General features: G+C 52.4%; 34 protein-coding genes (2 of these 34 running past the window's edge). 25 read left to right on the top strand and 9 right to left on the bottom strand.

Annotation, left to right across the window (positions count from 1 at the left end):
* Positions 1-757, bottom strand: the 5' portion of a protein-coding gene (locus F1728_RS09070) for a hypothetical protein (RefSeq protein WP_155363831.1). It extends 437 nt beyond the left edge of the window; only the first 757 of its 1,194 coding nucleotides appear in the window; its start codon is at positions 755-757; its stop codon lies beyond the left edge, outside the window.
* Between the two features lie 64 nt (positions 758-821).
* Positions 822-2,318, bottom strand: coding sequence for a MotA/TolQ/ExbB proton channel family protein (locus tag F1728_RS09075; RefSeq protein WP_145037312.1), 1,497 nt, complete (start codon positions 2,316-2,318; stop codon positions 822-824).
* 590 nt (positions 2,319-2,908) lie between these two features.
* Here F1728_RS09075 and F1728_RS09080 point away from each other — a divergent pair.
* Entirely contained in the window at positions 2,909-6,895 is a 3,987-nt protein-coding gene (locus F1728_RS09080; RefSeq protein WP_155363832.1) for a hypothetical protein, read from the top strand.
* Positions 6,896-6,964: 69 nt separating this feature from the next.
* Here the strand turns inward: F1728_RS09080 and F1728_RS09085 are convergent, their stop codons facing one another.
* Entirely contained in the window at positions 6,965-9,076 is a 2,112-nt protein-coding gene (locus F1728_RS09085; protein WP_155363833.1) for an elongation factor G, read from the bottom strand.
* A 400-nt stretch (positions 9,077-9,476) separates the two neighbouring features.
* Positions 9,477-10,835: a DUF4013 domain-containing protein gene (locus tag F1728_RS09090; protein ID WP_155363834.1), complete on the bottom strand. Its 1,359-nt coding sequence runs from the start codon at positions 10,833-10,835 to the stop codon at positions 9,477-9,479.
* Positions 10,836-11,065: 230 nt separating this feature from the next.
* Between F1728_RS09090 and F1728_RS09095 the strand changes: the two genes are divergently transcribed.
* The 17 genes from F1728_RS09095 to F1728_RS09175 all read left to right on the top strand — a co-directional run bounded on the left by F1728_RS09095 (position 11,066) and on the right by F1728_RS09175 (position 38,422).
* Positions 11,066-12,703 carry a DUF1549 domain-containing protein gene (locus F1728_RS09095; protein ID WP_155363835.1) on the top strand — a complete coding sequence of 546 codons (1,638 nt, stop codon included), beginning with the start codon at positions 11,066-11,068 and terminating at the stop codon, positions 12,701-12,703.
* A 3-nt stretch (positions 12,704-12,706) separates the two neighbouring features.
* Complete coding sequence (locus F1728_RS09100) at positions 12,707-13,975, top strand: DUF1501 domain-containing protein (RefSeq protein WP_155363836.1); 1,269 nt, start codon at positions 12,707-12,709, stop codon at positions 13,973-13,975.
* Between the two features lie 171 nt (positions 13,976-14,146).
* Positions 14,147-15,421, top strand: a complete 1,275-nt coding sequence (locus tag F1728_RS09105; RefSeq protein WP_155363837.1) for an outer membrane protein assembly factor BamB family protein — start codon at positions 14,147-14,149, stop codon at positions 15,419-15,421.
* A 119-nt stretch (positions 15,422-15,540) separates the two neighbouring features.
* A complete protein-coding gene (locus F1728_RS09110) occupies positions 15,541-16,416 on the top strand; it encodes a prephenate dehydrogenase (protein WP_155363838.1) in 876 nt (291 codons plus the stop codon).
* 76 nt (positions 16,417-16,492) lie between these two features.
* Entirely contained in the window at positions 16,493-19,408 is a 2,916-nt protein-coding gene (purL, locus tag F1728_RS09115) for a phosphoribosylformylglycinamidine synthase subunit PurL (protein ID WP_155363839.1), read from the top strand.
* Positions 19,409-19,844: 436 nt separating this feature from the next.
* Positions 19,845-20,921: an AAA family ATPase gene (locus tag F1728_RS09120; protein WP_145037294.1), complete on the top strand. Its 1,077-nt coding sequence runs from the start codon at positions 19,845-19,847 to the stop codon at positions 20,919-20,921.
* A complete protein-coding gene (locus F1728_RS09125; protein WP_228030579.1) occupies positions 20,887-21,798 on the top strand; it encodes a DUF58 domain-containing protein in 912 nt (303 codons plus the stop codon). Before F1728_RS09120 ends, F1728_RS09125 begins: the two co-directional genes overlap by 35 nt.
* A 45-nt stretch (positions 21,799-21,843) precedes the next feature.
* Positions 21,844-24,111: a BatA domain-containing protein gene (locus F1728_RS09130; RefSeq protein WP_155363840.1), complete on the top strand. Its 2,268-nt coding sequence runs from the start codon at positions 21,844-21,846 to the stop codon at positions 24,109-24,111.
* Positions 24,108-24,245, top strand: a complete 138-nt coding sequence (locus F1728_RS09135; protein WP_155363841.1) for a hypothetical protein — start codon at positions 24,108-24,110, stop codon at positions 24,243-24,245. Before F1728_RS09130 ends, F1728_RS09135 begins: the two co-directional genes overlap by 4 nt.
* A 62-nt stretch (positions 24,246-24,307) precedes the next feature.
* Positions 24,308-26,566 (top strand): vWA domain-containing protein, encoded by a 2,259-nt coding sequence (locus tag F1728_RS09140; protein WP_155363842.1) that lies wholly within the window; start codon positions 24,308-24,310, stop codon positions 26,564-26,566.
* 74 nt (positions 26,567-26,640) lie between these two features.
* Positions 26,641-29,115: a hypothetical protein gene (locus F1728_RS09145; RefSeq protein ID WP_155363843.1), complete on the top strand. Its 2,475-nt coding sequence runs from the start codon at positions 26,641-26,643 to the stop codon at positions 29,113-29,115.
* A gap of 215 nt (positions 29,116-29,330) precedes the next feature.
* A complete protein-coding gene (locus F1728_RS09150) occupies positions 29,331-31,103 on the top strand; it encodes a V-type ATP synthase subunit I domain-containing protein (protein ID WP_155363844.1) in 1,773 nt (590 codons plus the stop codon).
* A gap of 36 nt (positions 31,104-31,139) precedes the next feature.
* Positions 31,140-32,282 (top strand): hypothetical protein, encoded by a 1,143-nt coding sequence (locus F1728_RS09155; protein ID WP_155363845.1) that lies wholly within the window; start codon positions 31,140-31,142, stop codon positions 32,280-32,282.
* Between the two features lie 54 nt (positions 32,283-32,336).
* Positions 32,337-33,503, top strand: coding sequence for an NPCBM/NEW2 domain-containing protein (locus F1728_RS09160; protein ID WP_155363846.1), 1,167 nt, complete (start codon positions 32,337-32,339; stop codon positions 33,501-33,503).
* A gap of 69 nt (positions 33,504-33,572) precedes the next feature.
* Positions 33,573-35,330: a S1C family serine protease gene (locus F1728_RS09165; RefSeq protein ID WP_155363847.1), complete on the top strand. Its 1,758-nt coding sequence runs from the start codon at positions 33,573-33,575 to the stop codon at positions 35,328-35,330.
* Positions 35,331-35,359: 29 nt separating this feature from the next.
* On the top strand, positions 35,360-36,406 hold the full coding sequence (locus tag F1728_RS09170; RefSeq protein WP_155363848.1) for a S1C family serine protease: 1,047 nt from the start codon (positions 35,360-35,362) through the stop codon (positions 36,404-36,406).
* An 18-nt stretch (positions 36,407-36,424) separates the two neighbouring features.
* The gene (locus F1728_RS09175; protein WP_155363849.1) at positions 36,425-38,422 is read left to right on the top strand and encodes a PDZ domain-containing protein; all 1,998 of its coding nucleotides are present in this window, start codon (positions 36,425-36,427) and stop codon (positions 38,420-38,422) included.
* A 6-nt stretch (positions 38,423-38,428) separates the two neighbouring features.
* Here the strand turns inward: F1728_RS09175 and F1728_RS09180 are convergent, their stop codons facing one another.
* From F1728_RS09180 to F1728_RS09195, 4 genes are all read right to left on the bottom strand, one after another.
* A complete protein-coding gene (locus F1728_RS09180) occupies positions 38,429-45,013 on the bottom strand; it encodes a hypothetical protein (RefSeq protein WP_155363850.1) in 6,585 nt (2,194 codons plus the stop codon).
* An 83-nt stretch (positions 45,014-45,096) separates the two neighbouring features.
* Positions 45,097-47,625 carry a hypothetical protein gene (locus F1728_RS09185; RefSeq protein WP_155363851.1) on the bottom strand — a complete coding sequence of 843 codons (2,529 nt, stop codon included), beginning with the start codon at positions 47,623-47,625 and terminating at the stop codon, positions 45,097-45,099.
* Entirely contained in the window at positions 47,619-48,503 is an 885-nt protein-coding gene (locus tag F1728_RS09190) for a hypothetical protein (protein ID WP_155363852.1), read from the bottom strand. The genes F1728_RS09185 and F1728_RS09190 overlap by 7 nt, the downstream gene beginning before the upstream one ends.
* Before the next feature lie 224 nt (positions 48,504-48,727).
* A complete protein-coding gene (locus F1728_RS09195) occupies positions 48,728-49,504 on the bottom strand; it encodes an inositol monophosphatase family protein (RefSeq protein WP_155363853.1) in 777 nt (258 codons plus the stop codon).
* A 629-nt stretch (positions 49,505-50,133) separates the two neighbouring features.
* Here F1728_RS09195 and F1728_RS09200 point away from each other — a divergent pair.
* The 7 genes from F1728_RS09200 (at position 50,134) to F1728_RS09230 (ending at position 57,142) form a co-directional block, all read left to right on the top strand.
* Positions 50,134-50,703 (top strand): A24 family peptidase, encoded by a 570-nt coding sequence (locus F1728_RS09200; RefSeq protein WP_155363854.1) that lies wholly within the window; start codon positions 50,134-50,136, stop codon positions 50,701-50,703.
* 53 nt (positions 50,704-50,756) lie between these two features.
* Complete coding sequence (locus F1728_RS09205; protein WP_155363855.1) at positions 50,757-51,173, top strand: TadE/TadG family type IV pilus assembly protein; 417 nt, start codon at positions 50,757-50,759, stop codon at positions 51,171-51,173.
* Positions 51,174-51,304: 131 nt separating this feature from the next.
* Entirely contained in the window at positions 51,305-52,414 is a 1,110-nt protein-coding gene (gene cpaB / locus F1728_RS09210; RefSeq protein ID WP_155363856.1) for a Flp pilus assembly protein CpaB, read from the top strand.
* A 59-nt stretch (positions 52,415-52,473) separates the two neighbouring features.
* Positions 52,474-53,742 (top strand): hypothetical protein, encoded by a 1,269-nt coding sequence (locus tag F1728_RS09215; RefSeq protein WP_155363857.1) that lies wholly within the window; start codon positions 52,474-52,476, stop codon positions 53,740-53,742.
* Between the two features lie 15 nt (positions 53,743-53,757).
* Positions 53,758-55,119, top strand: a complete 1,362-nt coding sequence (locus F1728_RS09220) for a CpaF family protein (protein ID WP_155363858.1) — start codon at positions 53,758-53,760, stop codon at positions 55,117-55,119.
* Positions 55,120-55,121: 2 nt separating this feature from the next.
* Complete coding sequence (locus tag F1728_RS09225; protein WP_155363859.1) at positions 55,122-55,988, top strand: type II secretion system F family protein; 867 nt, start codon at positions 55,122-55,124, stop codon at positions 55,986-55,988.
* Positions 55,989-56,032: 44 nt separating this feature from the next.
* Positions 56,033-57,142: a type II secretion system F family protein gene (locus tag F1728_RS09230; RefSeq protein WP_155363860.1), complete on the top strand. Its 1,110-nt coding sequence runs from the start codon at positions 56,033-56,035 to the stop codon at positions 57,140-57,142.
* A 101-nt stretch (positions 57,143-57,243) separates the two neighbouring features.
* Here the strand turns inward: F1728_RS09230 and F1728_RS09235 are convergent, their stop codons facing one another.
* Positions 57,244-57,671 carry the final stretch of a Gfo/Idh/MocA family oxidoreductase gene (locus F1728_RS09235; RefSeq protein WP_155363861.1) on the bottom strand. Its footprint extends 886 nt past the window's final position, so the window shows 428 of its 1,314 coding nt (coding positions 887-1,314); the start codon falls outside the window, past its right edge; it ends in the stop codon at positions 57,244-57,246.

Here is a 57,671-nt window from a genome sequence, read left to right on the forward strand (position 1 = left end):
GAGTTCCCGACAGCAGCGGATTGTGCCCCGGCGTGAAATCCTGCAGATCATCTGGAGTCAAAGTGATGCCTTCGGGCTGGAAGGTCAGCCCTTCATCCGTACATTCAATCAGAATGGGGCGTTTGGCTGTACCGGTTCTTCCGTCATAAGGAACGATGGAATATTTACTGCGAGCCGATTTTTGTGACTGTTTTTTCTTTGCCAGTGAATTCAGCTCTTCCTGCAGCATTTCTGCCACACGCGCCTTCTGCTCTTTCAGCTTAGCCAGGTTCTGGTCGAGTTCTTTGTCTTTTGACTGCAGTGACTGAAACTGTTTTTGCGTTTCATTGAGCTGACTTTCGGACTGACTCAACTCATTTTTCAGGCGAACCAGCATCAGATTCTGATCTTTCAGTGCAGCCAGTTTTTTCGCTTTCTGCACCTGCAGCGCTCTCAAGCGAGCCTCTTTATCGGCTGCCAGATTGATGATTTTCGGCTCAGGTTCTGGTTCCGGCTCTTGGATCTTGGGCTCAGGAATCATCACCACGGGAGGAGCCTGCACCGGTTCTGCTTCTTCTGCTGCAAACAGAATCGGCGGAAAGAGATCATCTTCCACGGTTTCTTCAATCACCACCTGCTGTACCTGCAGGACAGCCTGGTGTCGAATTCGGCGCGTGGTGACAACCAGCAGGAAGATCAATGCTCCCATCGCACAGATGAGTACCGCCAGAAAGGGAAACAGCGATACCGAACGTGCTTCGTTGCCTTTTCTACTCATGAATGAAACCGGAACTTATCTGCTCAGAGGAAAAACGAAAGACTCAAGTGAGACGCAGTGACAATCAGGCGGCGTTACGACCGGAACGGGCCGTCAGCAGATGGACAGCAGCGCTCAGGCTGTGCAGAGTTTCTTCAAACGTTTCGGCGGCACGAATCGCATCCAGATTCTCGGTGAGACGTTTCTGTAACCCGATCAGATGCTCTTCCTGATCAACGATCTTCAGCAGGTGCTCACTCTGATTATTCAGCGCCTGGATCTGCAGGGTCGACACTTCGGCCGAGTCCTTCATCTGCTGATTCCAGATACGGATTTCATCAGCGATATCCCGCGTCGCTTCCTCGATCTGGGTGGTCTGCCGCGTCTGGGCTGAAATGACGTCTTCATGCACTTCATTCCAGATCTGAGCCAGATGTGTTGAAAACTGATTGTTCGATTCTTCCTGCTTGTTCTGCCAGCGATTGAGCATGAGTTCGATCTGCTCAGTCGTAGACTGATACGCGTTCAGAAATTCGCTCCGAAATTCTTCCAGTTGGACTGCATGGTTACCCAGCGTGCTGGACATGCCGTCCTGCAATGTCTGGTCGAAGGACGACTGCTGCCGATCCATCATTTCGGCCCAGCGTCCGCGGAGCCCCTCCAGGTTCTGTTGCCAGAGATCGGTCTGACGCTGAATCATTTCTTCGGTCCGCGAAACGAGTTGCTGTGCCGCTTCAATTTCAGCTGATTCCAGCGGACTGACAACACGCTCCGATTCACTCAGACAGGATGCAATATGTTCGATACCAAATAATTCGATCTGCTCGAGCTGCTTTTGTTCCATTCGTTCTACGATGAAGGTGGAGAACACGAGAACCAGCGACAGCCCCAAAGCCAGAGCTGTGGTATCAAAGGCCACAGCCAGACCACCGGTCACTTCAGACAGTGATGTATCCAGTTGATCGGGGGTCACGTTGGCAATCGCGATGGTAATCCCGATTACGGTACCCAGGAAGCCGATGATAGGCACGGCCCAGGTAATTGTACGAATGAGTGAGTAGCTGGCATGGAGTTGCTCGGCAGCCAACTCGGCCAGATACTTGAGATGCTCGTCCAGGTCCTGCACTGACCGGCGGCTTTTCACAAACGAGACCGTATCCAGCAGTCGTTTGCCCAGGTATGTCTCACTGAGCCACGAGGGCTGTGACTGCACCTGTTCCTCAAAGACATCGATTCGCTCGTGCAGATTCTCGATCTCGCCAATGGTGTCCCAGTCGATCTGAGTTTCGGTGAGGGATTTCTTCTGGACAAACATGCCCATACCCTTCACACCAATGATGGCCATCCCGATAAAGAACAGCGCGGCTGTGGCGTACTCAAGCGGGTGGCTACAGAAGTAGCGATCTACCAGGTCGCGATACAGGGGAAGATGGGGGATCAGGGCATAAAACCCGAATGTAGCAGCGGCTCCCCAGAAGAGAGGAGACTTCAAGACCGCCTTGGACCAGTTCAAAAAGTGATCTTCTGTTTGAGCTTCTGGCAGTGTCGGCTGACCATCGGGCATCGAATCCAAGTGTTCCATCTGACTTTTCACTTCCTTGAAGACACAGTTCACACCGGTGACTCCAGATCTCAGGTTAGATTGCAGGAAACTCAAGAAACGAAGGACTTTTTGAGAATCCGTTCTCCTGATTCAACTGGGTAAATTCCCGTGTTTTGTGCCCTGTTTCTGGTAAGAAAACCCCTCAACGCCGGCTGCTGACTCCTGTCAGCCTTGATACCAGCGTCTGAAAGGCACACAATTAAGGCTCGTTTGAGAAATACGCACATTCGTTATAATCGTCATATTCTGACATACGAGTTGAAGAAAAGTTGCTCTCCAGCGGGAGAAGCGGGCAGGAATCTCAAATGACCAAGTGAACAGCACCCTCATTCTGAGATACCAGCTGGCGATTTCAATGGGGAGTCGGTACATTAAACTGCTGCCAGAAAAGCAGTTAATCAAGACACAGAGATCGAACTTTTGACTGCCAGATCGGAAAATGCATAATTGATTCGGGGATTCATTCCGTTTGGACTGTTCATTCAGGAAATAGACTGTTTTACTGCTGTTGAGCGAAATCCAACACCAGCAAATTTAAGAATCTGATTTCTATATTAACGTTTACCAATATGACAGTACCGCGCCATCCAAAGCAGGGTCTGGAGACTCTGCCCGCCGTCGATAAACATATTATTCGAGAGATTCTGGGCTATTTGAATTTCTCTAACGGAAAGCCAGATCCCAAGTTTCGCTTCAACTGGAATCAGCTCTTTGCTGAACTGGACCTTCAGCGTGATTCTGCATTGCTGGAGTCGTTGCTGCGCACTCACTTACACGAACTCAAAGGGACGACCCCGGCATTTCAGTCCATAGATCAGGCAGAGAAAGTTCTCAAAATTGCATTTGAAGAATGCCTGCCTCAATACACCACCCATCACCGGGACCTGCTGTTCCATATCTGCCGAAAAGAGTTCCTGCAGCCTTATTTCCTCGCCGTCATGTTTGAAGCTCTGCTCGAACAGACCGGTCGCTGGGATACCGACCAGGAACTGGTCACCGCTGCCATCGATAAGCTGAATGACTTCGTCGGTTTTCGGCCGGTTGCCGTTCTGGAAAATGGTCGACAGATGCAGGTCTATTCACACGAAAAATTTCGCCCGATGCCGGTCTTTTTTCGTGGCAGTGGAGTCGCCTGTGGAAATTACCAGCGTCTGATCGAACAGACGATCAAGACCCTGGAAACGACTCCCGAAGATCTGCTGCATCAGGCACATTTCAATCTGGAAAAAATGGATGAGATCGCCATCGATCTCCGGGCACACGATCACCTGCACCCGGTTAACAAACGCACCAACTACATGTTCGGGGAATGGGATCCGCACATCATTGACAACCAGGGCTATTACCGACGGTTTGTCATCCGCAGACTGATCCTCGATTCCCTGCTGGCCTGGATTGATGAACACAAAGAGATCCCGCTGCAGGAACGACTGCAGGATGCGGCAGCCGTCTTGAGTGGCACCATGCTGATGGCGTCTTCGATCAGTGGTTCCGGACCTGATACCCACGCCAGTGATATCAGCTTGACCTCCCTGCTCCCTAAGGTCGCCCGCCAGCGGGATGATTATTACAACCGTCTGCTGGCCTCTGCGACAGGTTCCCGGGCGGAACGCTTATTGAAAGAAGCACAGCAGTCTCAGCAGCCTTTCGGTCATATCCGGCACTACCTCAATCTGCATCTGGCACGCTACGGCGCCCAGCAGGTTCAGCACCGCCAGTTATCCCGCATCTACGCGCGGATGGGTTTTTCGCGTGCTGCCCGCTGTGAAGCCGGCGTCATCCCCTGCACCTCGGTCCGTTTTGAATGTGAAATCCAATGGCGGATTACCATGGTTCAGTTACACCTGGAACGGAACGAACTGGATGCAGCCTGGAAACTGATCCCCGAGATCGAAGATCATCTGACTCGCGGGATCGAATGCGGTGCCCTGATCGATCCTTGGAATATTCTGGGATTCCAGGGACTGTTCCCTCTGTTCATTTCCCGGGAGGACAGTATTCCCGATCAGCGGAGTGAAGTTCTGCTGGAACTGATGGAAGAAACATTCTCCGCCTACTCGGCCACACTGAGTGAAGCGGCTGCACAGGGGAACGACCGGCTTAAACTGGAAATCTCTGAGCGTTTCCAGAAGCTGGCTGAAAAATGGGATCGTTACGCAACGACCACTGTGGAGGATCTTCCCCACGTGAATGGTCAGGACTCGTTTGAATCAGCGGCCCATGTCTCACAGATTCTTACTGAGTGGAAGAACGGCGGCGAGGCGGTCGGTGATATTTCTTTCTGGCGACAGCATGTTGATCGATTTGAATCAGCAAAAGCCTATGCCCTGACTGTCGATGCCCTGCTGCAGAAGCAGGACCATGTCGCGGCCATCGGTCTGATCATGCAGTGGCTGAGCCAGGTCGACCAGACAGGTCTGGAATCGGGACCTTACTCAATTCACTCCGTCCTGCTGCAGTGGATGCGACAGTTGACTGCGAATATTAAGTCCGGATCCGGTAATGGACAGTCTATCCGCAAAATGTTCGATTACCTCGAAGCCAATGCCGCCGACTACTGGTCGGTCCCCCATTTCGATTCCGTGCTGCCTGTTCCGGAAAAAGCAATCGAGGATCCGTTTGACATGGATCCCGCAGAGCCGGATGAAGAAGACGAGTTGTTTGGTGCGGCTTATGAAGACGTCACCTTTCGAGACAGCGCCGACGATGGGGTGCAGGGTGAGATGATGGATTCTGGATACTCACCCAATAACTCCGAAATCGAATCGATCAACCGCCTGCTCGAACCTCGTCTTAAGTTCCTGAATACGCTCTCACAACTCTGGCAGTTGTCGGCAGCGTATTTCGCAGAGACCGAACTCTCACACGTTACTCACCCGGAAGCCGAAACGGAATTTGATGCTGAAACGCGCGAGTCGATTGAAGGCTGGATCCAGCATACCGAAAATTTACAGCAGGAACTGGTGGTGCTGCTCAATTCCATCTGGAGCTACCAGCTGCCTAAGCCGAGTGGCGACCACGATTCCAATATCGAATACGATCTGCAGTTGCAAACCAAATTCTACCTGATGCATGCCATCATCATCACTACAGTCAATTGCCGTTCTGCTCGTTTGATGCTCCTGGCAACCCTGCCGGAATCAGAAGCGGAAAAGGAACTTTCCGAAAACGAACGCCTGCTGGTCCCCGTCTATCGTGGTGTGTTGACCCGCGACATCGAACTGGTGCGGAAAGAGTTTCCGGCTTTCTTAAGCAATATCGCGGAAACACCTCTGCTCTATACGCCCATCGATCAGGGAGGCAGGCCCAACACCGTACTTAAAGTTCGCTCGTTACAGATGATTCTGCGGTTCCTGTTGACTCAGCTTCCCGGTCTGGGATTGCTCCGCGAAACCTGGCAGCTGCTGAAGACCGCTTACCGAATGGAACGCAGTGCGCGTCCCGAAGGGATTGCTGTCAGCGAGTTTGACCGCCTGTTCCGCACCGCTCTTAAAAGCTCCCTGGTGGCCATAATCGCCTCCTCGCGTGACTGGGAGTCCGAGAAACTTGATGACGAGAAGCTGATCGATATCGCTGAAAAACTGGTGAATAAATATCGGGAACAATGGCTCAAGCACAGTCGCACCATGCGGCTTTCCAGCGCAGAAGCACTGAACCAGGAGTATATCTGGCAGGAAGTCAAAAGCTTTATCAAGCAGTATGGAGCGGACCTGTTTCACGCCCAGTACCTGACCCTGGGTAACCTGCGTACTATCCTGCATAATGGAATCGAACAGTACCTGAATTATCTGGCCGAGTACCAGGATCCAGCCCACCCCATGACGCTGCTCACTGACCTGGAAGAAGGCAGCATCGAGATGGATGAAGCGGTCACCAACCTCAAAGTCATCTTTGAATCGGTGGTCGATAAATTTGATCGGTTTGTGGAGTATAATAGTACCACCACCCAATCAGACTACGGCGAAATGTTTTACTGCCTGCTCGACTTCCTGCGGATCGAAGCAGCCTACGAACGGGACGACTGGAAGATGGTCCCGCTGCTGATTGCCCACAAGGTTCTGGCTCAGCAGGATCGCAATGAATCAGCCTTGATCTGGGAAGCTGTCTTCGAAGCCACCTCGGAAGAGATGGCCAAGAAGCATTTGAAAAAGCTGAAACAGACCGAAGCGGAATACAAAATCAATCTGCCGCTGATTTCGGATCATCTGAATGAACGATTCGTCAAACCTTTGTCAGTCAACCGGATGATGGCCCTCGTTCCCCGGGCGATGAAAGATGCCCGCAATGGAAATGAAGATTCCGCTACCTTCTCAATTCTCCAAGAAGAAATCGAACGCTATCTGGCATCAACCATCGGCTCCGGAATTGATGTGCCGGACTGGATGCGTAACCTGGAAGATGAAATTGATCGTCTGGATGAAAAAATAACCAGCGAACATTACGACCTGGAAACACAGATCAAACTCTCTCCCGTCCCGATGTCCCTCGAAGACATCAAGAAGCAGTTGAAGCTCTGGAACCAGCCCCTGGGACGGGAACGAAAGCGTAAAAAATAAGCACCAGCAAAAGGGAGTACACGCTTTCGCTGGTGCTTTTCCACCATCCTGATTCGTTGACAGATCAGATCATTCTCTGGCCTGGTTAAGAATCTCAATCACCTTGGATTGCTCGTTGGGCGGAATCATTTCGTAGTGACTCAGTTCAATGTCATAGGTTCCCCGGCCTCCGGACAGACTGGAAAGCGTACGGGCATAGGTCATAATTTCAGCCAGAGGGACACGCGCCTGAATGATTTCGTAGCCTCCTGGAGAGACCTGCATACCTTCCATACGTCCCCGTCGACTGGAAAGATCACTGCTGATATCGCCGACGCATTCTTCGGGAATCAGAATTTCAATCTTAACGATCGGTTCCATCAGCGCCGGACGTGCTTTTCCGAAGAGTTCCGAGAAACATTTGCTCCCCGCAATTTTAAACGCAGTTTCGTTACTGTCGACTGGATGATCTTTTCCAAAGTAAACCTCGCAGATCAGATCCTGAATCTGACAGCCTGCGATGACCCCCTGCTTCATCCGCTCGCGAACTCCTTTCTCGACTGCCGGGATGAACTGATTGGGAATCGAGCCACCTGAAATCCGATCGACAAAGGCAAAGTTCAAATCCGGATCGTATTGATAACTGCGCAGATGGTCGAAGTTTTCTTTCGTGAAGTAGGTTTCAGGATCGACGCCGGCAGGCATAGGTGAGACCCGCAGGTGTACTTCGGCAAACTGCCCTGCACCTCCCGACTGTTTCTTGTGTCGGTAACTGCCCTCAGCGCTCGCCATGATCGTTTCGCGATACGGGACTTTAGGTTGGTGCGTCAGCACTTCTACTTTATCACGATGCAGCAGTTTTTCCTGCATGATTTTCAGATGCAGTTCGCTCATTCCCTGCATTACCATTTCATGTGTCTCTTCATCGTGGATCACATGGAAGGTCTGGTCTTCTTCTTCCAGTTTGTGCAGTGCACCGGAAATCTTCTGCTGGTCATTCTGGCTTTTAGGTTCCACTGCTAACCCGACCACCGGATGAGGGTACTTGATTTCCGGCAGTGAAAGACCGTCTCCATTCGCATCGGCGGTAAGGGTATCTCCCGGCTGCAGGTCATCGACTTTGGCTACCGCGAAAATGTCTCCCACGGAAACAGAATCGACGGGCTCCTGTTTGCCTCCCTGGACGTCGAGCAATTGATTGATCCGAACCGGCTTCCCTGTGCGGACATTGACCACAGCCGTGTCTTTATCCAGTTTTCCGGAGAAGACACGCAGATAGCTCATCTTGGAAATGAAGGGGTCGATGCGTGTCTTGATCACCTGAGCGACAAACGGCTGCTCCGGCGAAGGATCAATCACCACCGAACGACCATCTTTGGTCTGTTCCATCCGCTGAATATCCTGCGGACACAATGTGTAGTTAGACATGGCGTCCATGAATTCACTGACCCCCACGCCGGTTTTCGCGCTCATGAAGAGCACGGGAATCAGTGTCCCCGCCGCCATCGCCTTGGGAATGTTTGCAGACATTTCCCGGGCACTGAGTTCTTCTCCATCAAAGAACCGTTCCAGTAACCCTTCATTCGATTCCACGATCGCTTCGATCAGCGTCTGGCGGGTTGACTCCGGATCTCCCAGCGTTCCCTCTGCAGGTGGCTCGGAAAAATTAACCAGATCACACACCGCTTGAAAATCGGCCCCGAGTCCCACAGGCAGGTTAATGGGAACACAGTTGGAACCGAACGTCTCGCGGATGGAATCGAGCAGTGAATCGTAGTCGATATTTTCTGTATCACATTTATTGAGGACGATCATGCGGGCGATGCCTGCTTCCTGGGCCATCCGGGAAACTCGCAGGGCATTGATTTCCACGCCATGACCGGCGTTGAGCAGAATCAGAGCGGTCTCGACGGCACGCAAAGCACCGGAGACCTGCCCAATGAAATCAGGATAGCCGGGGGTATCGATCAGATTGATGTGGTGACCGGCATGATCAAAGTGAACCAGGGTAGAGGCGATGGAAATCCGATGATCGATTTCTTCCTCGTCTGTATCCAGCAAACTGGTACCTTCATCCACAGACCCAAGTCGGGGGGTCATTCCCGATTGAAAAAGCAAAAGATCGGCTACAGTTGTTTTGCCAACAGCCCCGTGGCCGACCAGTGCCACATTCCTAACGTCGTCTACCTTATAGTCGTTCATCGCTCGTCCTGCCTTTTCGAAAAATGGCCAGGCGCAATTGTCTTCCGTTCCAAATAAAAGGCAACACGCTTAGCCAGGAAATGATGCGAACGTGTGCCGGGAAAAACAGAACGTTTTCCCTGCATATCCTTTAACCGGATTCCCCGCTGGAAAGCCGGATCAATTCGACGATTGATGACAGCGGAAAGGCAGTTGATCGAGCGGATCAAGCGCGATTCCGCTATTCAAATCATATCCGCCCCGAATTCAAAAGGCGAAGAGATTTTCAGAAAATTCAAGTGCGCGGAATGAAATCGGAAAAACGTGTTGACTTAAACGAGAAGCGTGTCTCAGAAACGAATTCCGTCTGATCCCAGCAAGCCGCTTCCAGCACTGTGTTTAATTTCTCACCCGAATTCGGTCAGAATGGAACCGGTAACAAAAAGACGTGGTGCTCCATCAACACTCGATTGCCATGCATGCCGATAAACTGGGTAAAGAACAACAGAAAGACATACAGTGACAGCAGTGGCAGAATCAGTGTCCTGCTCAACCAGCGCCAACCAAACCAGGCATTCCGAGTTTTGGAAGAGGCGCGGTAGTAGACCCAGCCCAGCAGAATTTTTGTAGGATAGATGGTGGCAACAAAGATCAGGGTAATGCCCCACATCGCATCCCGGGGGAGTGCCGCCACCTTGAACAGGTAGAGAGGAAGTGAGAGCACATAGACAACGATCAACGCCACCAGCCAGGCGATCGGCGTCCGTTTGAATTTCCTGCGGATGGTCCGCAGTTCAAACATGGCCCGCAATCGATTCTCGGCAGCAAAGTGAGCCTGCAACAGAGGCAGCCAGCCCAGGACGATCACCAGCAGCAAGCCCCCCAGGAGCGTGACCAGAACCGGACCTCCCTTGCCTCCCTCAGGGGAACTGGCGGAAGCAAACATGAGTGAAGGGATCAAGAGCCAGGCTAAGGCTCCCAGAAAACCACGCAACCCCAGTGAGAAATTCTGCCCCAGTTTGAGCGAGGAGACAAACTCACTGACGTTCTGCGCCGCCCGTTCCCAGTACCCGCCAGCGCGAAGCTGTTTAAACAACCAGATCGCATTCTTGAGTGGGCGCAGATAGCAGGAAAAGGTTCCCCCGCGGGCCAGTGCCAGACAGAGATGCAGGGCAATAAAAATCGAAACCAGACGATTGATGAAATGAAGCGTCTGATCGCTGGTGCCCCCTGGATCAACGAGTCGAGCATCCGCGGCAGCCCCGGAGAGTAGAAACAAGGGGATCAGCCAGAGACCGGTGCCAAGCACTATGGTTCCCAGTCGAGGCGCGATATCCAGCAGCGGAAAAGCGAGGCGAATTTTTCCCGTACGGGCGACTCTGCCTTCCACATCTAGCAGGTAACCCAAGGCAATAAAGTTAACAAGAGGGATGGCAGCAATCACGGCTAGAAACAAAACCAGACAGACGATGCCAAACAGCATACGAATTATCCAGAATGTCGCCTTGAGCGGGTGTTTAAACAGATGAGGGAATGGCGGGATATTCCCTACCACTTCATCGGGATAGAACTGATCAATCTCGGTGGTCGGACTGACTGCAGCGGGTTGAACAACTTCGTCACTTGTCGGGGTTGTCAGTGCGGAAGTCCCCTGTCCGTTTTTGTTCGAATCGCCGGCATGTGTCGCATGTTCACTCACGGTCTGCTCTGCTTCGCCTCCTGAGTAATGAGCCGTTGCAGGAACGTTCAAGGTATTCCCGGTTTCAGCATGCGTTTTCAAGGTACCACCTGCCCTCTGGTAAGTCCAATATATAACCGCTTTATTGAAATTGCTTAGAAATTCATCTCCTGGTTGATGCCAGAACGCAGAGAGTGATACCCGGAAAAAAGCGGGAAGTTTCAAGAAATGACTGAAACTTTCGAATGGCCCAACTGGTATGATAAGGTATTCCCGGGAGCTGAATCCCGGATGTCCTTTCCCCTTGAACCTTCTTCATTCAGGACAATCACATGCCCGCTTCCGCTCGCAACTGGATCCTGGCCTGCCTCCCTGCCGGAGTCGTGGCGCTGGTGATCTCCCTGGTTGCCTGGGCTTCGAGCAGCCCTCTGAAGAAGACGGAACCGATCCCCGTTCTGCAGAATGAGGATTCACTGAACCGCACGGTCGATCAGGTAGATCAGTTCTTCACACAAGAATGGGAGGAGCGAGAACTCGTCCCCGCGGCGGTGGCAGACGAACTGACACAGATGCGTCGGCTTTCACTCGCTTTGCATGGCACAATACCGTCCCTGGAAGAGATACGTGAATTCCAGGCGATGTCGGGAGGTGATCGACTGGAGCGCTGGACCTTAAAACTTCTCGATGACCGTCGCTTCGCCGATTATTTTTCCGAGCGATTCACACGCGCTTTTGTTGGAGTCGCACAGGGACAATTCATTGTCTTTCGTCGCGATCGCTTCAAAGCCTGGCTGAGCGAACAGATTCAGGCCAATACGCCTTATGATGAACTGGTCAGAAAATTGATTGCCGGCGAAGGGCTCTGGACCGGCGACCCGGAAACCAATTTCATCACCGCGGCAGTCGCGGATGGCAATCTGGATCGGAACAAACTGACGGGCAGCACCGTGCGTGCATTTCTGGGACAGCGGATCGATTGTGCCCAGTGTCATGATCATCCTTTCGATCACTGGAAGCAGACCGATTTCGAAGGTCTAACCGCTTTTTACGGTCAGGTGGAAGTACAGGTTCTCGGCGTGCGTCAGAACAAAAAGCTGAAGTACGAAGTTGAGGATCGAAATACGCTGGAAACTCGGACGGTTGCTCCGCAGGTTCCTTTCCTGAATGAGTGCCTGCCTGAGGAAGGGACACTGCGTGAGCGACTGGCGACCTGGGTGACACACCCCGACAACCGTCGTTTCGAACGTGCGTCTGCCAATCGAATCTGGGGTCTGTTGTTCGGCGTACCTTATATCGATCCCGTCGATGATCTTCCCGCGCCCACTGACCTGACTCAGGAAGCCCCGGACCTGCTCGACATTCTGGGCCAGGACTTTCGCGAGAACGGATACGACATCAAACGTCTGATTCAGATCATCGTGGCATCGAAACCGTTTCAACGATCATCAACCACAGACATGGTTGACGCAGAAGAGATCCAACGGGCAACCCGTGCATGGGCGCTGTTCCCCCTGGTCCGACTGCGTCCCGAGCAGATCATCGGTTCCATGCTGCAATCATCCTCGCTGAAAACCATCGACCAGAATTCGAATCTGTTTATGCGGGCACGTCGCTTTTTCTCGGAAATCGATTTTGTACGCGAATATGGGGACCTGGGTAGTGACGAACTGAATGACTTTCCGGGAACGATTCCCCAGGCTCTGTTGCGGATGAATGGTCAGTTTGCCAGAGATAACGGCAGTGCCTCCCCATTTAATTCGGTTGGTCGGATCACATCGCTGGACATTTCAAATGACAAGCGGATTGAAACCTGTTTCCTCGTCTGCCTGTCCCGACCACCGACAGAAGTAGAGCTGACGCACTTTTTGAAACAGTATGAGTCTGCTTCGAATCAGAAACAGCGCGAAAAAGTCACCGAGGACCTGTTCTGGGCGCTGTATAATTCACCCGAATTTTCATGGAATCATTAAGCCATGTTCGAATTTCCTCTGTTTTCACAATCGCTGAGTCGCCGGGACCTATGCAAGGTTGCGCTGGGAGGTACTCTCTCCTTCATGCTGCCCGGCTTTGATCTTCAGGCTGCGCAGAAGCGAGGGCCGGAACGGCGAAAATCGGTAATTACGCTCTGGATGGGAGGCGGCCCCAGTCAGCTTGAAACGTGGGATCCACACCCGGGGACTCAAATCGGTGGTCCGGGTAAAGCGATCTCTACCGTCGTCCCGGGTCTACAGATTTCCGATATGTATCCACTGCTCGCGGAACAGCTGGGTGGAATGTCTGTGATTCGGTCGATGGTTTCCAAAGAAGGAGACCACGAACGGGGTACGAAATATCTCAAAACCGGTTACCGCCCGGAACCGACGACCGTCTATCCCGCACTGGGTGCGATCATCACGCACGAAGCTCCCGACAAAGGACTGGAAATCCCACAACATATTTCCATGGGTAACACCCAGTTTCCGGCTCGGGGCGGTTATCTGGGGGCACACCTCGATGCGTTTCGCGTTCCCGATCCCGGTAAGAATATTGGCAATATGCGATCCGGGGTGGGAGATCCCCGCCAGGAGCGGCGGCTGGAAAACCTGAATGTCGTCTCCCAGGCATTTCGCAGAGGACGCACCATCCAGACTCAAAAAACGTTGCATCAGTCGACCATCGATCGTGCCCTGACCATGATGAGTTCCGAACAACTGCAGGCATTCGAAATTGAAAAAGAACCGGCAGCCGTCCGCGCCGCTTATGGTGACTCTCCTTTCGGACGTGGTTGCCTGGTCGCCCGAAGGCTCGTCGAACAGGGTGTGCATTCAATCGAAGTCAATCTGAATGGCTGGGACAGCCATGCGAACAACTACACCGGACATCAGACTCAATCAAAAATTCTCGACCCCGCTTTCGCTACGCTGCTCAAAGAACTCAAAGAACGGGATCTGCTCGATTCGACAATTGTGCTTTGTATCGGCGAATTCGGACGGACTCCCAAGATCAATCCGCTGGACGGACGCGACCACTGGCCTTCTGGATTCTCCTGTATTGTGGGCGGAGGTGGCCTGAAAGGGGATACAATTATCGGAGAAACAGATCCCACCGGAAAAGAAAAAGATCCGACCGAACCGGTTCGCATTCAGGATCTGTACGCCACGATTCTGCAGAAGCTTCAAATCGACTTCACCAAAGAACTGATTTCCCCCATCGGCCGACCGCTGGCTCTGAGCGATGGAACTCCGATTGACAAGCTGGTCTGAGCCTGCGTTTGTATACTCTGCCGCCTGAGAAGAAAATTCCGGGAAACAGGGAAAATGCTTGCGAGTGTGCAGGAAAGAATCTAACTTGTTAAGGAGAACAGTTCCCCCAGGGATCCCTGTTTCCCGTATCAAGCCGCTTTCCTTCATTCCTGTTTCTTATGGAATCCGATCATGCAGCGTTTCCTTCCCCTGCTCATTCTTTCTGTTGGATTTGGTATTTCGGTCAGTCATGTCAGCCAGGCTGCTGACTGGTCTCAATTTCGAGGTCCTTCCGGGAATGGAGTTTCAGAGTCAACGGGATTACCTACGGAATGGAGTGCCGAGAAAAACATCCTCTGGAAAACGAAACTTCCCGGGCATGGCTCTTCCAGCCCGGTTCTCTTCGGTGACCAGATTTTTCTGACCGCTTATACCGATTACGGTTTGACTGCAGAAGACGACGGGAACCCGGCTGACCTGCGGCTGCACGTCATTTCAATCAATCGGGAAGATGGCAAAATCATGTGGGACCAGTCAGTGGCCCCCTTGAATCAGGTGCAGAAAATCACCAAGCGGATTGTGGATCATGGTTACGCCAGTGGGACGCCCGCCTGTGATGAAACCGGCGTCTACGCCTTCTTTGGTACCTCGGGAGTAGTCGCTTACGATTTGAAGGGAAACCTCAAATGGCAGGCAGATGTCGGCAATAAGACCGCGGGATTTGGTTCTGCCTCCTCGCCGATCCTCTACAAAGACTTCGTGATCATCAATGCCAGTATCGAAAGCGAGACAGTCTATGCTCTGGAGAAAGCGACTGGGAAAGTCGCCTGGAAGGCTGAGAACATCGTCCGGGCCTGGACGACGCCTTCTATCGTCGATGTACCGGGAGGCAAGCAGGAGCTGGTAGTGAATCAGAAAAACCAGATCCTGGGATTCGATCCTGATACCGGTAAACAGCTCTGGACCTGCGAAGGGATTCAGGACTATGTTGTTCCGGTCGTCGTTCAAAACGAAGGCATCCTCTACTGTCTTGGAGGTCGCAGCAATCGCAGTATTGCCGTTCGTCCCGGTGGTCGGGGAGACGTCACAAAAACCCATAAGCTCTGGGAAGTGAACGTCGGTGCCAACGTAACTTCACCCGTCTTCCACGAAGGGCATCTTTATTGGGCCAGCGATCGAGGGATTGCATTCTGTCTGAACGCGAAAAATGGTGAAGTCGTCTATAAAAACCGGCTGCCGACAAAATCCCGGCTGTATGCCTCAATTGTTCTGGCGGATGACAAACTGTATGTCACGACCCGCGACAATGGGGTCGTCGTGCTCAAAGCGGTGCCGGAGTACGTTGAACTGGCTCGGAATGAAATCAAGTCTGATGAAGACCTGTTTAATGCTTCGCCGGCAGTCAGTGAGGGGAGTATTTACCTGCGGACCAACGGTTATCTGTACCGAATAGCGGAGCAGAAATAGAAATAGACCGAAGCGATTCTGGTGAAATCACTTACCGTAGCTCACGACTTTGACGTAGCTCCCCGATACCACCTTCGAACCGCTGGAAATCCCGATTCAGGAGCTCTACAATACGGAGCATGACTGAATCATCGACTCAAAATTCGCACCTCTTCAAAACGATCGGCGTCATTGGCGTCGGTCTGCTGGGAGGTTCTATTGCCGCTGCAGCGCGACAGCGACATCTGGCGGAAACGATTCTCGGAGCAGGACGAAATCCTTCCAGGATGCGGGCTGCCCAGCAGTCAGGACTGCTGGATCGGGGATCAACCAACATCGCAGAGACGGCAGCCCAGTCCGACCTTGTGGTCGTCTGCACACCTGTCAACAATATCGTCCAGTTCATTCGCATCGTGGCTCAAAACAGCCGCCCGGGAACGGTGATTACCGATGTTGGCAGTACCAAGCAGAAAATCTGCTCCGAATTGTATGGGAGCCTGCCTGAGGGAGTCACATTTGTGGCATCACATCCCCTGGCCGGATCTGAAAAAGCCGGATTTGAATTTGCCGACCCCGAACTGTTTGAGGGTCGTCCCTGTGTGGTGACGCCCGATGATCAAACCCCGGATGAGGCCATCGAGCGGGTTAAAGGTTTCTGGGAAGCCCTGGGAATGCACGTTCTGCAGACCACGCCTGAAAATCATGATCGGATTCTGGCAGAAACCAGTCATCTACCGCATGTAATTTCCTCAGCCCTGGCGATGACTCTGTCAGAAGAGAATCGTCCGTTTACGTCTACCGGGTTTCGCGATACGACCCGGATCGCCGGCGGTGACCCATCGATCTGGATCGATATCCTGCTCAGCAACAGCGATGCCATTATTGAAAGCATCGACAAATATACCCAGTCCCTCGCCCGGTTGAGGGAGGCCATCGTCAACCAGGATGAAAAACAGCTGCGTCAGCTGCTGGAAGATGGCAAAAAGAATCACGATGCATTAAATTCAGCACCGTAAGTGGAAACCAGTCTGATCCCGAAAATCCACAATCTCAGCCTGTCCCTGACTCAAATCAACTGTAACGGAACACACTATGCTTTGCGAAGTCGAAATTAAACCAGCCGAGAACCAGATTGACCGTGAAGGTGCACGGATTCTTAAGGAATGTCAGGTTCTGGGTGCGAATTCCATTCGTTCCGTGCAGACGGCTCATTCCTTTCTGCTGGAAGGCAACCTGGATCAGGCCGGCCTCGAACAGATTGCCCGTAATCTGCTGGCTGACCCGGTCGTGGAAACTTTCGAGATTCGCACACTTTCCAGTGAATCGACTGAGTCCGGATCGACCGAACCGCTGCTGAATGTGATGTTCAAGCCTGGCGTGACTGACAACGTGGCCAACAGTGCCCGCGATGCGATTGCTGACCTCGGACTGGCTATCGAGAATGTTGCCACCTGTCGCAAGTACTGGGTCAACTCCGATGCAGACAGCGACGAGATTGATCGCATGGCGTCCAAAGTTCTCTCAAACGACGCCATCGAGTATGTCGTCCGCGGTCCCCTGTTGATGGACAGTATTCGCCTGGGAAGCGAGTACACGTTCGAACTGGTCACAGTACCCATTCGGGATATGAACGACAGCCAGCTGGAAACCCTGAGTCGCGAAGGCCAGCTGTATCTGAATCTGGCTGAGATGCGGACGATTAAGGACTATTACGTCAAACAGGAGAAAGATCCGACCGATGTTGAGCTGGAAAGTGTCGCTCAGACCTGGAGCGAACACTGCTCGCACAAAACCCTCGCTGGCCGCATCCATTTCCGGGATGGTGAACGGGACATCCATTTCGAAAACATGCTCAAAGAAACCATCTTTGCTGCCACAACCGAAATTCGGAAATCACTGGGCGAGAAAGACTGGTGCGTCAGTGTCTTCGCCGACAACGCAGGCGTAATCACCTTCGACGACAAACAGGACGTCTGTTTCAAAGTAGAAACCCACAATCACCCCTCAGCCCTGGAACCATACGGTGGCGCCAATACGGGCCTGGGAGGCGTCATTCGGGATCCGCTGGGTACCGGATTGGGTGGTAAGCCGGTCTGTAATACCGATGTCTTCTGTTTCGCGCCTCCGGATATCTCTTACGATGAACTGCCTGTAGGCGTCTTACACCCCAAGGCGGTCGCCACCGGTGTGGTCTCGGGTGTCCGCGATTATGGTAACCGAATGGGAATTCCTACGGTCAACGGTGCGGTCTACTTTGATGAACGCTACCTGGGAAATCCTCTGGTTTACTGTGGGAACGTCGCGATGCTGCCCGTCGGCAAGTCGGCCAAACAACAGGCACAGCCCGGGCATTATATTGTCGCAGTGGGTGGCCGAACCGGTCGAGACGGGATTCATGGAGCCACGTTTTCCTCAGCAGAGCTGACCTCCGAGAGCGAATCCCTTTCAGGAGGTGCAGTACAGATCGGGAATGCGATCACAGAAAAAATGACAATGGATGTGATCCTCGAAGCCCGCGATCAAGAGCTGTTTTCCGCAATCACCGACTGTGGTGCCGGCGGTTTCAGCAGTGCTGTCGGTGAAATGGGTGAAAAGACGGGTGCAGAAGTCTGGCTGGACAAGTGCCCGCTCAAATACGCCGGCCTGTCCTATACGGAAATCTGGATCTCCGAAGCCCAGGAGCGAATGGTACTGGCTGTGCCCCCGGAAAACTGGGAAGCCTTCGAGAAACTGTGCGCTGATGAAGGAGTCGAAGCTTCTGTCATCGGTCAGTTCACAGACACACAACATCTTGTTTTGAAATACCAGGACCAGATTGTTGGAGATCTGGAGATGGAGTTTCTCCACGATGGACGACCGCCGATCGTGCGTGATGCGGTCTACAAGACACCGGAATTCACCCCGCTGATTCCCACACAGAAAGATGACTACAACAAAGACCTGACTGCCATTCTAAGTTCACTGAATGTCTGCAGCAAGGAGTGGATCATTCGCCAGTACGACCAGGAAGTCCAGGCAGGTAGCGTGGTCAAACCCCTGGTTGGCGTACAAAACGACGGTCCTTCCGATGCCGCAGTGGTACGTCCGGACCTGACTTCGACTCGAGGTCTGGTAATCTCCTGCGGTATGAATCCGCGTTATGGCGACCTGAGCACACACTGGATGGCGGCTTCAGCCATTGATGAAGCCATCCGTAACTGTGTCGCTGTGGGGGCAAATCCCAACAAGATCGCGATCCTCGACAACTTCTGCTGGGGCAATACCGACCGACCGGAAACCCTGGGCAGTCTTGTTGCCGCAGCCCTGGCTTGCCAGGAATTCTCAATCGCCTATGGTTCACCATTTATCAGTGGTAAAGACAGTCTGTATAACGAATTCTCCTACGAGAACGAAAAGGGAGAAAAAGAGACCGTCGCGATTCCGCCTTCTCTGTTGATCAGTGCTATCGGCCAGATTCCGGACGTGAGCAGAGCGATCACAATGGACCTCAAGTCACCCGGCAACCGGATCTTCCTGGTGGGTGCCACCCGAGATGAACTGGGCGGAAGCCATTATGCTCTGGTCAATGAACTGGAGGGGGGAGAGGTTCCGCAGGTCGATAAAGAGGACGCCCCGCTAATCTTCAACGCCCTGCACTCCGCGATTCAGCAGCAGCTGGTACGCAGCTGTCACGACCTGAGCGAAGGGGGCCTGGCTGTGGCAGCGGCAGAAATGGCATTTGCCGGCGGCTACGGAATGAAACTGGATCCAACCCGGTTACCGGAAGCATTGGAACTGTCCACCGCCAGCCTGCTCTTCTCTGAAAGTAACACTCGTTTTCTGATCGAGGTCGCTCCGGATAAAATTGCCGCCCTGCAACTCTGCTTTGGCGAGTTGCCCCTGGTGGAAATCGGGGAAGTCATCGGAAATCGACAGCTCACGATCAAGGGTACTTCCGGAAGCAATGTAATCAATCTCGGCCTGGACGAACTAAAGTCCGCCTGGAAAAATCCACTGGCCTGGGATTAAACGGTCTCAAAGTGGACATTTTTCTGATCTGAGTTTACAAACAAAATTTGCTTTTCCCTGCGCGCCTCTTCCCTGAGAACTCCCGGTTCCCCCCAGAATAATCCTTCCCCGGGGGGCCGGTTCGAGTAGAATAGCGACAGACGTCTGAAAATGGATTTTATGCCAATCATGGGGATCTGTACGGAATATTCCCGGTAGTCCAGATTGACGGGAAACCCCTGTAATTTCTCGGTTTATGGTCGCAAAGTCTATTCTCAGGCATTACGATAGAGTCTTGTCAGACTTGGAATGGCACGTTGTCTGAAATGGTTCGCATGCTCGTTGGCGTGCTCGCCCGGCGTCGATTACCTGTGAAGACAGGAGAGATGAACCAGCAGTTCTTACGGAACATTCTGCTGCAGGCAGTGTTTACCTTTGTAGAAAGGTGTTTAAACGGATGTCGGACGTACAAAATGAATCCACAGGATCTCCCGATCTGGAAATCACGCGGGAGTCGATTGATAAACTGAGTTCTGCCTACCAGCAGATTCATGGCGAAATGTCAAAAGTAATTGTCGGTCAGGATGACGTGATCGAACAGTTGCTGATTGCCCTGTTCAGCCGGGGGCACTGTCTGCTGGAAGGGGTACCCGGGCTGGCGAAAACCCTGATGATCAGCTCGCTGGCACAAACGCTATCGATGTCGTTCAGCCGCATCCAGTTTACCCCCGACCTGATGCCCGCCGACATTACGGGAACCGACGTACTCCAGGAAAATCGCGAGTCAGGCGAACGCGAATTTCGTTTCATTCCTGGTCCGCTGTTTCACAATATGGTCCTCGCGGATGAAATCAACCGAACGCCTCCCAAAACACAGGCAGCGCTGCTGGAAGCGATGCAGGAGCACCAGGTGACTGTCGGACAGACGCGACACCTGCTCAGTGATCCCTTCTTCGTTCTGGCGACACAGAACCCGATCGAACAGGAAGGGACCTACTCTCTGCCCGAAGCACAGCAGGACCGCTTCATGTTCAAAGTGTATGTGAAGTACCCGTCGTTCCAGGAAGAACGACAGATCGCCCGCCGGACAACCTCTGATTCTAACGACAAAATCGAACACGTCTTGACAGCCGTGGATGTACTGGAGATTCAAAAGATCGTACGACAGGTCCCCGTCTCGGACCATGTCATCGATTATGCACTGGCACTGGTCAGACAGACCCGGATCAATGAACCGGGAACCCCTGATTTCATCAATGAGTGGCTGAGCTGGGGAGCTGGTCCGCGCGCGGTACAGAACCTGTTGCTTGGTGGAAAAACACGTGCTCTGTTGAACGGAAACGCTCACGTCTCAACAGAAGATATCAGCGCTCTGGCCGCTCCCGTGTTGCGGCATCGTATCGTGACGAACTTCGCTGCGGAATCGGAAGGGATTACCTCCGACCTGGTGATTGAGCGTTTGATAAAAGAGACACCGTCTAAGGAAGGCGAACTGACCAGTGACCCAAGATTACAGAAAATTTTTGCTGCCTGAAGCCATCTCCCGCATCTCGCGGCTGGAAATTCGGGCACGCTCGATCGTCGAAGGCTTTCTGTCCGGGTTGCACCGTAGTCCTTTTTTCGGCCAGTCGGTGGAATTCGCTCAGCACCGCGAGTATGCCCCCGGAGATGACGTCCGTAATATCGACTGGAAGGTCTGGTCGAAAACTGACAAGTATTACATCAAGCAGTACGAAGAAGACACCAACCTCCGCACCACCCTGCTCGTCGACGTCAGCGAATCGATGCAGTTTGGTACGGGACCGTTGAATAAATATGAATACGGGTGTACGGCAGCGGCTGCCCTGGCTTACCTGCTGCTCAAACAGCAGGACTCAGTGGGGCTGGTCACTTTCGATGACGCCATTCGCTCCAAAGTTCCTGCACTAAGTAAGCGAACTCACCTGAATTCACTACTGAGTGCCCTGGCGGCAGAAAAACCTGCTCAAAAAACGGACATTTATGACGTACTAAAAGAGGTCGCCGAAACGCGATCACAAAAAGGGACGATCATCCTCATATCCGATTTATTCGTTAATCGTGAAAGTCTGTTCAAAGGGCTGCGACTGCTGCAGTATCGCGGACACGATCTGATGCTCTTGCACATTCTGGATGATCAGGAGCTCGACTTTGATTATGCAGGTACGACTCGGTTCGAAGGGATGGAAGAAACAGGCGAACTGGTCTGCGATCCCCGCTCCTTGCGCGAGGGCTATCTCAAGGCTATGCATGAGTTTCTGCATGATGTAAAACGCCGTTGTGCCAGCAATAAATTTGACTATCAGACCATCCGCACCAGCGAGTATCTTGATGCCGCCCTGGCGCATTACCTGAACCACCGGATCGGCATGCAACAGTCGATCCGACAATAAGCAACGAATTGACCACCCCTGACACACTCAACTGATAAATAGTTTATGGAAGCCTGGTTAACACAACATTTTGTGAATTCAGCACTGGTCTATACCGGTGTCGCGATGGTCGCTGCGCCGATCATTATCCATCTGATTAACCGCTTCCAGTACAAACGTGTCCGTTTTGCCGCCATGGAATTCCTGCTGCAAAGCCAGCAGACCAACCAGCGGCGGGTGCTTCTGGAACAACTGCTGCTTCTGCTGCTGCGGATTCTGTTAATCGTCTGTCTGCTGCTCCTGATTGCGCGGCTGATTCTCGATCCGGATCAGCTCTCTATGTTTCAAGGAGCCAAATCGCATCACGTGATCATACTCGACGACAGCGGCTCCATGCGCAATGTCTGGGGTGAGCAGTCGGCGTTTCAGGAAGGACTGCAGGTAGTCCGTAAAATTGCCGCGGAGGGGACGAGTCGTCCCAACACCGAAAAATTCTCTCTGATCCTGCTCTCCCGCGCGGACGCGCCACTGTTCCTGCAACGTGATATCAACGAGGAACTGATCAACGAACTCGATGCCAAGCTCGGTAATCTTACCTGTTCCCATCAGAGCCTTGACCTGAATCAGGGACTGGAAGCGGCTGCGGATCTGCTGAATGAAGACCGGGCGGTGATTAAAACACTGCACCTGATTTCCGACTTCCGTAAAGCAGACTGGCAGGAGAAAAAATCGGTCGCAGCTACGATCGAAAAACTGAGTAGCAACGATACTACGATCAATCTGGTCAGAACGGTTCCCGACTCACAGCCCAACCTGGCGATTACGGAACTCTCGGGCGCTACGGAGGTCGCAGCCGTCGATGTCCCACTCCGGTTGCGTGTCAGCGTTAAAAACTTTGGTGACAAGGTGGCTCAAGATGTCCGCGTCTCGGCGTTTGTCGATCAGAACAAACTGCCGATGAGCATTGTATTTGACAAGATTGAAGCCGGCAGCGAAGTCTCCCAGGATTTTGATGTCGTGTTCAATAAACCGAATCTGCATCAGATTAATGTCAGTCTGAGTAACGATGCACTCGACAGCGACAACGAACGTTTTCTGTCCATTAACGTAAAACAATCAAATCCAGTTCTGATTGTGGACGGAAATCCTTCCGGCAACGAATGGATGTACGTCCAGACCGCGATTGCTCCCGACGCCGCCATCACAGGATTTGCGCCCTCGGTCGAAAATGTCGACTACCTGCGCAGACACCCATTGAATCAGTTTAAGAATATCTACCTGCTTAATGTGACCGAGTTGCCTCTCGATGCAATTGATGCCCTGGAAACATTCGTCAAAAACGGGGGCGGCCTGATCTGGTTCGCAGGCCCCTCGGTCCAGCCTGCGTTTTATAACGACAAACTTTACAAGGAAGGGAACGGACTGTTTCCAGCGCCCCTGGAAATTGCGCCTCGTGACCTGCCTGCACGCGACTCGAATACGCTGGTCGACCTGGAAGTCGGTGACCATCCGCTGTTTTCAGTTTTCGCAGGTCAGGACAATCCCCTGATTGAAGCGGTGTCGATCATGCGTTACTTCCCGATTTCTGCCGAGTGGCTGCAAAATAAGGCTGCCGCCGCTTCGGGAGTCAGCATCATCGCCAAGCTAAGAAATCAGGATCCGCTGATCCTGGAACACCGACTGGGAAAAGGACGCATTATTACCTGTCTGACTTCTGCCGGTCCTGTCCAGACCAGCGAAGGAGAGCCTTGGAATTCCTGGGCACTGAATCCGAGTTATATCGTCTTCCAGTTGGAGCTGCAGAAATACCTGGTCCAGTCTCGCTCCCACGAGCAGGCTGAGACATCCGGGGATCCTATCGCCTTCTCACTGGATGCAGCGACCTACACCGATGAAGTAGAAATCCTGACTCCTGTGACGGCCGGCGGGCGGACCGTACGACTCAAGGCCACTCCCCAACAGGACAGCGACGCGAGTAACTCAGGTGACCTGAAACTGATCACGACTTTTCGCGAGACCGACCAGCCGGGTGTCTACACAGTACAGCTGAAGCGTCAGGACCAGACTGTTGAATCCCAAATGTATGCTTTCAACTTCCCTGTCACCGAAAGTAACCTGGAACTGGCGACGACAGATGAACTCACTGCCGAGTTAGGAAATTCTCCCTCAATTCAGATTCAGGAACCCGGTGAATTCCAGTGGATTCAGGGCCAGGAAGCGGGGCGGGAAATCACCAACACGATTCTGATCATCCTGTTTATACTATTGCTCTGTGAACAGCTGCTGGCTTACCGCCTGAGCTACCATCCCCAGACTGCGAGCGTTGCCGCATGAACCTACTGAGCTCTGTCTCCCAATTCATGATGCTGGCTGCCGACGAAACCACGGCGTTTCGTTCGATCGAATACGATACGCCCGATACCGGCTGGGGCTGGCTGCTACTGTTGGGGGGCTGGCACTGGTACTGATCCTGTCGATCCGCACCATCTGGAAAGATTCGTTTCAGCTGCCTGTGTTCTGGCGTTGCTGGTTGACCGGGTTGCGTCTGGCGGTGCTGATTGCATTGATTGTCATCGTATTTAACCCGCATGAACGCACACAGAAAATGTCGTTCCGCCCATCCCGGGTCGCGGTACTGGTCGACACTTCACTCTCCATGAGGCACCCGAATGAGCTGGTCTCTGCGAATGCAAGTTCCCCCGCCAGTCGAAACGTCCCCAGTCGGATGGAAGCCATTGAAAAACTACTCGCGGACTCTCCTCTGATTGCAGACCTGCAGAAGAGTCACCAGGTCAGTGTCTACACGTTCGACCAGGCCTTGAAAGGGCCACACCATGTCTTCCAGCGTGCGTCACAAGACAAAACTTCCAATACCGAAGAATCAGCTGATACTACATCCACAGAAACGGATACTAAAGTTGACTGGAACACTCTGCTGCAACCTCAAGGGCTCGAAACGAGACTGGGGGAACAGCTGGGGCAGCTGATCCGCGAAATCAATGGTTCAACTCTGTCGGGAATTATCGTGGCCACCGATGGTGCTTCTAATGCAGGCACTGATTTACTCTCTGCCAACGAAGCAGCAAAGGAAGCCAAAGTTCGTCTGATTACTCTCGGGGTCGGCAGTCCGACACGACCGGCTAACCTGCAGGTTTCAAAAATCATCGCTCCCACCGATGTACAGTTCGGCGATGCCTTTGAAATCACCGCTCTGCTGCAGGCGGTCGGAATGCCTGGGAAAAATATCACACTGGAGTTGTTGAAAAAACTACCGGGAGAAGCAGAACCAACGGTAATTGAGTCTCGCGATATTCTATTGCCTACGGAAGACGGCCTGCCGCTGGATGTCAAATTTGAACGGACGCCCGCTGAAGAGGGAGAAATCAACTACGTGATCCGGGTGCGTGGCAATCAGCTGGCCCAGGATGCGAACGCGATGGACAACGAACTGCAACACACGGTGAATGTCTTCAGTCGCCCGACTCGGGTACTGGTGATTGCAGGTGGTCCGATGCGTGATTACCGCTTTGCCCGTACGATGCTTTACCGCCATCCCTCTATCAAGTCAGATGTCTGGCTGCAATCTGCGCCTCCAGGTGTCTCACAGGATGCAGACCAGTTGCTGTATGAATTCCCCGAACGAGCCGACCTGTTTGAATATGATGTCGTACTGGCTTTCGATGTGAACTGGAGCCTGTTATCAGAAGAACAGATGCTGAATCTGAATGAATGGGTCTCCTCCGGGGGCGGTGGTATCGTGCTGGTTGCCGGTGATGTCTATACCCCTAAAATGTCGCTGGAAAGTGACAAGTATCAGTCGATTCTCGATCTGTATCCGGTCTTTATCAATTCCTTTGTGAGGGATTACCTCGATCAGGAAGCAACACAGATTCGCCGCATTGAATGGACACAGGCGGGACTGGATGCCGGTTTCCTGATGCTGACCGATGATCCGGCGACCTCGAAAGAGCTCTGGGAAACCTTCCCGGGGCTGTATCGCTGTTATCCCTCAAACGGAGCCAAAGCTGCAGCGACGGTCTACGCTCATTTCCCCGATCCTAAAACTCAAACCGAACACGGTTTTTCGATTCTGATGGCTTCGCAGTATTTCGGTGAAGGCCGCTGCTTCTACCTCGGCAGTCCCGAAATGTGGCGTCTCCGATCCGTTGATGAAGATTATTATGACCGCTTTTGGACCAAACTGATCCGCAATGTCGGACAGGGACGTACTCGACGTGGTACGAAACGGGGGACCCTGATTCTCGAACGGGATGAGTATGTTCTGGGACAGACGGTCTCGGTACGGGTTCGACTGTTGAATCCCGAATTCCAGCCACTGGTTCAGGAATCGGTGCCGATGGAAGTCATTGACCCGCGCGGACGCCCCCTGGTTCCTAATCTGCTGTTAATGCAGGATCAAAACCGTCCGGGAGAATACACGGCCAGCTTCCGTGCCAGCCTGCCCGGGAAGTATCGTTTCAATGTGACCGTTCCGAATTCCAAGGGACAGGTCGTCGAAGGCAGTCTGAGTGTCCTGCTGCCGCGATTGGAAGATGAATCACTGAGCCAGAATGTCAAAGGTCTCAAGGAACTGGCCCGCGATACAGGTGGTGCGTATCTTGCACTGGAAGAAGCGGAAACCATTCCTACGCTGCTGCCCGACCAGGGTGAAGAATTTTTGATCGACGAACGCTTGAAAACCCTCTGGGACCAAGCTTGGGTCTTCTTCCTGTTAGCAGGCCTGCTGGCGACGGAGTGGCTGACACGAAAACTGTTTAAATTATCATGACAATCAGTAATGGAAAGAATTTCAGGGAACTCCGGCACTTCAATCGACGTCCCAAATGATTGTAAAGCAGACCTATGAATGAACCATCAAAAATCACGCTCCCCCAGGAAATCACCGATCTCCTCAATCGGTTGCGTGGGAAAATCCGCAGATACATTCTGTTGGAAGGAGTTGCCCGGCTGCTGGCAGTGATCGGTCTGATCTTCTGGGCCAGCTTCCTGGTTGACTGGGGTTACTTTCAGCTGAGCCATTTTGAACTGCCGGTCTGGTTTCGAGCCTCGCTGGTCCTGATTTCCGTTTCGGCAATTCTCGTGCTGGCGGTCAGTCTGCTGCTGTTCCGCCTGATGAAAAAAATGCGACGCAAAGCACTCGCACTGGTGCTGGAGCGACGCTTCCCCGAACTGAATGACCGGCTGGCGACCGCGATTGAACTGCACGAGACCCAGGAACCACAGAATGCCCTGACCCGCGCGATGCTGGAACGGACTGTGCATGAAGTGGCCGAGGGCAGCAGACAGCTCCCGCTGGAAGAGGTCTTCGACAAACGTCCGCTGCGGCGTGCTTTTCTCTGCGCGCTGGCATTGTGTATTTCGATCCTGACGCTGGCGGTGTTCAATCAACCGGCGATGGCCCGCTGGGCCAAGGGTTACCTGGAGCTAAAAACCGATTACTGGAATCGAGAGACGGGGCTGGTAGTCAAAGTCATCGCACAGCCTGGTGACCGGGTTAAAGAATTTCAGAATCAGATCTACAAGCACGGGCTGGGCAACGATCTGACCCTGCTGGTGGAAACGGCAGATGGAAAGCAGGCCCCGGAACGCGTCCAACTGACATATCGAATGCAAAGTGGACGGGGAGGCGGCCGGACGGTGATGTCCCGCATGGGAGAAGGCCGTTTTAAACACACGATTACCGATCTGCTGGAAGATATTCAGGTCTGGGTGTCGGGGAATGATTACACCAATCCCGAGCCTTACACCATTGAGATTGTGGAAAACCCCGTGCTGGACCAGATTCAACTCTCATGTGTGTACCCGCCCTACATGGGCCTGAACCAGGTTGAGCCGGCTTCGGGCAAACCAGTCCCCGATCTCCTGGCCGTACAGGGGACTCAGATTTCGATCCCTGTAAATACTGATTTTGATCTGATCTCAAGTGCCAATAAACCGATCACCCGATACCTGTTCGAAACAGATCGTCTCAAACTGCAACTCGAACCACCACGTGAGAATAGCCAGACCGAGAGTTATCTGGCCTGGAAAAACCCTCAGGGAGAAATTGTCACGCAGGTTGAGATCACGGGCCCCCAACTGTCACAGATGTGTGGGTCAGACCAGTTACAGTTCCAGATTCCCTTCACGCTGATCAGTGAAAGTAAACCTCAGTCCGAGGCCCAGAGTGGCTCTCTGCCTGCCCGCATTCCACTCATGGCGGACGAACCGATCCGGATTTATCTGGAGGATGCAGACGGGCTGCTGGTAACCGAACCGATCCGTTTGAGTATCAACGGGATCGTCGATCAACCACCCAAAATTGATACACAACTCAAAGGAATCGGAAAATCCATTACCCGTAAGGCGATGATTCCGGTACAGGGAACGATTACCGATGATTACGGTATCCAGGCAGCACGATTTGATTTCCTGGTCGATGAAGATAAAAACTTCCGCCCCCGGCCGTTCCGCAAGAAACCAAGTGAACGCCCCCGGGAATTCACTCTACAACGGAATGATCAGGAGGAGTGGGAACGTTTTGAGGTCCTCCCATTGGATCTGAAAGTCGGACAGAAAATCAGCCTGACCGTCCATGCAGAAGATGCAGACAACTTGAGCGGTCCGCATCAGGTACATGGGGAAACCTATCACTTTGAAATTGTTACCGACGAAGAGCTACTCTCCCAGCTCTATTCCAAGGAACTCAATCTGCGGAAACGCTTCGAACAAATCTTCAAAGAAGTCACACAGACGCGCGATGAACTGACTGAGCGTATCGAACAACTTAAGCAGGCAGAATCGATCAAAGCGAGACAAAAGCAGGGACAAAGCGATCCCAAATGGAATGACACACTGCTGGAAATCCAGACGGCGGTCGCGGTTTCAGCCGATCGCAGTTTGTACGGCAGCCGCAAGAATGCGACTGAAACCGCGTCGATCGTTGAATCATTTCATGACATCCGAGAAGAGCTGGTGAACAACGGAGTCGCCACTGCACAGATTCTGGGCCGGATTGACGACAAAATTCTCAAACCCCTGACCATGATCCACGAGCAGGACTTTCCCGAGGTCGATCAACACCTGGGACTGCTCCGACTGGCTATCGAGAAACAAAATGACCCCTTGCCGGAAATGCAGACCAGCATTGAACTTTTGAACGCCATGCTGAACCGGATGCAGAGTGTCCTTGATGAAATGCAGGACCTGCTGGAGTTTCACGAAGCCATTGAAATGCTGAAGAATCTGATTGAACGCGAAAAAGAATTAACCGAAGAGACAAAAAAATATCGCAAAAACAAGCTGCTCGATCGTCTCAAAGGGTTGGGGCTGGAATAATCTGTCGCCAATCTGTGCTTCGGTCAAAATGCGATTTTCACCCCGCTTTTGACTGAACACAAAAACATGCTTCGAACATGGTCCCCGACATGATATAATAAATTACTGTGCTTTCTTCTCAGCGCGCTCATTATGTTGAGAAAGACACAGCCCTTACGTATTCCCTCCCTATCGGTTCTGAGTTCATTATGAATTTTCTGTCAGGAGCACTTCTTATGTTGAATCGCCCCCGCATCGCCTGCCTGCTGTTCGCGATCACTGGCGTTCTATTGTGTGCCCCTGTGACCTTCGCTCAGGACAATGCCACAGACTCCGGGGCTGCTAACGGGAAACGAGATCTCTCTGATAAACAGGAAGCGATCTCCCAGCAGTTCAAGCGATTTGAATCGACGCTGCACGATCTGGGCGAGTACATGAAAAAGACCGACCCTGCCCGGGCCGACCTGCTGTTTCGGGCCTTTGGTCAGAGTAAACAGAATCAGATGACGGTCGAAATGCAGAGGGTCCTGCAGATGCTGCAGGACGGGCAACTGGGTGAAGCGGTCGAACGGCAGGAAAACCTGCTTCAAAACATGCAGGCCCTGCTCGCGCTGCTTCAGAGCGAAGACCGCATGAGTGAAGTGGAGAAAGAAAAAGAACGGCTGCAGAATCTGCTCAAAGATGTAAACCGGTTGATCGGCCAGGAACGGGACGTCAGAGCGGCAACGGAACGCGGAGGTAAACAGGCTGATCTCCAGGATAAACAGCAGAAGACCGCTGATAACGCGAAAAAGCTGGAGGCGAAGATCGACCAGCAGGATGCAGAGAAGAATAAGGACTCACAGCAGTCTGAAAATAAAAATGATCAGGAACAGAAAGATTCCGATCAGAAGCCATCAGGAGAGCAGAAAGAATCTGACTCGAAAGAAGGCAAACCCGAATCAAAGTCTGATCAAAAATCGGATCAGTCTCAGGATTCCAAATCTCAGAATAAATCTCCCCAACAAGGGAAATCAGACCAGAGTCAGAAAGGCTCTCCCCAGGAAAAGTCTCCTCAGCAGGGAGAGCAGTCTCAACAACAGCAACAGCAGTCTCAACAGCAGTCTCAACAGCAACAATCGCAGGAACAGCAGCAATCCCAGCAGGGGCAACAGAAACAGTCGCCGCAGTCAGAGAGTCAGCAGCAACAGCAGAAAACTCCCGGACGCGAAGAACTGGAAAAAGCCCGTCAGGAGATGGAAAAAGCGATTGAAGAACTGAAGAAGCAGCAGAAGGAAAACGCTTCGAAACATCAGGACGAAGCGATTCGTAAACTGACAGAGGCCAAAGAAAAGCTGGAAGAGATGCTGCGTCAGTTACGTGAAGAAGAACGCGAATTGAAGCTGGCTGCGATGGAGGCCCGCTTGCAGAAGATTCTTGCACAGCAGAAACGTGTCTATGCCGGCACCCTGTCGATCGATCAGGTACCAGAAAAAGAACGCAACAGCCGTCATACCGCAAGAGCGGTTCAGTTATCGCGCGAAGAGACCATGATTGGAACCGAAGTCGATAAAGCGATTCTGATGATTAAAGACGAAGGTTCCTCTGTCGCCTTTGGTGAAGCTCTGACTGAGGTGCGAGAGGATGTGCAGTCGGTCTCGTATCGGCTCAACCAGACTAAGGTCGGTACCCTGACACAGGAAATCGAGCAGGATATTATCAGCACGCTGGAAGAAATGATCGAAGCGCTGCAGAAAGAGATGGAGAAATCGGAAGACGAGAAGAAACAGCAACAGCAGCAACAACAGGGCGCTCCCAAAGATAAATCCCTGGTCGACATGCTGGCTGAGGTCAAGATGCTCCGTTCCATGCAGTTACGAGTGAATAACCGAACCCGCCGCATCGAAAAACTGGCCCAGGAAAAGGATGCCAATCGTGCTGACCTGCTGGAACAGTTGCAGAATCTGGCGGATCGACAGACACGTATCCAGAATGCCACCTACATTCTGGCTACCGGAAAAAACAAATAGCAGCGTACCTGTTTTACACAAAGGTAACAGACCAAGATGAAACAGCAGTTACTCAACTGTCAAAATCAAAGCGGCATCAGAAGCCTGCTCAAAGTGTGCGTTCTGCTGCTCCTGTGGAATGGTCCCGGCCTGACGGTGTATGGGCAGATTTCAGAGAAAGACGCCCTTCCGTTGGAAACGAAAGCACAGAAACCGGCTGAAGAAGAAAAGACGGTACTCTACGCGGCTCCATCAGCCGTCGATCTGAAAATTCAGCTGGAGACCTGGACCGTCGAACAGAAAGCCAAAGATCCGGCACAGTTAAAGCGGGTCGCATCCCTGCTGGCCAAACTGGATCCCAGCCTGAATGCGGAAGACAAACTGAATCTGACCATGCAGGTCTTTGCCGAAGTGAAACCGGAAGCCCGTGAAGTGGCCCGCGCCTATCAGCTGTCGGAACAGTACCCGGTCTTTTCTAATCAACCACTTCTGGTAGAGGGCAAAGCCGATCAATTCTATCTGGCCAATCTGCGATACTACGTCGCCCGCAACCTGACGCAGTATCGCATGGTCGATCAGGCACTGGTAATTTTCAATACCATCCAGCCCGATCAACTGGTCGATCCAGCCGGATACCTCTTTTACAAAGCAGTCTGCGAGCATCATCTCCTGCAGAAAGAAGCTTGTGATAAGACACTGACACAACTGCTTGATCGGACTCAGGAAATCCCTGAACGCTATCGACAGTTGGCCACACTGATGCAGGCAGATCTCGCATCGCTTAAAGAAGACAGTCTTGATGAAATCTCCCGCAAGATGAGCGATGTCGAGCGACGTCTTGACCTGGGTAAGTCGGGGAAAGACACTCAGAAAGTGGAAGATGAAATCATCGCGGCTCTCGACAAAATGATCAAGAAAATGGAAGACCAGTCCAAGAACAGTCCTTCCTCCGGTTCGGGTTCCAGCAGCTCCGGTTCTCCTGAGCAGGGCGCAGACGAAAGCCGCGTCAAAGGGTCTACAGCCCCCGGCGAGGTCGACAAGAAGAAGCTGTCGAATAATGGAGGCTGGGGAACACTGCCTCCCAAGAAACAGGCCTCGGCCAAAAATATCATTAACCGTAATTTCCCTTCCCACTATCGGAAGGCCATCGAAAAGTACTTTAAAAAGCTGGCGACCGAGAAAGCGAGTTCCGGCAAATAAGCGACATGCCAGACCGTATTTCGCCTCGATTTGAATAGAATACTGGAGACGTTTATGCATTCCCTGTTTTGTGCCACCATGACCATGCTGCTGGCAGCCTCCCCCGGAGTCGAAGTGACCTCTCTGACGGGAACGAGCGTTTCAGGTCAGCTGCAGTCAATGAATCAGGGGACGATCCAGCTGAAACAGGGGCAGGATGATCGACAGTATCCCCTCTCGGGTGTGTTGAATGTACGGTTCCCGCAGAATCGCTTTCAACGCACACTCGAAACTCCTCTAATGGTGCGGCTGGCTGATGGTTCCCGTTTTCCGATTCAGGATCTGAAGAGTAATGATCGGGAGACTGTTCTGCAGGGGGAGCAGACGGGAAGCCTGAGTGTTCCTACCAAAGCGGTCACATCCGTTCGCTTCGGAGCCCTGAATTCCGATCTTCAGAAATCATGGGACAAACTGCTTAACGGAAAACATAGTAAAGATCTGCTGGTCGTCCAGAAAGAAAATGTGCTCGACTACATTGATGGTGTTGTCGGCAATATCACCGCTGACCGGATTCAGTTCTTTGCCGGTGAAGATGAAGTTCCCGTCAATCGTCAGCGGGTCTTCGGCATTATTTACGCTCGTCCAGCGACAACAGAGACGACGCCCTTCTGTTCAATCAAGCTGACAGATGAAGGTACCCTGCAGGCTTCAGCAATTTCTTATAACGGAACAGATTTCGAAGCCACTCTGCAGACAGGAGCCCGCACCAGGCTTTCTCCTTCGGTAATCGCGAATCTGGATTTCAGCCAGGGAAAAGTACGTTATCTATCCGATCTGGAACCACGCAATATTGAATACACGCCCTTCTTCGACACCGTCTGGAAGTATCGCCGTGACAAACATCGCGATGGAGGACCGCTGCGCGTGGGTGGCAAAGAATACACACGGGGGCTCTATATTCATTCCAAAACCCTGCTGCAGTATCGACTCAAAGACGACTACCGCCGTTTCCGGGCTGTGATGGGAATTGACGACTCGGTCCCCGGTATCGGATTTGTATATGTGGAAATCAAAGGCAATGGCCGTACGCTCTTCGCCGGCAACGTAAAAAGTTCTGACTCACCTGTCGATTTAGATCTGGATGTCAGTGGCGTCCGTGACCTGGAAATCCTGGTTGATTTTGGAGATAACCTGGAAATCTGCGATCACCTGGACCTGTGTAATGCCCGCCTGATTAAATAACCCGGACTCGTGAATGACTCTCCCGAAAACGGGTTGGTCTACTGCGGTCCTGAATGATAAGGGAAATCAATGCAGAACGTTTTTTTCTGTGCGCTGTTGATCATCGGCCTGCTCTGCCAGGCTCCCGCGTCAGCTGACACTTCGAATGTAGATCCAGCCGTACTGGCTGCCCAGAAGCAGAGAATTGATGTCATCAAAGCAGTCTCTCCTTCGGTTGTTGCCATCTTCGGTGGTGCTGGAGATGGAGGTGGCTCGGGTGTGCTCGTCACTTCTGATGGCTACGCGCTGACCAACTTCCATGTCGTTTCCGGTGCGGGTAACTTCATGAAGTGTGGACTGAATGACGGCAGGCTGTATGACGCTGTCATTGTCTCTATTGACCCGACCGGGGATGTGGCTTTAATCAAACTGCTGGGCCGTAATGATTTTCCCGTCGCGAAACTGGGGAACAGCGACACAGTTCAGGTGGGTGACTGGGCCTACGCGATGGGTAACCCGTTCCTGCTGGCAACCGATTTCCAGCCGACGATCACCTACGGGATTGTCAGCGGCGTACATCGCTACCAGTACCCGGCTGGAACATTCCTGGAATACACCGACTGTATCCAGGTAGACTCATCCATCAACCCCGGGAACTCGGGCGGCCCCCTGTTCAATGACCAGGGTGAGTTGATCGGCATCAATGGTCGTGGCTCGTTTGAAAAGCGGGGACGCGTCAATTCGGGAGCAGGCTACGCGATATCGATCAATCAGATCAAACACTTCTGGGATCATCTCAAGAGCGGCCGAATTGTCGACCATGCGTCGCTGGGAGCCACCGTGGCGACCGGTTTTGATGCCAAAGTGGATGTGGCTGAGATCCTGGAGGACTCAGACGCGTATCGCAAAGGGCTGAGGCTCGGAGATGAGATTGTCTCCTTCGCCGGTCGCCCAATCCGCAGTGTGAATCAATTCAAGAACATCCTGGGGATTTACCCTGCAGGCTGGACATTGCCTCTGGTCTATCGTCGAGATGAGCAGAAAACGAAAATTTACGTCCGTCTGCAGCCACTGCACACGGCTGCGGAACTCCAGGAACATGTAAGTTCCCCCAAGATGCTCCCCGAGGAAAAACCGGACGACGAGGATCCCAAACAGCCGAAGATGCCGATCCCCATGCCTCATGGACATCCCGCTCCCCCTGCACCGCCGGAACAGTACAAACATCTGTATGTTCCCAAAAGCGGTTTTACCAATTATTACTTCAATCAAAAGCAACAGGAGCGTCTGTTACAGGCGCTGCACGCTCACAGTAACTTCGCTGATCGCAAAGGCAACTGGACGCTGATCGGCAAGCTGGATAACGGAGCAGACTTCACACTCACGCTGGCTGACAAAGGGATCGGCCTGGAGTCAGGTAATGACGTTTTCCTGCAATCACTGGAAACAGGGATGCCTGTCGACGAGCCCCCAGGAACAGGTGGACTGCTGGCAGCCCTGCATCACTTCCGCCTCTTGCTCTCCGGACAGTCAGATCGTTTTACGGATTTCTATTATCTGGGTAGCGAACCCCTGGATGGGAAAAACGAGATGGTCGACGTCATGGTAGCCACACAAACCGGCACCATCTCCCGCTGGTATTTCAACAAGTCGGACCTTTCGCTGCGTGGATGTGATTTCTACCTGACGGAGAATTCAGAACCCTGCTCGATCCGCTTTGAACAGTTTCGCACACTCAACGGACAGAAATTTCCGGGTGAGCTTGATGTCCAGTATGAAAACCGTCCTGTGATGAAATTGAAAATTGATCAGCTGAAACTGGAAACCACGGACGCCAGCGGGAAATAGCATCCTTTCGTGATGAAAGTAAATATTCTGTGAATCAAGCTAAATTAATTAAACCGGTCCTGATCTGTATCTGCCTGCTGGGAGCACTGTTGGTTCCCCTGCACAGGTTGGATGCCTCTTCGCGCGAGACGATTCAATATGCCCTGCCACGCCTGGTCAAAATTTTTGGGGCGGGGGGAGTTAAAAATCTATACGGCTACAGTTCCGGTTTTCTTGTTTCTCCAGAAGGTCATATTGCCACGATCTGGAGTCCGGTGCTGGATACGGACCAGTTGTCGGTCGTACTGCACGACGGGCGACGTTTTGAAGCGGAAGTCCTCGGAGCCGAACCTCACCTGGATCTGGCGATTATTAAACTCAAATCAGAACGTGACCTGAATCTGCCTTACTTCAATTATGAAGAAAAAGCGACCGCAGGTGCAGGCACACGGATCCTGGGTTTCAGTAATATGTTCCGTGTCGCCACGGGAGACGAACCGGTCTCCGTGCTGCATGGTGTCATTGAAGCCCGCACCGATCTCCCCCGGCGGAGAGGCGCCTTCGAACTTTCTTACACGGGTGACGTCTACGTGGTAGACGCGATTACGAATAACCCCGGAGCTGCAGGCGGGGTGATCATGACCTATGATGGCAAACTGCTGGGGATGATTGGCAAACAGGTGCGTAACGCCAAAACAAATACCTGGGTGAATTATTCTCTGCCCATTGATGTGCTAAGCAAAAGTATCAGGCAGATCGTGACCGGCAAATTCGAATCCAGCGAAGACCAGAATGAACCGGAACCTTCCATCGTTGAACGTTACAAACCGATTGATTTTGGTCTGGTGATGGTCCCCGATGTCTTATTTCGTACCCCCGCTTTTATCGACACTGTTCTCCCCGGTTCCCAGGTCGCTCAGGCAGGTCTTAAACCCGACGACCTGGTGGTCTTCGTAAACGATGAATTGATCAAGTCCTGTAAAACCCTCAAATCAGAGCTGGGAAAACTGGAAGCCGGTGATACCGTCAGGCTGGTCGTCCGCAGAGAAAACCAGCTGGTTGCCGTTGAACTCCAGGTCCCGCCCGAAAAAAAATAAAAGAGTGATACCCCTGTTATGAGAAGACATTTAATTCTGTCGCTGCTGCTGTTCTGGATCGCGTGCGGTCTGGGGAGTTCTCTCCTGCCAGCCCAGGCTCCTGCCTCTGATCTGGAGAGCCTGGAGGAACGTGCCTTTAAACAGGCTGCAGCGCTGATGAACCCGTCCATCGTACGTATCGAAACGGTAGGCGGACAGGACCGGGTAGGAAAACTGATTACCGGCACCGGTCCAACATCAGGAGTCGTCGTCAGCCGGGACGGCCTGATTATCTCCAGCGCCTTTAATTTCATCGGCAAGCCGTCTTCAATCCTGGTAACACTGCCCGATGGACGTCGCTTCCCTGCCGTCGTTGTGGCTACCGATCATCTGCGAATGCTGACCCTGCTTAAAATTGAAGCGGATAATCTGCCGATTCCGACTGCTGTCCCGGAAAAAGATCTGCAGGTCGGGATGTGGTCGATCGCGCTGGGACGCACCTTTGAGCTGGATCAGCCCAGTATCTCGGTTGGAATTGTCAGCGCCCTGGAACGTATCTGGGGGAAGGCAATCCAGACCGATGCCAAGATTTCTCCCATCAATTATGGTGGTCCCCTCGTTGATATTCAGGGACGGCTGATGGGCATCCTCGTTCCGCTTTCTCCCGGTGCAACAGGAGAGACGGCAGGAGTCGAATGGTATGACTCAGGGATCGGTTTTGCGATCCCCATGACCGACGTGTTGAAAGTCATCCCCCGCCTGAATACCGGCAAGGATCTCCATCCCGGGCTGCTGGGAATCACCTTGAGTGGCAAAGGGGATCTCTCGACCGAAATGAATCTGGATCGCGTCCGTTATGGTAGCCCTGCACAGGAAGCGGGTCTCAAAGCAGGAGACACGCTCATCAAGTTGAATGACAAACTGGTGGCGTTGCACTCTGAGGTGAAATCGGTCCTGATGAGCCTGTACGCAGGCGACACAGTCAGCCTGACCGTGACCCGCGAAGGAGCCAAAGAACCGTTAACCTTCAAAGCCACTCTGACAGAAAAACTGGTCCCCTTCGAATCCGGCTTCCTGGGGATTCTCCCTGTCAGAGAGGCTCAGAATCAGACAACAACCGGCGTCGGTGTACGCTATGTAATTCCCGATTCCGCTGCTCAGAAAGCAGGTGTGAAAGCCAAAGATCGGATCCTGGAATTTAATCAGCAGAAAGTTACCAGTGCAGAAATGCTGGCATTTCTGGTAAACCATCTGCGTCCTGAAGACCAGGCATCCCTGCTGATTTCACGCGATGAGAAACCAGTGAAGATGGACGTCAAACTGCAGAAGACTCCCGGTGCCGTTCCCGCAGAAATCCCCACACAGGCGATCCCCTCCCGGACCGCCCAGGAAAATAAAACGCAGAAGATCAAAGTAGGCCACTACAAAGAGAAGCTGCCTGGCAGTGATTCGAGTTACTGGGCCTATGTGCCGGAGAATTATCATCCTGACTACGAGTACGGTTTGATGGTCTGGATTCATCCTCCCGGAAACACAATGGAATCGACTATCTTCAATGAATGGAAGAGTATCTGTGAGCAACGGGGGATCATCATCGTCGGGCCAGCAGCGGAGGATGTGATTCGCTGGAACCGGGATGAAACGGAGTTTGTAGAGGCAGTTGTGAAGTCGATGCAGCAGCGGTATGACATTGATCCTACCCGGATCTTCCTGCTGAGCCATGCTGATGGAGCTGATTTCGCTTTTGATCTCGCATTTAAATATCGAGAACTGTTTCGGGGTGTTGCAGTCACCGAAGGGTCACTCAAAAGCCGACCTCCGGAAACCGATCCAGATTATCCCCTGAGCCTGTACTTTGCTCTGAATGCCCACAATCCTTTGAACCAACTACTTCAACCCCGGCTGGACCTGATCCGCGAGATGAATTACCCCACGGTGTTTCAGCTCATCAAAAATGATCAACAACCGGGCGAGTATCCTGAGAAACCATTTCTCGAAGAAATTGGTCGCTGGGCCGACAGCCTGGATCGGATTTAAGGACACTTATTCTTGAGCACTCGGAATTCCCGTAGAACTGGCTACGGAATGATTTGATTCCTGGATCTCCGGTTCCCGGTCGCGATAAGCCATCAGAACCGCCGTGGCTAAAATAAACAGTCCCAGGTAAACGGGTGAGAGGAAGAATAGCCAGATGGCGCCCAGCACCAGCAAGGCAACTGCTGGGTGCAGATTCAACCAGTCGGCCGAACGAGACTGCACACATCGCCCCAGAATCGGCAATAGGATCAGCAAGCCCAGTCCTCCCAGGATGAGGTTGAGATACAGGTTTGGGATCACCCAGGCTGAGAGAGGAACTGTATCGGAATCGCTGTCCAATGGTCCGGCATAATAACGGATCTTACTGGCTGAGACTGGTTCCAGTTTCTGGTGAAACTGACTGACGAAGGAATCGGGGGCCGATTCAGCTTTCTGGTCAGAGTCCACGTATTGCCTGAGGAAAAAGACCCGTTCCCGTAAATCGGCAAAGCGGTTTAACTCGTCGCTGACAGCATCCCGCTGCTGTCGAGAATCAGTCGCGATTGATTCCAGTTCGTTGTATTCGCGTGAAATGGAATCCCAGGTTTCGGGAGAAATGAAGCCATCCTCTGAGAGTTCCAGTTCGATTCCGGCAATTTTGATTTGAGCTTCGAGCTTGTCTGCATAATATGTAAACGGATTCACATAGTCAGTCAGAAACGTGCGGTGATTTTCTGAGGTTACGATTTTGACCAGATTCTGATCCACCGGGAAATTAACCGGCCGTGGTGTCTCCAGCCAGACATGATCCACAAAATACTCATGCTCAATCTGATACGATTCCCAGAACAATGTGATGTTGTAAAACTGCGGTCCCCCATTGAGGGGAATTTCCAGCGTTCCGGTATCCTGTTTAAGCGTTGTATCGTTTTCGCCGTTTATCAGTACTGCCATCAGTTTGGTTTTACCCGGCCATGTGAGAGTGAGTGCACGGCTGGTCTGGTTAAACAGTCTGATATGCGTCAAGCCGTGCACGAAATCCTGATTGCTCAGGATGATTTCCGTTTCCATAAAAGGAATGGACTCTGCATTCGCGACTCCTTCTTTCTGGTTTTCAGGAGTCAGCCGCCAGGGAAGCTGGGTGGTAGAGAATACGCGATTACAGTCGAAGTGTGGTGCTGAATCACAACGGGCCTGAACCCAACGTGGTATCTGGTCAGCTGCCAATGGTTTCCGCAGTTTTTTGTCTGCCAGTTTAAATTCCTGATTGTCAGACAGCAGCAGATAGTGATTTTGTCCCTGGGCATTCTCCAGGATTACAGGAGGAATTGTGAGTTCTCCCAGAGGTTTAATAATGGTCCCCCGGACGGTGACTGTCTTTTCACGTGTCGGAGAACCAGTCGGATCCAGTTCAACACGCTGGAGTCCATCAGCCATTTTGTCGAGCAGTTCGTAAGGCATACCGTCCAGCGAAAATTCATCGCCATACTCAGCGGGAATCAGGATCTGCGGTTTCTGAACTTCACCCACGGGTTGAGTAAACCTGAGTGTCTGCGTCAATTCCATCCGATGATCTTCTAGAGCATCTACAATGGTCAGGGTATCAACGGTTGTCACCGAATTACGTGGTTTGAGCGAGAGTTGGATCGGCCCCGATTCAGAATTCAGCATCTGATAGCGGCCTACCAGAGTCGAGTGTTCTGCGGATGCTGGCTGTGGTGCCTCGTCCTGCAGAGTTCGATAATTGGATGAAACCAGTTTCACATCAACCTGAGGCTTTTTGAACAATGTCAGAATTGAGTCATCAACGGTTACATCTACAATCTGAATATTGGGAATAGACATGCTTCCCATCTTCCGAACCGGCAGCCAGCCTTTGAGTGTCAGATCCTGCAAACCGGATGTTTTATTTTTGAGGAACAGCGTGATGCGGTTTCCGATCCGATGCCAGTGTGCCAGACGTTCCACATCTTCTTCTTTGACTGAGAGGGATTCGATCCGCAGGGCCTCAGGCACGATCAGGGTATGCCGAAATGCCGGTGCCTGACTGATGCGCAATTCTGCAGCAAAGGTCCAGTCGATGTTCTTCTGATTTACGACCAGCGACTGATTGACCCGTGCCGATCGCTGTGGATTTTTGGGGATCAGCTTCAATGCGATCTGGGCAGGCTGGTTGAGCTGAAACAGCAGAGCGGAAGACTTGAGAATACTGCTTTCAATCTGTTTACTGGGCGTCTTGGACGAAATCGAAAGCACTCGTTCGGGCAATGCCCCTGCCTGTTCAATATCGAACTCGGGGCCAGTTCGGACGCCTACCTGCCAGGAATTGATTTTGATGGTGGCAGATTGCGAGTCCAGCTTGCCAGAGCTGAAATCGAGTGGAGGCAGAATGACTGAGTCCAACCCATAATTGACGGGCAATTCGAGTACCGCATCGACGATGAACTCTCCTTCTTTCGATTCCGACAATTCGAGCAGCAGTTCTTCCTGCTTACCATCCTCAGATCTGGTGATGGCAGGCGTGACTGTCATGCCCGCCACTTTGATGCTGCGGACAATTGTACCTACGGGTAGTTTCCAGAACAGGTAATCGACTTTTCCGTTCAGCACATTGTATTTCACCTGCACATCCATGCGAATCAGTGACGGAGAAATATCGGCGTTGGTCAAAACCGATGCTGACAGGTTCAAGGGGCTGACCTCTGAGTCCCGGTTATTAAACCACTTCAGCTTGAGTTGTCTGTTTTCTTTGAAGAAGGTGGAAAACTCTTTTTTACCTCCCAGCTGATAACGTGAAATCCCCGTTGATTCAAACAGTTCGACGAGTTGAACCGGTTCGTGAAATGCACACACAAAATCATTTGTGGCTACAGGCGGAATCGCCAGTTCAAACTGTCCGCCATTTGCACTGAACCTGACTGCGGGATGCAGCGTCAGTTCGATCTCATGTTTCCGATAGGAATAAGGCAGTACAGGTCGGACTGCTTCTACAGGCCCATCTGATGCTGACCTGGAATTTGTTGCAGGCGGGACTTCATTATCAACCGTTACCAGAATACTCTGACCATCAGCCGCCAGTAACACCGGAACGACCTTACCGTCAACGCGGCAGGATTCCGGTCCGCTCAGATTCCCCCCTTGAATGGGGAGTTGAATCTTCACATCCGTACGTTCCGAGGGAATTTCAACACTGAAACGGGCCTGGAGTGTTAACAGCTGGTTATCCTGGATGTCCCCCTGGTAATGAGCCGCTGAGAGAAGATATTCCGGCTGAGCGGCTTCATTGACGAAGTTTTCCAATACCTGCAGCAGTTGCGGACTCAGGTAGGCATAAGACTCGCGCGAGGTATCTATAGATTCCGGCAGCAGAACCATTTCATTCAGAGTTACTCTGCGGCGACTGTCTGGTGTCTGGCCAGGCCCTGATCCACTCTGAGCATGAGCGGTCGCTACAGAATAACCCAGTACGACAAACAGCAGCAGCCGGGCAGCGGAATACATTGATGAGAGAGGTTGCTCGTAGGCTTTCGTACTCTGATCTTCAATCGGTTTGACGATTTCCTGTCTGAGGAACCGGCGGGGAATCAACATCACGATCAACAGACCGGTAAAGCAACTGCCAGATATCTGGGCCAATGGGTAGGACAGGTTCCAGGAAAGCAACAGAGCACTCAATGCCACCACGATACAGATTTTATCCCGTAAACCAACGCGGAATATTCGCAGCAACAATCCGCAGAACAGCGTTAAAAGCAGCATCATCCAGGAGAGAATCCCAGATTCAGTAATATTCGTTGTCTCCAGACTACCGAAGCTTACCGGAAATAAGACCAGCGCATTCCACTCAGTCCCTTCAGTCGAGTTTGCGGTAGACTCTCTGCCCAGCACTCCCAGAAAGCGGCGGGTCAATGATTCAGCCGGCAGAGGTTCCTGAAGCACCATATTTGCAGGTCCGCTGAGCAGGCGGATTCCTTTGGGAACGATGAAATTCCAGTCTGTCTCCAAGACACGCTGATTGATCTGCGGGAATGGAATCTGCCTGGAGGCGGTCAACTGATTTTCCGGTGCCTGGGTCTGGTAGTGAATCGTAATTCGATACGTATCCAACTGGTCGAACAGCGGAACCAGAAACTGGCCTTCTGCCTCGATCGGTGTGATGCGGCGATCGTTGACAGAAGTTGAGATCAGCTTTACCGCAGCCGGAAACCGGAATAGAAATTTATCTTCAAAGGTTTTAGACAGATCCAGTGTAATCGTAGCCTCATGCACGTCCGGTTCGCCATTCCCGTGCCCCAGTCGAGAGTCGATCACGAGTGTAGCGGTTCCCTGCTCGAGTGCGTTCTCTGGCAAATCGGAAGCCCGGGTAATCGTCAGAGATCCGAGGGGCTGCTCGTAATTCCATTCATAGTTTCGCTGATTGCGCTGGTTACCGGTTCGTTCCTGTGAATCCGGAGGGAGCAGAAGCCCTTCCGTTTTCATACGCAGATTGAGTTCATTCGAATTGAGAACCCGCACGACTCCCTGGAACGGCTGAGCCTGCGGTGCGAAGACCAGAGAAGCACGCACGTTTTTTCCAAACGGCCGCTGACGCTCTCCCCGTATTTCGATCTCTTTAAATACAGGAGCCGTAAAAGAGAGTTCCCAGAGTTCTCCCAGGTTGGGGAGATACCATTTCTGATGTGCGGAGACTGGCAGTTTTTTGATGGAGAGCCTGGATTGTAATCCACTGCTGGCGGGTAAAGTCCATTCCACCGGCGGACCAGGTTCAGACAGATAAACCAACACTCGCTGAATGCCGCCAACCGGAGGCAGACAGTTCAGAATGAAGTTTTCCTGGATCGACTTGTCATTCAACGCGATATAGGAACTGGCAACGACTTCGAACTTCTGTTCCAGATCGGAACGCCTCAGGCTTCCCCAGTGAGTTCCAGAATAAGGAGAGAGATGGAAATAACGGGAATCGTCCTGATTGACGGCCGGAAATTTCCAACTGGCAGGCAGCTCTGCGGGAGTCAGTTCCTGAACTTCCTTATCGGGCTGAAAGAGCAAGGCAACCTGTTCAGGAGCAGAGATTTCCAGAACCCGATCCACGCTGTAACATCCGAGAGGTTTGACGCCAAACAGATTCATGTTGCGGGTTGCAACGGGAACGAGTCTGCGAGCCTGGATCTCCAATGTGTATGGTGCTTCGGGTGAGACAGAGACTGGAAGTCGTACGCTCAGTTTTTGTTGTTTTTCACTTCGTTCCACGTCCCAGACTAGATTCCCTGAACTGCTTTCTGCAGGACTGCTGACCTGGGTAATCTCCCAACCGGCAGGAATCATGGCTTCCAGTCGATACGTGGAACCAGCGGCTGAAGACCAGTTAATTCGTGTTTTCAAACGCCAGCTCTTCTCTTCGATCTGCACCAGGCTGTGCACTTTAGCCGACAGGTTCAGATCGGGGAGGGCCAGCTGATAAGAAAGTCTGGCGTCGGGAGAATACTGTTTGAAATCGTAGGCTTCCCCCTGCTCGTCCTGAATCAGGACACCTGTCTGCCGCAAATCGGATGAGCGAATTGCATGTGTTTCCAGGGGCGATGAGATATCCAGGTGAACGGTTCCCCCCAGGAAGTGTGCCTGCTTTAATTTCAGTCGTGGAATTTCGATCTCATTATCCAGCGAGGGAGAACTCAGCGCCCGGATCGACAGGGGGCGGCTGATCCCCAGCAGCGGATCGATCAGATCGACAATGACCAGTTGCTTCCCCTGTTGTTTTTTGACTTCAAAGGGAAGAGAAAGATCGTTACCCAGATTCACCGAATAGATTTCGTATTCGGTGGGTGCCTCGAATTCGAGCTTTTGGACGGGGGTATTAAGAACTTCAATCTGAAAATCTTCCCTGAGCCGCAGACCGTCTTCGCGAACTCCCACTTGAGCAAACTGGTGATACAGTATCTGCTGCGGTGCACTTTGCGGCTTCTCTGCCTGATTCACGGTCACTTTGAATGCGGATTGTCCCCCCAGTTCGATCTGCCACAAATCGTATTGAGGATCGTCTGCTTTTAAGGGACCACTTACATACCCCACTGTAGTGGTCAACACTTTCCCCCTGGGAATCTTTAAATGAACCTGTGAAACCACCGTTTCCGGAAGTTCAAACTGAAATTCCGTACGCAGCGGTTGCTGCCTGCCCTTAAGACTCCAACTGCCCTTGAGATCTTCACTGAAGTGATCGACAAGCAGTAAGGTTCGCTGATCGGGGGCCAGTCCCCAGACCGCCTGCTGATTTCCCCATTTAAGATCATGAACCGCCAGATTCAAATGCGAAAGATCGATAAATCCAGGCTCATTGCGGGAGCAATGCATCACCCAGGTCAACTGTCCGTCCACCAGGTGATCTCCCTTCAGCGTGGCTGTATACGTCGCCTGCTGAATCCAGGAATTGGGGGGCGTATTTTTTTTCTTCAACGCTGTCGCTTTGAGGGCTGCATACTTTTTGAGAGGTACCGGATACCAGTTGGCTTCCGGCCAGCGTGAAGAGTCCTGCCCGGGCACCGTGACTTCTCTGATCCGTGCTATGGGAGAAAGGTCGACGGTCTGTGGTTCAGCAGCTGGTAACTGGTTCAGCACCAAAACACTGCAGAGTATGGTGAACCACATCCAGAACCGGGTGATGCGCAAGCGCTCGCTTGTAAAAACAGATCGAACCGCTGTCATCGGTTCGCCCCGGCTTCTGAGGAAGAGACGGGTTTGTCCACAATTTCAGATCCCGGACGCACTGCTGTAATATCTTCCGGATCGACCTCGGAAGGATGAATTCGCTCTGAGAAGGAAGGCGGCGGAATAAAGTCACTTGGTGCCGACATCGTGAGCAGTTTGGTCTCCTTGCGTTTGCGGGAAGTCCCGTTAATCACAGCAGCCACAATAGCCAATAGTAAACCGAACACAGCAGGTTGCAGCAATACTTCCACTGGAGCGGTGTACCAGAGGGCAACTGCAGAAACGACAGTGGTCATGACCAGCAGAACCAGCATGCTGCGCAAAACGGAGATACTCATCAGGATGAAGCCGAGCATAAGGGCTGTTCCGGCTCCGATGAAGACAATCATCGAACGGGACAATGCCTGAAACTGCAGGCTCGTGGCAGGCCCCAGCCGATAGAACTGATAGTGGTTCACGCCGAGGAAGTCCTGACGTTCGGGTGGTGCATTCTTCAGTTTTACCGGAATTTCATCTTCGCCTGCGAATTCCCGTGACCAGAAGACTCCCTGATGAACCCAGCTGAACTGTGGAGTGTAGCCGCGGGGAATTGTAAACAGATGCTCGTTGCTGGGCAGATTGACTTTCCAGAACGTCTTCTCCACCCAGAGATTATTTACGAATTCAGGAGCGACAACTGACAGCGGACTGAATTGAGAATCGCGCTGGTGCCGCGTTGAACCGTAGTCGATTGTCAGGATATGAGGAGTGGTTTCTTTTTCCTTGGGTGCGGGTAGTATCAGTTGAAATTCGGTTGCCTGCCCCTGCTGTACCAGGTTCTCTGTGACACGCTGATTATTCCACCAGACCGCTTCGATTTTGATTCCCGCGTTCTCCGGCAGGCGAAATGCCAGTGTGCGTGGAGATACAGGAAACTGATACTGGGCCCGTGCCAGATATGATCCAGCGGCATCCAGGCTGCAGTCAATCCAGGCCTGGCTGATCGAGTAAGAGAATAAGGAACCGGTATCACTTTTTTTCAACTTGAGGCTGATGTCAGCCTGGGGATCGACGGCTCGCCAGAAGGCGATGTTATTCATTCCCAGTTGCTGCTGCCAGGCGTCATTCAGGCTGGAGACTTCCAGGTACTGTGTATCTTCCTCATTGGAGAGAGATAACTCAAACTGACTTTCCGTAAATGGAACATCATCAGAACGAATCAGAGGTACGTTGAGCTCGGCCTGGGAATCCTGGGGCAGGAGATAGACGGCCGTAATTTTAACGGGGCCCAGCTGTTTACTGCGAAGAGAGAGCCGGGCATTTTGTATCGGATCGGTATCGTCCGAAGTCCAGGTCGGAACCAGTGGATTCTGTTCGTTATCCAGGTAGAAGTTGACCCGGTTCCTCAGTGCCTGTGGGACACGGAGACGGATTTCGGAGAGGGGATCGTATTCGATCTGATATTGTATTTCCTGTTCGACCCGAATCTCGGAACCATCAAGTTCCAGAAGAGCGTTGCTGTTGGCCGTGATCTGCTGATTGTGAATCGAGACGATCGCTGAAAACTCATTGGGGCCCGGCTGGATCTGGTATTCGGTCTTACGCAGACTCTGAACTTCCGGAGGCAGTTCGAACTGTTTGAGCTGGGCTGAGGGAGACGAGATCACCTGCGTCTTGGGAGCCGGCGTCAGGTCGGTCACAACGTTCGTATCATTGGCGATGACCAGTGAAGTGGCTGACAGGCTGGGTGCTTTGATTTCGGGTAAGTTAAAGCTGAAGGGTTCACGGTCTGCAATCACGGGACGTCGGGCACGAAACGTGATTTCGAATGTTCCCTTGGATCGTTTCAACAGATTGATATTCACCCGATTGGGCTGTGAGGGGTCGACCACGATGGCTTCTGTCAGCGAAGGCTCCTGCATCAGTTCGAGCTCCCAGCCTTCCTCTGTCCGATTGGGCCAGTCGAGCGAAACTTTATCCAGGGCCCCCTGAAAGACATTGATCTGCACGCGGGCATCCAGTTCTGCCCGGTTACCAAACATCTGCACGAGGTAAAACGGCTTCGCAGAAAAGTAAGGCTTCACCCGCTCGATATTCAGCGGTAACTGAAAAGGCTGTTTCAGGAAGCGATAGGAACTGTCCAGATCTTTCTGATTGGCTTTGATTTGATAGACCGATCGGTTCTGACCTTCCATGCGAAAGATACGATACCCGTCCAGTGTCTGGATATCGATCAAGCCGGTCTGCCGCTTTGCACGGCTGACTTCGAATCCGTCGATCAGGAATTTCCCACTCTGTTCGGGGAAATCAGTCTCCAGCGTCCACTGCACTTCAATCGGTCCGACCGTGGGCTCAATCAGTGAGACTTCCACCAGATTGTCTTTGATCACTTTATGGCTTTTATAGCCATCACATTTCACATCCAGCAGTCGAAATGATTCGGGAAGTTTGACCTGCACATTTTGGAAACTGCCGGTCAGGGCTTTGATGGACTGTGTCGCATTGAGTAATACTGAATCGGTTGTGAAATCAGTCGTTAACAAGGTCTCGGCTTGAAGAACGGTATCGACTTTTTTCTCATCGGGGATCGGCTGCCAGGACAGATCCAGCTGTTCCCCAGGCCGAACAGTTCTATCTGGCTCTGATCGTCATCCAGCGACTTCTTGGAGACGGCGACTCCCGTAGGAACTTCAAGGCTGATCTGGGGAAGTGGAACGGTCAGTTTAAGGTTGCTGACTGCGGTCTGGGGTAAGACCAGTTGCAGACGCCGGGAAGGCAGTTGCTGTTTGAGTGAGACGCTCAGTGTCAGATTGAGTTCGTGAGTTCCCTTGCCTTTGAACCACCAGAGATAACCGTCCGTCCGGTTGAAACCGCCCGGGCTCGACTCACCTGCACCGTTATAATTCGTCTTAAGGAAAATAGATTCATTCAGTTTCAGAGGCACGCGCACCCACTGATCTGCTTCATTGATCAGGATCACGAGGCGGGCATCAAGTATCGCGCGGTCTTCTTTGATGTTTCCCTGCAGGGAAACGGAGGAGACAGCATACTCAGGCGAGGGTGTCGTCTGGGGAGCCTGTTTCTGTTTCAAATATTCCAGAACCTGATCCAGGTTGAGATTGGGCAGTGGTAAAAACTGGCCATCGGCTCCACGAATATAGAGCCCCTGTTGAGTTGCTTCTTCTGTAGCCGGTTTGCCTGTCGATTCTGCTGCCGAAGGGGGTGTGCCGTTCTGCTTATCAGATGACGCAGGCTGGCTGGAATTGGGTAGTGTTCTGTCAAACGCAGGAGAACCAGGTCGTTCCATGGGCGCAGAACTACCACTCCCTGAAGATTGTGCATGCACGTACTCCAATGGAAGCAGCATGCAAAGCCCGTATAGACCCGCTGCGACTAAGATGAAACGTTTCAGCTGTGACATGTTCGTCAATTGATCCCCAACTTTGGGAGCAGAAAACCTCTGAATCAATTCGACATCAGGCGGCTCCATCCGCGTATGCTGACGAATTTGGTCTGGTCAGCCTGCAACCAGCCCTTTTGTAGTCAGACGTATACCCTGTGTTATCAGAAATGCTGTTGACCCTTATTATCATACGTCGTCTTTTGGGGACATTAAAGCAGTAATCTCAAAGCTGCCCAAAAAACCTATGTTGTAAGCAATGACTGTAAATCAGAATGTATGTCTGTTCCATTTGTCGCCAGGATACTGGGGTTTTCGATGGTGAAACTTGCATCTTCAATTGAGGTCACCAGGCCGCCCGCCTCTCTGCAGATCAGGACCCCTGCTGCCATATCCCAGGGCTTCAGATTACTGGACCAGTAACCTTCGATACGACCGGCAGAAACGTAACAGAGATTCAAAGCCGCAGATCCGGTACGCTGTAGTGTCTGTGCTGCCGGAAGCACTTTCAGAAATCGATCAATGGAGACATCTCGACCATTGGTACCGACAGGCAGACTGGCCACCAGCATGGCCTGATCCATGGAGGGGATACGGGAAGGTGAAATGGGCGTTCCGTTCAGTTTCGCTCCGTGCCCCTCCAGCGCTGAAAAGAGCTCATCCCGATTGGGATCATAGACCACTCCCAAAATGAGATCTCCCTGATACTCCAGGCCGATGGAGACGCAGTAGTAAGGGAAGCCATGCACGTAATTGGATGTTCCATCCAGAGGATCGATCACCCAGCGGTATCCTGAGTCTCCTTCGTGCCGGGTCAGTCCCTCTTCACCCAGCATCTTATGATCGGGATAGTGTGTGGTGATATGCTCAACGATCGCTTTTTGAGAAGCGAAGTCGGCGTCGGTGACCAGATCGGCACGTCCTTTTTCTGAAACGCGAAATTCATTGACCCAGTCCTGCAGACATTTCGCTCCCTTTCGAGCTGCGGTCTCTGCTACCTCAAGCAATTCCGTGGAATGCACTGTTGATCCTTCCGTGAAACACATTTGATTCGTGATATTCTGCGTAAGTGTCGCTCTTCCTGACACTGATTCCGTCTGGTCCGTTCAGCCAGCAGGGAAAAACCTGCAAAATCGGTCCGATGATGTGGATCGTACCACTTCAACGGGTTTTACCTATTTTATGAATCGTACAGCGCAGCGCGAACCGTCAGGATTGCGATTTCACAATTCTTTGTGCTCTTCACGAAAACTTCTCCCCTGGCCGGCGGGAGGAATTACCAGTGGAGAAGTCTCAACGCTCATAAAGATTTAGGTGACTCATTTCAATTAGCCAGTGGTCACAGTCGCTGATCCATGATGTCCCGCTTCCGGGAGGCTCCTGGATTTAAACAGTGCACATCGGGTTCTCCTGTCTGCGATGATTATGTCGGTTTCAGTGATCGCAATGATTCCCCGGATTGGTGTCGCTTTTTGAAAACAGGTGGAGCTGTGAAGGTGTGAGATTTTTCCAGATTGAAAGTTTCAGGAGAGAAACGTGAGGTATATTTTCAACATCCGCTGTCATGTGACAGACTGGAATTAATACGTATATGAGCTGCCTGAATCGGCAGAAATCCCAAAACCAGACTACTTGATTGAAAAGATAACCGATGGATTTTGAGCTCACCCAATTATCACTGTATGTCATGGCCATCAGCGTGGGGATCTTCACGATCATCGCTGCCATCACTGACTATAAGTCGCGCAAAATCTACAACGTGCTGACAGTCCCCTTCTTTGTGCTGGGTATCGTTTACCAGCTGGCCTTCAATGGCTGGGAAGGACTGCTGTATGGGTTCCTCGGATTCATTGCTGGTTTCGGCATCTTCTTTCTGATCTGGATGGCAGGCAGTGGTGCCGCCGGTGATGTGAAAATGATGGGTGCCCTGTCCATGTGGCTCGGTTTCAGAGCAACGATTGCCGTGATGATTGTCGGCACCGTATTCGTGCTGGCAGGAACGTTGCTGGTGCTGTTCTGGAGTGTCGTAACCAAAGGTGCCCGAAAAACCAAAGAGAAATACCTGGCGACCGGGAAACAGTTTAAAGGCAAGAAAAAGAAATACGTCGCAGAGACAGAAAAACAGAAACTGGAACGGGGAATCATGCCGTTCGCACTGCCCGTAGTTCTGGCGACCTGGAGCGTCACGACCTGGATGATTATCAAAGCAGTAATTCTGTAAACCTGCGAAATGGTCACACATAGCCAGAGGAAATTGAGGAAAGCATTTCTGCGATGAGAGTCAAACGCAAACAAAACAAACAACGGCCACTGAAAGGTCGGGGATTCCTGAGCATGGAACTGGCTCTGGTTCTGCCGATCTTCGCGATCGTTATGTTCGCGCTGGTGGAGTTTACGCTCCTGTTTTACGCGCGGGCGGATGTGGTCGAAGCCAGCCGAATCGGTGCCCGTCTGGCAACCATGCCCGGCATCACCCAGCAGAACGTGGAAGCGGAAGTCAAAAAAATTCTGCCTCCCCAACTGGGACAGGGAGCCGTGATTAAAACAGAAATGGGAAAACATTCGGGTGATGTGGTCATGGTGGCGGTAAGTATCCCCATGACTCTCGCATCACCCAACCTGCTCTGGCCCGTGGGTTATAACCTCAAGGGGCAGAACCTGTACTCGGAAACAAGAATGATCAAAGAGTAGGCTTCCCTCGGGAACCTGCTCGAAAAGTGAACATTGGAAGAATTCGTAAACCCCTCCGACGAAGTAACGGGAGGGAAAGATTAGAAGCCAGGCAGTTGCCTTGCTGATTTAAAATACGGGAGACTGATCCGGTGAAAAGCCTGACCCCTGCAAAAGTGACTCTGTTGATGTTTGGCGTCTTCGGTGTCCTGATTGCAGCATATATCGGTAAAAGACTGTTGGCAGGAAAAGAGGAAGCTCCGCCAGTTGCAACTCGAAACATTCCCATGGCCATCAGTGAGCTGGAACCGGGTACCCTCGTCACCGAAGAACACCTCGGTCTGGGTCCGATTGCCATCAAGAACCTGAAGCCGGAAATGATGACTTCTAATAAGGTCATTGTCGGTCGTGTCGTTAAGGAACGCATTCCTGCAGCGACCCCGATTTCTACGAGTCAGCTCTACCCCGCTGGTGAAACACCCCCACTGAAAGTGGAACCGGGCATGCGGGCGATATCCGTGCCGCTGGAATCTACAGTCGATCTGGTCGATGGCCTGATCAAGCCGGGTGAATATGTCGACGTGCACATGACCCCCAGTGGATTGAACAACGACAGACGCATGAACGGCGGGATGACATTGACCCTGTTTAAAGGGGTGCGGGTGATCGCGATTAACCGCAGTTATACCCAGATCAGCAACTCCCGTCGGGGAACCAATGTGACTCTGGAACTGACGCCCGAGCAGGCCAACATCATGATTCTGGCCCGCGATCGTGGTGCGATCACCATGAGTTATACCCCCGAGGGTAAAGGGGATGGTGGTGTGGCTGTCAGTAATGCAGATAAAGCAACGCTCTATGAAATCCTGGGCCTCAAAACCCCCGAAAAACCTAAAGAAAAAGAACCGCCCGAACCTTTTGTCATTGAAGGTTATTACGGCACCAGTCGCAGCGTGAACCGGTTTGACCAGAACGGCCTGCGGGTCGGTGACTACGACTCTAACAGTCGTGGAGGCGGTCGCGGTTTCAATTCTGGTGGCTACCTGGATCCATACTGGGGCGGTGGTAACGGTTCTGACCTGGACAGTGATTCCATCAGTGCTCCCCGGCGTCAGCAGGCACCCCCTGTTCAGAATTCGTATGGACCGACAGCCCAGCAACAGCAGGGACAACCTCCGGCCAATTATCCGGGTGGTCCAATGCGTCAGCAGGGATCTTATGCCCGCAGTGTGTATCCGCAGAATCCTTCAGTGGGACGTTAAGCGAACCAGCGTCTCGGCTGAAACCTTTATCCTGTTTCCATAGATTGAATTCGTAACTCATGCGACATCACCAGACAATCCGATCTGCGCATCAACGACGAGGGGTTATTACCCCTCTGGCAGCCGGCGTGCTGCTGGTTGTGCTGGCAGGGATTGCGCTGATCATCAATCGGCTCTGGCTCGATGCAGCGTCTCTGGAAGTGACGACCTGCATTGAAACAGCAGTCCTGGCCGCAGGTCATGAGATGGTTTCGGATGAACTGATCAAGGATCAGCCGGACTATGAGACTCTGATGCAGCGGGCCGAGCATTCAGCCAATGAGGCTCTGAAATTAAATTCTGTCGCGGGCCAGCAGGTCGGTATCCAGTTGACTAAAGGTGAGAATTTACTGTTCGGTAAATCAGTACCCGTGGTTGAAACGGGAGGTCGACGTTTTCTGCAAACCGAACATGAACCGCGGAGTATTCAGATTCAGACACAATCTCCGGGCCGGATTGCCAATCCTGTTGCTGAGTTTCTGTCAGACCTCACCCGTTCTCATGTGGGAACAGCGGGAGCCCAGATTCAGGCCACACTCGACAACCATGTCCGGGGTGTTCGTCCTTTTGAAAACGTAGCGGTCCCCGCATATCCCCTGGCGATCCTGAAAACGGACCCTTCGGGCAAGCATACGCAGACCTGGGAACTGCAGATCGATCAGAAACAGGGAAAAGATGAATACCGCTACGATCCGGAAACCAAAACGGTCTCCAAAGGATCTGACGGTATACCAGAGATCATTCTTACGGGGAAACCCCGTCGGGGTGAGATCAGTGATGCCAACATGCAGATCCTGGATTTCGGTTCTCACTTTAATACAGATACCGTGATGCAGCAGATTCTGTCGGGACTGACCCGCAAAAACCTGAAGCAATTCCAGGGCGAACTGCTCTTCGATGCCGGTCCCCTGCCTGTGAAGTGCAGCCCGAATATCGAAAATGGTGAGCAGGATGCGTTTCAGGAAATGATCGGCCAGTGCCGCATCTGCTTTTTATACGATCAACTGGAAGAACAGTCCGGTTCGTTTGAAGGGACTGCTTTCTGCACCAATATGGTGGGTGGTCGGATTATGGCAGTCCAGCGGCTGGATAACCAGGCATGTGAAATCATTCTGCAACCTGGAGTGCTGTCTTCACGTTCCGTCGTACTGGCGGCTCCTGAAGATGAGACCAGCCTGATTCAACCGGTTCAGAAAATCGAACAGACTGTGAACAAGGTCGGACAGACTGCCGGCCTGAAAGAATCAAATCAAAACAAATATATTTATAAGCTTTATCTGACCCAGTAAGGGTGGAGATGAATTATGGTTTTACAAAGTGAAACTCCTGCTGCCAATCCCTCTGCGGATTCCCGCAAAGCTTTTCAGCGTCTGAAAACCAGACTGCATCGGCAGATGGTGGATGCGATCGACTTTTCCAAAGCAGGTGAACTGCCGGAAGCCGATTTGCGTCAGAAACTGCGCGGCCTCGCCGAGCATCTCTGTATGCAGCAGGATATCGCACTGGATCAGAAGAACCGCGACATCATGGTGCGGGAGATCCTGGACGAAATTTATGGCTTTGGTCCACTGGAACCACTGATGAGCGATCCGGATGTCAGCGATGTGCTGGTCAACGGAGCCGATCGGGTCTTTGTGGAACGCCGGGGTCTGCTGGAAGAGACCGATATCAGTTTTGCCGATGACGAACACCTGCTGCAGCTGATCCACCGTCTGGTGGGACGGGCTGGACGTCGTATCGATGAAGTTTCGCCGATGGTCGACGCCAAGCTGCCGGACGGTTCCCGTCTGAACGCGGTTATCCCTCCCCTGGCTTTGAAGGGACCTACACTTTCCATTCGTCGTTTCCGGACCCAGGCTCTCTTATTTGACGACATGGTTCAGATGGGCTCACTCGCACCGGACATGGCAACCTTCCTGGAAATGGCTGTCAAAGGTCGACTGAATATTCTGATCAGTGGTGGTACCGGTGCCGGTAAAACGACCCTCTTGAATAACTTGAGTCGTTACATTACCAACCGCGAACGTATTGTGACGATTGAACAGACATCAGAACTTCAGCTGCAGCAGCCGGACGTGGTTTCGCTTGAAGCCCGACCTTCCAACATCGAAGGTCAGGGGGAAATCAACCAGCGTGAGCTGTTGAAGAACTCTCTGCGAATGCGTCCTGACCGCATCATCGTCGGCGAATCCCGCGGCGGTGAAGTTCTGGAAATGCTGCAGGCGATGAATACCGGTCACGATGGTTCCATGAGTACCGTCCACGCGAACGATACGCGTGACGCCCTGGACCGTCTCGAGTTGATGATCGCCCTTTCCGGGGCAGAACTTCCGAACGCGATTGCCCGGCGGTACATCGCTTCCGCGATCCATCTACTGGTACACATCACCCGTCTGCCAAACGGGGAACGTAAAGTGATGCGTATTTCGGAACTGATCGGGTATCAGAACGGCGAATACATGGTGGAGGACTTGTTTGTCTACCGCATTACCAACGTCGATCCGGATGGAACAGTGCATGGCAACTTCTATGCGACCGGTCATCAGCCGTTGGCTCTGAACTGGTTAACCCAGACCAACTTCAATGAAAATACTGATCTGTTCCATGCCCGGGAACTGCCACTGTCTGGTAGACAAAACGACCAGCAGAATGAACAGGAGAGCTAATCATGGCAACTGATGCCACACTGAACCCCAACAGCTCTGCTACCGCAGTCGATTTCAGCGACATCCTGCGTGATCAGGACCGCTACGCAGTTCCGGATTCGACCCAGTTAAGCAACCGGCTGAACGGCGGTTTTGACGAGTTGATCGTGCACTCCGGCGTTCAAGCCAATCCGGCAGTGATTTTGTTTTTCTGCCTGCTGAGTTCGGTCCTGTTTGGCGGACTGATCTACATCATTCAGGAAAACTTCCTCTCAACTTCAATCGCCTTTATGGCTGGTGGACTGGCGCCGATCGGCTATCTTTTTTACCAACGTGGTCGCCGTCAGAAACAGATTAACGAACAACTTTCCGATATGATTGACGAACTGGCTCGTGCCGCAAAAACCGGACGCAGCCTGACTCACTGTTTTGTGAATGTGTCTGCAAAGACGCCCGCCCCCCTGGGAACCGAACTTCAGGAAGCTTCCCGTCGACTGCAGATGGGTGTTTCCATGAGAGCGGCCCTGGATGGTCTGTATGAACGGACCGGGGTTGCCAGTTTGAACATTCTTTCGATGGCCCTGATCGTCCATCAGGAAACCGGGGGAGACCTGGTGAAGGTGCTGGAGCGTCTAGCCCGTACCATCCGTGACCGTATGCTGTTCCTGGGACGTCTGCGCACCGCGACCGCCGGTAGCCGCGCGACAGCGGTACTGATGATTTCTTTACCACCACTGATCCTCGGGTTCTTCGTGTTACGCGATCCCACTTACCTGACAACCTTGATGGCGTCTACATGGGGTCGTGGTGCGACCTTTGCCGCTATCGGACTGCAGGTCATTGGATCTCTGTGGGTCTTACGAGTTCTGAAAACCAGTCAACGTACCTGATTTGAAACAACTGCGTCCTGCCAGAAACTGGCGAGGGTAAGAATATGTTTACACCAACAACCATTACCGTTTTTTATGCACTCTGTGGTGCCATCATTCTGTGGATGCTGTTCCGCATCATCCGCAAGCGGCGGAGTCAGAAACCGGAACAACAACCTGAAGAGATGGTCGAGCCTAGGCCGCAGGAGACCTATTCTCCTTCAGCCTCTTCCTCGAGCGCCGCTCCTGTAACCTGGGAACACCGTCAGTTGTTTGCCGCTGACAATCCATATCAGAATGGTCAGGAAGAGGGGCTACCTCCGATTGAAGCCGGTGATGTCCCCGCGATGGGCACCGATGATTATGTCTTCGGGTCGGCAACTCCCGCTTTGTCGGAAATGATGCCGGAATCGGAAGGACGACGGGCCCAGACAAAAAAAGAACTGCAGGCAGCAGGTTACTACCAGCCACATGCCCTGCAGAACTTTTCTGCGATTCGTTATGTTGCCATTCTGGGTACCATGTTGTTCTTCGGGATCCTGCTGCTTGTCGCTCCCGAGCGATTCGAAATTCCGATTTTACTCGGTCTGCTGCTGGTACCAATCCTGGCCTGGGCGGTTCCCTTTCTGTTCATCAGCGGTCAGGCTTCTGATCGTCGCAGTGAAATTGAACAGGGGATTCCCGACATGCTGGACATGCTTAACATGTGTGTTTCCCAGGGGATGACCGTACCACACGCGTTGAAGAAAATTATCGGGGAACTGGCGAAGGTGTATCCGGCACTGGCTCAGGAACTGAAAATCGTGATGGAACAGGCCTCTATCGGCACCTTCACTCAGGCTCTGTCTAACTTCAGTAAGCGTATCGATGTACCGGAAGTCCACTCGTTTGCGGCCCTCTTGATCCAGACCGATCAGATGGGAACGGACGTGACTTCGGCCCTGCAGGAATACAGTGATAACATGCGTGAAAGTCTGCAGCAGCGGGCGGATGAGAAAGCCAACAAGGCCACATTCAAACTGCTGTTCCCGACTGTATTCTGTCTGATGCCCGCGATTTACATCTTCCTCCTCGGTCCCGCGATTGTGGAACTGTCTGACTTCTTCCATTCCGGAGGGAGAGACAGTCTGAACACCACAACCGACATGTTCCAGCAGGTGGGAACACAACAATAAACCAGTTCGCTTCTGGTGGTCTCAAAGAAAACAGCTTCCTGGCAGTCTCGACTGTCGGGAAGCTGTTTTCGTTTTCAATAATCAGTGGATCTGCTGAGTCATCAGACCTGGGGCAGTTCCCAGTTACGGCGGTATTCCCGTCCCAGCAGTGACTGTGCCTGTTGATTGCCAATGATCTGGTTCTGCAGCGGGTCGAACTCAATCTCCTGCCCGGCCCGATAAGCGATATTCCCCAAGTGACAAAGTGCACTGGAAACATGACCGATCTCGATGTCCGACGTTGGCTTATTGCGGGTCTTGATGCAATCGATGAAATTCCGGTGATGGGTTGTCGCCTGATCGCTGGTGCCGGAGGTGGCTGCGTCTTTTTGATCGTAGACCTTCCAGCCTCCGCGGTCTACGACCAGTGTCCCCTTATCGCCATAGAATGCGGCAGCCGCGTTACGACCTTCCATTCCATGCACGCTCCAGAGTCGATGCTCCCACACAAGCGTTTTGCCCGGATAGTGGTACTGCACGACCTGGGTGT

Origin of the sequence: Gimesia benthica, assembly GCF_009720525.1 — a bacterium.
Lineage (GTDB): Bacteria > Planctomycetota > Planctomycetia > Planctomycetales > Planctomycetaceae > Gimesia > Gimesia benthica.

Excerpts from the sequence above, each read along its gene's own strand:
- F1728_RS09190 (WP_155363852.1), bottom strand. The coding sequence starts at position 48,503 with ATGTCACAGCTGAAACGTTTCATCTTAGTCGCAGCGGGTCTATACGGG.
- F1728_RS09155 (WP_155363845.1), top strand. The coding sequence starts at position 31,140 with ATGAAACAGCAGTTACTCAACTGTCAAAATCAAAGCGGCATCAGAAGC.
- F1728_RS09110 (WP_155363838.1), top strand. The coding sequence starts at position 15,541 with ATGACTGAATCATCGACTCAAAATTCGCACCTCTTCAAAACGATCGGC.
- F1728_RS09205 (WP_155363855.1), top strand. The coding sequence starts at position 50,757 with ATGAGAGTCAAACGCAAACAAAACAAACAACGGCCACTGAAAGGTCGG.
- F1728_RS09145 (WP_155363843.1), top strand. The coding sequence starts at position 26,641 with ATGAATGAACCATCAAAAATCACGCTCCCCCAGGAAATCACCGATCTC.
- F1728_RS09095 (WP_155363835.1), top strand. The coding sequence starts at position 11,066 with ATGCCCGCTTCCGCTCGCAACTGGATCCTGGCCTGCCTCCCTGCCGGA.
- F1728_RS09175 (WP_155363849.1), top strand. The coding sequence starts at position 36,425 with ATGAGAAGACATTTAATTCTGTCGCTGCTGCTGTTCTGGATCGCGTGC.
- purL (WP_155363839.1), top strand. The coding sequence starts at position 16,493 with ATGCTTTGCGAAGTCGAAATTAAACCAGCCGAGAACCAGATTGACCGT.
- F1728_RS09220 (WP_155363858.1), top strand. The coding sequence starts at position 53,758 with ATGGTTTTACAAAGTGAAACTCCTGCTGCCAATCCCTCTGCGGATTCC.
- F1728_RS09225 (WP_155363859.1), top strand. The coding sequence starts at position 55,122 with ATGGCAACTGATGCCACACTGAACCCCAACAGCTCTGCTACCGCAGTC.
- F1728_RS09150 (WP_155363844.1), top strand. The coding sequence starts at position 29,331 with ATGTTGAATCGCCCCCGCATCGCCTGCCTGCTGTTCGCGATCACTGGC.
- F1728_RS09075 (WP_145037312.1), bottom strand. The coding sequence starts at position 2,318 with ATGGAACACTTGGATTCGATGCCCGATGGTCAGCCGACACTGCCAGAA.
- F1728_RS09200 (WP_155363854.1), top strand. The coding sequence starts at position 50,134 with ATGGATTTTGAGCTCACCCAATTATCACTGTATGTCATGGCCATCAGC.
- F1728_RS09105 (WP_155363837.1), top strand. The coding sequence starts at position 14,147 with ATGCAGCGTTTCCTTCCCCTGCTCATTCTTTCTGTTGGATTTGGTATT.
- F1728_RS09230 (WP_155363860.1), top strand. The coding sequence starts at position 56,033 with ATGTTTACACCAACAACCATTACCGTTTTTTATGCACTCTGTGGTGCC.
- F1728_RS09120 (WP_145037294.1), top strand. The coding sequence starts at position 19,845 with ATGTCGGACGTACAAAATGAATCCACAGGATCTCCCGATCTGGAAATC.
- F1728_RS09165 (WP_155363847.1), top strand. The coding sequence starts at position 33,573 with ATGCAGAACGTTTTTTTCTGTGCGCTGTTGATCATCGGCCTGCTCTGC.
- F1728_RS09100 (WP_155363836.1), top strand. The coding sequence starts at position 12,707 with ATGTTCGAATTTCCTCTGTTTTCACAATCGCTGAGTCGCCGGGACCTA.
- F1728_RS09080 (WP_155363832.1), top strand. The coding sequence starts at position 2,909 with ATGACAGTACCGCGCCATCCAAAGCAGGGTCTGGAGACTCTGCCCGCC.
- F1728_RS09215 (WP_155363857.1), top strand. The coding sequence starts at position 52,474 with ATGCGACATCACCAGACAATCCGATCTGCGCATCAACGACGAGGGGTT.
- F1728_RS09160 (WP_155363846.1), top strand. The coding sequence starts at position 32,337 with ATGCATTCCCTGTTTTGTGCCACCATGACCATGCTGCTGGCAGCCTCC.
- F1728_RS09130 (WP_155363840.1), top strand. The coding sequence starts at position 21,844 with ATGGAAGCCTGGTTAACACAACATTTTGTGAATTCAGCACTGGTCTAT.
- F1728_RS09135 (WP_155363841.1), top strand. The coding sequence starts at position 24,108 with ATGAACCTACTGAGCTCTGTCTCCCAATTCATGATGCTGGCTGCCGAC.
- F1728_RS09085 (WP_155363833.1), bottom strand. The coding sequence starts at position 9,076 with ATGAACGACTATAAGGTAGACGACGTTAGGAATGTGGCACTGGTCGGC.